At 68.6% G+C, this 55093-nt stretch carries 53 protein-coding genes and 1 tRNA gene (1 of these 54 cut by a window edge); 30 read left to right on the plus strand and 24 right to left on the minus strand.

What is annotated here, in order from left to right; all coding sequences use genetic code 11:
• Positions 1 to 282: FlhC family transcriptional regulator (locus tag D8S75_RS12135; protein ID WP_232829036.1), on the plus strand; the 282-nt coding region annotated here is incomplete at its 5' end.
• Positions 283 to 403: 121 nt separating this feature from the next.
• On the opposite strand, the gene D8S75_RS12140 is transcribed toward D8S75_RS12135, so the two are convergent.
• Both D8S75_RS12140 and D8S75_RS12145 read right to left on the minus strand, forming a co-directional pair.
• Positions 404 to 958 (minus strand): FlgO family outer membrane protein, encoded by a 555-nt coding sequence (locus D8S75_RS12140; protein WP_119966617.1) that lies wholly within the window; start codon positions 956 to 958, stop codon positions 404 to 406.
• Positions 955 to 1677: a hypothetical protein gene (locus D8S75_RS12145; RefSeq protein ID WP_119966783.1), complete on the minus strand. Its 723-nt coding sequence runs from the start codon at positions 1675 to 1677 to the stop codon at positions 955 to 957. The genes D8S75_RS12140 and D8S75_RS12145 overlap by 4 nt, the downstream gene beginning before the upstream one ends.
• Before the next feature lie 136 nt (positions 1678 to 1813).
• Here D8S75_RS12145 and D8S75_RS12150 point away from each other — a divergent pair, with 136 nt between their 5' ends.
• Entirely contained in the window at positions 1814 to 3016 is a 1203-nt protein-coding gene (locus D8S75_RS12150) for a spherulation-specific family 4 protein (protein ID WP_157982643.1), read from the plus strand.
• Between the two features lie 66 nt (positions 3017 to 3082).
• Here D8S75_RS12150 and D8S75_RS12155 read toward each other — a convergent pair whose 3' ends face one another.
• Complete coding sequence (locus tag D8S75_RS12155; RefSeq protein ID WP_119966619.1) at positions 3083 to 4267, minus strand: radical SAM/SPASM domain-containing protein; 1185 nt, start codon at positions 4265 to 4267, stop codon at positions 3083 to 3085.
• A gap of 144 nt (positions 4268 to 4411) precedes the next feature.
• Entirely contained in the window at positions 4412 to 4552 is a 141-nt protein-coding gene (locus D8S75_RS17475) for a hypothetical protein (protein WP_157982644.1), read from the minus strand.
• 159 nt (positions 4553 to 4711) lie between these two features.
• Here D8S75_RS17475 and D8S75_RS17870 point away from each other — a divergent pair, with 159 nt between their 5' ends.
• Positions 4712 to 6349, plus strand: a complete 1638-nt coding sequence (locus D8S75_RS17870) for a methyl-accepting chemotaxis protein (protein WP_269813999.1) — start codon at positions 4712 to 4714, stop codon at positions 6347 to 6349.
• A gap of 99 nt (positions 6350 to 6448) precedes the next feature.
• Here the strand turns inward: D8S75_RS17870 and ppc are convergent, their stop codons facing one another.
• On the minus strand, positions 6449 to 9301 hold the full coding sequence (gene ppc, locus D8S75_RS12165) for a phosphoenolpyruvate carboxylase (RefSeq protein ID WP_119966620.1): 2853 nt from the start codon (positions 9299 to 9301) through the stop codon (positions 6449 to 6451).
• 28 nt (positions 9302 to 9329) lie between these two features.
• Here ppc and hemC point away from each other — a divergent pair, with 28 nt between their 5' ends.
• From hemC to D8S75_RS12200, 7 genes are all read left to right on the plus strand, one after another.
• Positions 9330 to 10256 (plus strand): hydroxymethylbilane synthase, encoded by a 927-nt coding sequence (gene hemC / locus D8S75_RS12170; RefSeq protein ID WP_119966621.1) that lies wholly within the window; start codon positions 9330 to 9332, stop codon positions 10254 to 10256.
• A gap of 1 nt (position 10257) precedes the next feature.
• On the plus strand, positions 10258 to 11043 hold the full coding sequence (locus D8S75_RS12175) for a uroporphyrinogen-III synthase (RefSeq protein ID WP_119966784.1): 786 nt from the start codon (positions 10258 to 10260) through the stop codon (positions 11041 to 11043).
• Complete coding sequence (locus D8S75_RS12180) at positions 11040 to 12116, plus strand: uroporphyrinogen-III C-methyltransferase (RefSeq protein ID WP_119966622.1); 1077 nt, start codon at positions 11040 to 11042, stop codon at positions 12114 to 12116. Before D8S75_RS12175 ends, D8S75_RS12180 begins: the two co-directional genes overlap by 4 nt.
• A 171-nt stretch (positions 12117 to 12287) precedes the next feature.
• Positions 12288 to 13556 (plus strand): heme biosynthesis HemY N-terminal domain-containing protein, encoded by a 1269-nt coding sequence (locus D8S75_RS12185; protein ID WP_119966623.1) that lies wholly within the window; start codon positions 12288 to 12290, stop codon positions 13554 to 13556.
• 193 nt (positions 13557 to 13749) lie between these two features.
• Entirely contained in the window at positions 13750 to 14319 is a 570-nt protein-coding gene (locus D8S75_RS12190; RefSeq protein ID WP_119966624.1) for a cytochrome b, read from the plus strand.
• 44 nt (positions 14320 to 14363) lie between these two features.
• Positions 14364 to 14945: a YceI family protein gene (locus tag D8S75_RS12195; RefSeq protein ID WP_119966625.1), complete on the plus strand. Its 582-nt coding sequence runs from the start codon at positions 14364 to 14366 to the stop codon at positions 14943 to 14945.
• A gap of 70 nt (positions 14946 to 15015) precedes the next feature.
• Entirely contained in the window at positions 15016 to 15591 is a 576-nt protein-coding gene (locus D8S75_RS12200) for a YceI family protein (RefSeq protein ID WP_119966626.1), read from the plus strand.
• Positions 15592 to 15713: 122 nt separating this feature from the next.
• On the opposite strand, the gene D8S75_RS12205 is transcribed toward D8S75_RS12200, so the two are convergent.
• The gene (locus D8S75_RS12205; protein WP_198673199.1) at positions 15714 to 16697 is read right to left on the minus strand and encodes an AraC family transcriptional regulator; all 984 of its coding nucleotides are present in this window, start codon (positions 16695 to 16697) and stop codon (positions 15714 to 15716) included.
• Between the two features lie 397 nt (positions 16698 to 17094).
• Here D8S75_RS12205 and D8S75_RS12210 point away from each other — a divergent pair, with 397 nt between their 5' ends.
• From D8S75_RS12210 to galU, 7 genes are all read left to right on the plus strand, one after another.
• Positions 17095 to 18030 (plus strand): bile acid:sodium symporter family protein, encoded by a 936-nt coding sequence (locus D8S75_RS12210; protein WP_119966628.1) that lies wholly within the window; start codon positions 17095 to 17097, stop codon positions 18028 to 18030.
• On the plus strand, positions 18027 to 19004 hold the full coding sequence (locus tag D8S75_RS12215) for an SDR family oxidoreductase (protein ID WP_119966629.1): 978 nt from the start codon (positions 18027 to 18029) through the stop codon (positions 19002 to 19004). Before D8S75_RS12210 ends, D8S75_RS12215 begins: the two co-directional genes overlap by 4 nt.
• Before the next feature lie 2 nt (positions 19005 to 19006).
• The gene (locus D8S75_RS12220; protein ID WP_119966630.1) at positions 19007 to 19840 is read left to right on the plus strand and encodes an SDR family oxidoreductase; all 834 of its coding nucleotides are present in this window, start codon (positions 19007 to 19009) and stop codon (positions 19838 to 19840) included.
• Positions 19837 to 21618 (plus strand): virginiamycin B lyase family protein, encoded by a 1782-nt coding sequence (locus D8S75_RS12225; RefSeq protein ID WP_119966631.1) that lies wholly within the window; start codon positions 19837 to 19839, stop codon positions 21616 to 21618. The genes D8S75_RS12220 and D8S75_RS12225 overlap by 4 nt, the downstream gene beginning before the upstream one ends.
• Positions 21615 to 22811 carry an MFS transporter gene (locus D8S75_RS12230; RefSeq protein WP_119966632.1) on the plus strand — a complete coding sequence of 399 codons (1197 nt, stop codon included), beginning with the start codon at positions 21615 to 21617 and terminating at the stop codon, positions 22809 to 22811. The genes D8S75_RS12225 and D8S75_RS12230 overlap by 4 nt, the downstream gene beginning before the upstream one ends.
• Before the next feature lie 92 nt (positions 22812 to 22903).
• A complete protein-coding gene (locus tag D8S75_RS12235; protein WP_119966633.1) occupies positions 22904 to 25771 on the plus strand; it encodes a valine--tRNA ligase in 2868 nt (955 codons plus the stop codon).
• Between the two features lie 110 nt (positions 25772 to 25881).
• Complete coding sequence (gene galU / locus D8S75_RS12240; protein ID WP_119966634.1) at positions 25882 to 26766, plus strand: UTP--glucose-1-phosphate uridylyltransferase GalU; 885 nt, start codon at positions 25882 to 25884, stop codon at positions 26764 to 26766.
• Between the two features lie 8 nt (positions 26767 to 26774).
• Here the strand turns inward: galU and D8S75_RS17480 are convergent, their stop codons facing one another.
• The 4 genes from D8S75_RS17480 to cysM form a co-directional block, all read right to left on the minus strand.
• Entirely contained in the window at positions 26775 to 27305 is a 531-nt protein-coding gene (locus D8S75_RS17480; protein ID WP_157982645.1) for a hypothetical protein, read from the minus strand.
• A gap of 119 nt (positions 27306 to 27424) precedes the next feature.
• Positions 27425 to 27652 carry a sulfurtransferase TusA family protein gene (locus tag D8S75_RS12245; protein ID WP_119966635.1) on the minus strand — a complete coding sequence of 76 codons (228 nt, stop codon included), beginning with the start codon at positions 27650 to 27652 and terminating at the stop codon, positions 27425 to 27427.
• A gap of 4 nt (positions 27653 to 27656) precedes the next feature.
• Positions 27657 to 28226 carry an NUDIX domain-containing protein gene (locus D8S75_RS12250; RefSeq protein WP_119966636.1) on the minus strand — a complete coding sequence of 190 codons (570 nt, stop codon included), beginning with the start codon at positions 28224 to 28226 and terminating at the stop codon, positions 27657 to 27659.
• Positions 28227 to 28285: 59 nt separating this feature from the next.
• Positions 28286 to 29188 (minus strand): cysteine synthase CysM, encoded by a 903-nt coding sequence (gene cysM / locus D8S75_RS12255; RefSeq protein ID WP_119966637.1) that lies wholly within the window; start codon positions 29186 to 29188, stop codon positions 28286 to 28288.
• Positions 29189 to 29228: 40 nt separating this feature from the next.
• On the opposite strand from cysM, the gene D8S75_RS12260 reads away from it, so the two are divergent.
• Positions 29229 to 29313: transfer RNA gene (locus D8S75_RS12260), tRNA-Leu, on the plus strand.
• A gap of 202 nt (positions 29314 to 29515) precedes the next feature.
• Here D8S75_RS12260 and D8S75_RS12265 read toward each other — a convergent pair.
• Positions 29516 to 29731 (minus strand): hypothetical protein, encoded by a 216-nt coding sequence (locus tag D8S75_RS12265; RefSeq protein ID WP_119966785.1) that lies wholly within the window; start codon positions 29729 to 29731, stop codon positions 29516 to 29518.
• 83 nt (positions 29732 to 29814) lie between these two features.
• On the minus strand, positions 29815 to 30750 hold the full coding sequence (locus D8S75_RS12270) for a LysR substrate-binding domain-containing protein (RefSeq protein WP_119966638.1): 936 nt from the start codon (positions 30748 to 30750) through the stop codon (positions 29815 to 29817).
• A gap of 180 nt (positions 30751 to 30930) precedes the next feature.
• Between D8S75_RS12270 and D8S75_RS12275 the strand changes: the two genes are divergently transcribed.
• Positions 30931 to 32124: an acyl-CoA dehydrogenase gene (locus D8S75_RS12275; protein WP_119966639.1), complete on the plus strand. Its 1194-nt coding sequence runs from the start codon at positions 30931 to 30933 to the stop codon at positions 32122 to 32124.
• A 206-nt stretch (positions 32125 to 32330) separates the two neighbouring features.
• Entirely contained in the window at positions 32331 to 33584 is a 1254-nt protein-coding gene (locus D8S75_RS12280; RefSeq protein ID WP_119966640.1) for a CaiB/BaiF CoA transferase family protein, read from the plus strand.
• A gap of 86 nt (positions 33585 to 33670) precedes the next feature.
• On the opposite strand, the gene D8S75_RS12285 is transcribed toward D8S75_RS12280, so the two are convergent.
• A complete protein-coding gene (locus D8S75_RS12285) occupies positions 33671 to 34570 on the minus strand; it encodes an N-acyl amino acid synthase FeeM domain-containing protein (protein ID WP_119966641.1) in 900 nt (299 codons plus the stop codon).
• Between the two features lie 271 nt (positions 34571 to 34841).
• Here D8S75_RS12285 and D8S75_RS12290 point away from each other — a divergent pair, with 271 nt between their 5' ends.
• Positions 34842 to 36434, plus strand: a complete 1593-nt coding sequence (locus D8S75_RS12290; RefSeq protein ID WP_119966642.1) for a methyl-accepting chemotaxis protein — start codon at positions 34842 to 34844, stop codon at positions 36432 to 36434.
• A gap of 24 nt (positions 36435 to 36458) precedes the next feature.
• On the opposite strand, the gene D8S75_RS12295 is transcribed toward D8S75_RS12290, so the two are convergent.
• A complete protein-coding gene (locus D8S75_RS12295) occupies positions 36459 to 37103 on the minus strand; it encodes an NAD(P)-dependent oxidoreductase (protein WP_119966643.1) in 645 nt (214 codons plus the stop codon).
• A gap of 122 nt (positions 37104 to 37225) precedes the next feature.
• Here D8S75_RS12295 and D8S75_RS12300 point away from each other — a divergent pair, with 122 nt between their 5' ends.
• The 5 genes from D8S75_RS12300 (at position 37226) to D8S75_RS12320 (ending at position 40949) form a co-directional block, all read left to right on the plus strand.
• Complete coding sequence (locus D8S75_RS12300) at positions 37226 to 38128, plus strand: LysR family transcriptional regulator (RefSeq protein ID WP_119966644.1); 903 nt, start codon at positions 37226 to 37228, stop codon at positions 38126 to 38128.
• Between the two features lie 95 nt (positions 38129 to 38223).
• Positions 38224 to 38652 carry a nuclear transport factor 2-like protein gene (locus D8S75_RS12305; RefSeq protein ID WP_119966645.1) on the plus strand — a complete coding sequence of 143 codons (429 nt, stop codon included), beginning with the start codon at positions 38224 to 38226 and terminating at the stop codon, positions 38650 to 38652.
• Positions 38653 to 38662: 10 nt separating this feature from the next.
• Positions 38663 to 39526 (plus strand): LysR family transcriptional regulator, encoded by an 864-nt coding sequence (locus tag D8S75_RS12310; protein ID WP_119966646.1) that lies wholly within the window; start codon positions 38663 to 38665, stop codon positions 39524 to 39526.
• Between the two features lie 47 nt (positions 39527 to 39573).
• Complete coding sequence (locus D8S75_RS12315; protein WP_119966786.1) at positions 39574 to 40284, plus strand: glutathione S-transferase family protein; 711 nt, start codon at positions 39574 to 39576, stop codon at positions 40282 to 40284.
• A 41-nt stretch (positions 40285 to 40325) separates the two neighbouring features.
• Complete coding sequence (locus D8S75_RS12320; RefSeq protein WP_119966647.1) at positions 40326 to 40949, plus strand: glutathione S-transferase family protein; 624 nt, start codon at positions 40326 to 40328, stop codon at positions 40947 to 40949.
• A gap of 1 nt (position 40950) precedes the next feature.
• Here the strand turns inward: D8S75_RS12320 and D8S75_RS12325 are convergent, their stop codons facing one another.
• Complete coding sequence (locus D8S75_RS12325) at positions 40951 to 41139, minus strand: hypothetical protein (RefSeq protein ID WP_157982646.1); 189 nt, start codon at positions 41137 to 41139, stop codon at positions 40951 to 40953.
• Between the two features lie 180 nt (positions 41140 to 41319).
• Between D8S75_RS12325 and D8S75_RS12330 the strand changes: the two genes are divergently transcribed.
• On the plus strand, positions 41320 to 42279 hold the full coding sequence (locus tag D8S75_RS12330) for a chemotaxis protein (RefSeq protein WP_119966649.1): 960 nt from the start codon (positions 41320 to 41322) through the stop codon (positions 42277 to 42279).
• A 31-nt stretch (positions 42280 to 42310) separates the two neighbouring features.
• Here the strand turns inward: D8S75_RS12330 and D8S75_RS12335 are convergent, their stop codons facing one another.
• From D8S75_RS12335 to D8S75_RS12350, 4 genes are all read right to left on the minus strand, one after another.
• Complete coding sequence (locus D8S75_RS12335) at positions 42311 to 42619, minus strand: hypothetical protein (protein ID WP_157982647.1); 309 nt, start codon at positions 42617 to 42619, stop codon at positions 42311 to 42313.
• 27 nt (positions 42620 to 42646) lie between these two features.
• A complete protein-coding gene (locus tag D8S75_RS12340; RefSeq protein WP_119966651.1) occupies positions 42647 to 42943 on the minus strand; it encodes a hypothetical protein in 297 nt (98 codons plus the stop codon).
• Between the two features lie 164 nt (positions 42944 to 43107).
• Entirely contained in the window at positions 43108 to 44064 is a 957-nt protein-coding gene (locus tag D8S75_RS12345) for a CBASS cGAMP-activated phospholipase (protein WP_119966652.1), read from the minus strand.
• Positions 44065 to 44194: 130 nt separating this feature from the next.
• Positions 44195 to 48106 carry an EAL domain-containing protein gene (locus tag D8S75_RS12350; protein ID WP_119966653.1) on the minus strand — a complete coding sequence of 1304 codons (3912 nt, stop codon included), beginning with the start codon at positions 48104 to 48106 and terminating at the stop codon, positions 44195 to 44197.
• A 145-nt stretch (positions 48107 to 48251) separates the two neighbouring features.
• Between D8S75_RS12350 and D8S75_RS12355 the strand changes: the two genes are divergently transcribed.
• Positions 48252 to 49154, plus strand: coding sequence for a ketopantoate reductase family protein (locus D8S75_RS12355; protein ID WP_119966654.1), 903 nt, complete (start codon positions 48252 to 48254; stop codon positions 49152 to 49154).
• The gene (locus D8S75_RS12360; RefSeq protein ID WP_119966655.1) at positions 49154 to 49492 is read left to right on the plus strand and encodes a VanZ family protein; all 339 of its coding nucleotides are present in this window, start codon (positions 49154 to 49156) and stop codon (positions 49490 to 49492) included. The genes D8S75_RS12355 and D8S75_RS12360 overlap by 1 nt, the downstream gene beginning before the upstream one ends.
• Before the next feature lie 62 nt (positions 49493 to 49554).
• Here D8S75_RS12360 and D8S75_RS12365 read toward each other — a convergent pair whose 3' ends face one another.
• From D8S75_RS12365 to D8S75_RS12380, 4 genes are all read right to left on the minus strand, one after another.
• The gene (locus D8S75_RS12365) at positions 49555 to 51534 is read right to left on the minus strand and encodes a DUF3857 domain-containing transglutaminase family protein (protein WP_198673200.1); all 1980 of its coding nucleotides are present in this window, start codon (positions 51532 to 51534) and stop codon (positions 49555 to 49557) included.
• A 98-nt stretch (positions 51535 to 51632) separates the two neighbouring features.
• Entirely contained in the window at positions 51633 to 52286 is a 654-nt protein-coding gene (locus D8S75_RS12370; RefSeq protein ID WP_119966657.1) for a hypothetical protein, read from the minus strand.
• 299 nt (positions 52287 to 52585) lie between these two features.
• Positions 52586 to 53515, minus strand: coding sequence for a DHH family phosphoesterase (locus tag D8S75_RS12375; RefSeq protein ID WP_119966658.1), 930 nt, complete (start codon positions 53513 to 53515; stop codon positions 52586 to 52588).
• A 208-nt stretch (positions 53516 to 53723) separates the two neighbouring features.
• Positions 53724 to 54062 carry an ankyrin repeat domain-containing protein gene (locus D8S75_RS12380; RefSeq protein WP_119966659.1) on the minus strand — a complete coding sequence of 113 codons (339 nt, stop codon included), beginning with the start codon at positions 54060 to 54062 and terminating at the stop codon, positions 53724 to 53726.
• A 110-nt stretch (positions 54063 to 54172) separates the two neighbouring features.
• Here D8S75_RS12380 and D8S75_RS12385 point away from each other — a divergent pair, with 110 nt between their 5' ends.
• A complete protein-coding gene (locus D8S75_RS12385) occupies positions 54173 to 54943 on the plus strand; it encodes a pseudouridine synthase (protein ID WP_119966660.1) in 771 nt (256 codons plus the stop codon).
• On the opposite strand, the gene D8S75_RS12390 is transcribed toward D8S75_RS12385, so the two are convergent.
• Positions 54933 to 55093, minus strand: partial view of a putative bifunctional diguanylate cyclase/phosphodiesterase gene (locus tag D8S75_RS12390; protein WP_232829039.1) — the 3' portion only. Its footprint extends 2146 nt past the window's final position; 161 of the gene's 2307 nt are visible here — the last part of the coding sequence; its start codon lies off the right edge, out of view; the stop codon is at positions 54933 to 54935. The genes D8S75_RS12385 and D8S75_RS12390 overlap by 11 nt on opposite strands.

Here is a 55093-nt window from a genome sequence, read left to right on the forward strand (position 1 = left end):
AAGGGCGTGGACCTGGACGCGGTGGAGCTGCTGACCAAGGCCTACCGCCTGTACAACGAGCAGGTGCAGACCGCCGGTATCGAGCCCCTGCTGTCGTTCACGCGCGCCTGGCGCCTGGTGAAGTTCGTCGATGCGGGCATGCTGACCCGCACCAAGTGCAGCCAGTGCGGCGGCCAGTTCGTCACCGAGCTGTACGAGAACCGCCACTACACCTGCGGCCTGTGCAACCCGCCGGCGCGCGCGGGCAAGAGCAAGGCGGCTGGTTCGCTGATGCTGCATTGAAGAGAGGCGCAACACCCTGGGCCGCGCCCGGTGCACATGCCGCGTGCGATGGGTAATTCAATAAAAAACGGCTCTTGCGCTTGTCCATCAAGCGCAAGTAGCTATTTAATCGATAGCAAAATCAGCGCGCCGCGAGCAGGCTGCGCACGTCCTCGTCCAGCGCCACGGCATAGTCGTGCGCCGCCACCACGGCATTGCCCTCGGGCAGCACCAGCTTGAGGCTCACGTACACCTGTCGCGCCGACACCGCGTAGGTGCCCACCAGCACGGCCTGCGCATGGTGGGCCTGGCTCACCTCGCGCAGTTCGCGCGACAGCAGCAGTTCACCCAGCTCGCTGCGCATGGCCACGCTGTCGCGCAGCTTGAGCTCGACCACGCGCATGCCGCGCTGCGTCATGCGCCCGGCGATCTGCTCGGACACGATGCGCCCGAAGCGCGAGGACTCATCCAGCCGGTCCACGTTCACCAGCGTGCCCACCAGCACGGGCTGGCGCGGGTCGAGCGCGGCATCCTGCAGCAGGCGGTCCACGGCGCCATGGCTGGCCTGGACCAGGCTGCCGCGCACCATGCTGCCCAGCGTGGGGCCGTAGTTCTCGCCGTAGTAGTAGCCGGCACAGCCCGTCAGGGCCGTGGCGCCCGCCACGAGCAGCGTGGCCCATGCGGCGCGGCGCATCATGGCGCCACCACCTTCCACTGCTTGACCGGCGCGGGCGGCGGCGGCGGTGGTGGCGGTGGCTGGTAGAGCACGGCATCCTCGCGCTCGATGTAGTACATGTCCGCCGAGCCCGCCAGGTAGCGGTCGCGCGTCTTGAGCGAGGTGGTGATAAGCACCTCGGTGTGCGTGGGTCCGCCCGCCGCGGCGCCCTGGGTGTGCATCTGCATCAAATCCAGGGCCAGGCCCGCGCCCACCCCCAGGGCCGTGGCCACGCCGGGCAGCAGATTGCGGTCGGAGTAGTGCACCTTCCAGTCGCGCCACACGCCCACGCCCGTACCCAGAATGGTCAATGGCAGGGGGATCGGAGGGTTGCTCGGAACCCCCGCTTCGTGCTGCACCACCTGTGTCTGCACCTCCAGCTCCACGTTGGCGGGCCCGGTGGACAACACCACCCCCCGGTCCAGCAACTGCACGCGCAGGAGCTTGAGGAACCCCTGGTTGAAGCTGGAGCCATCCGCCACGGTGACATGGATGGGGTGCTCTCCCGCCGGCCAGGCCGCGATCTTCTCGGCCACGCGCGCGGCCACGTCGCCCGCCAGCACGTCCCAGTGGTGCACGGCGCGCGCCTTTTTCTGCCCGGTGGCGGGGTAGTTGTCGGCGCGCGGCTTGTCCAGCGTGCCGCAGCCCGCCAGCAGTGCCGCCGCCACGATGGCGGCAAGGGGGAAGGTGGTCGTTCGCATGCACACCATGGTAAATGCGGCCACCTGGTCCGATCCGCGCAACAAAACGGTTTTTCCCGGCCAGAATCGGGCTTGCCACCGGCGCGACGGATCGACAATCGACCCCAATTCCCTCACCGTTCACCCTGGAGATCGCATGCGCAGCAGTGCCCGCCCCTACACCCACATCGCCTCGTCCCTGATGGTGCTGAGCGCACTGCTCGCAGGCTGCGGAGGCGCTACCGACAAAGACCCGGCACCCACGCCCACACCCACGCCGCCGGTCACCGTGCCGCCCGGCCCCATCGGCGTCACGTTCACCAGCCCTGTCGCGGCCAACAACGTGCACGACGTCGACGCCTCCGTTCCTCTGCAGATCACGGTCACCGTCAACGGCAACCCCGCAGCCAACGGCACGCCGGTGACACTCACCACGACATCCTCCGCCAGCCTGGCCCCCGTGGCACCCACCACGACCGGTGGAGCCGCCACCTCGACGCTCAAGAGCACCGTCGCCGGACCGCTGGTGGTCAATGCCACCGTCACCAGCACCACCAACACCGCCAACGAGAGCCTCAAGCTCTACATCCGCCCGGCACACCAGCCCCTGGAACTGCTGGTGCCGGCCTACTTCGCCACCGGAACCGACTCGCCCTGGGCCAGCCTCACGGCCGGTGGCGCCAGCTACCCGAACGTGAAGATCACCGCCATCGCCAATCCGAACAGCGGCGTGCTCACCTCGACGACCACGGCCAACGCCGACCTGGTCACGGCCATCACCAATTTCAAGAGCGCCAACCGCAAGGTGATCGGCTATGTGTCCACCCTGTACGGCAATGGCGCGCGCTCGGAGGCCGACGTGAAGGCCACCATCGACAAGTACATCGAGCTTTACCCCGGCCTCGAAGGCTTCTTCATCGATGAAATGGCCTCGGGCAGCAACCGCCTGGCCCATTACGAAGCCATCTACAGCTACATCAAGAGCAAGGGGGCAAGCCTGGTGGTGATCGGCAACCCGGGCATCTTCCCCGACCCGGCCTATGCGGCAGCGGCGGATGTCCTCGTCACGTTCGAGGGCACCGCGGCGGGCTACCAGGTCCTGGACCCGCAGCAGTCGTCCAACACCTGGGTGTACGGCAAGGCCAACACCGCCCAGGCCATGCTGGCCCACAGCGCAGACACCTGCACGGCCATGCAGGACACCGTCAAGTACGCCAACCTGGCGCGCCTGAACACCGGCCTGGTGTTCACCACGGACCAGACCACCAACCGCAGCGCCACCACGCTGCCCAGCTACTGGACCAAGCTGCTGGGCACGGTGGACGCTCTCAACGCCGGCCGCGCCCTGCCGGCATGCTGATGGGAGCGGGCCCAGCCCGGCTCCCGCAAGGGGAAGGCGCGCCGCGCCCTCCCCGTCCGTCGCAGGTCAGGGCATGACCTCGACGTACTCGTACACCTCGCAATCCGTGATCTGCCGGCGCACCGGCAGGCTCAGCTTGCTGAACCAGGCCTGCGGGTCGTGGCGGTCGATCTCGCGGCCCATGAAGCGCAGCAGGTCGCAGATGGGCTCGACCACGTTGGCGCGGTAGCGCAGGTCGTTCTTCACGTAGCCCAGGTACATGTTCTTCATGCAGTTGCCCCGGCACCACGAGTAGGCCTCGCAGCTGCCGCAGGGCATGCTGGGCGCCTGCTGCAGCGGGCTGGGCTTGAGCCAGTTGTCCTGCACGCTGCCCATGAGCATGGTGGGCACATACATCATGTCGGGGCAGGGGTAGATCTGGCCGTTGGGCATGACGTTGATGAGGTGCGAGGACACGCGGCACTGCGTGCGCCCGGCGTACAGCTCCTGCGCGCGGTTCGGCAGCACCTTGTTGCGCACCATGCCCATGAGCGGGATCAGCGGGTAGAGCTTGTCGGTGCTGGCGAAGAAGCGGTCGATGAGCTGCACCAGCACGGCCTTGCGGCGCTCCACCGAATCACCCTCGTACATCTCGTCGGCCACGAACTGCCAGTAGAGGTAGTCGAACGGCGAGTCGTCCTCCACCAGGCCGTCGAGTTCATCGAAGGTGGTGGCCGGGTTGCCCCAGGTGACGCGCGCCGTCACGCTGCCGCCGATCTGGTCGCGCGTCTGGCGAAGGTTCTTGAGCACCTGGCGGTAGATGCCCCGGCCGCGGTAGCCGTCGGTCGTGGCCTCGCCGCCGTCGATGGAGATGAGCACGTTCGAGAGCTTGGCCAGCACCCAGTCGGGCAGGTCGTCGAGCAGCGTGCCGTTGGTCTGCAACTGGAAGCGCCAGTGCGGGAAGCGCTGCATCACCTCGATCATCATGGGCCGGTTGAGCGTGGGCTCGCCGCCGTAGAAAGTGACGTAGACCTCCTTGCCCGCCAGATGCTGCTCGGCGAAGGCCACGAGCTGGTCCATGCTGTATTCAACGTGCACCTGCGAGCCGAGCACATCGCCCACGCCCAGCGAGCAGTAGCTGCACTTGAGGTTGCACTTGAGCGTGGTGAGCAATTGCAGCTCGACGCGGTTGCCCACGATGGGGTCGGCGTTGCAAGCCTCCGCCACGGGGGCGGCGGGGTTGCGGGGATAGAACTGGAGAGGTGTGTCCATGGTGGGGCTTGTCGTTATGGGCAGGGAAAAGTGCCCACGCCGGCCCCAAGCGCCGCCCAACACGGCAGGCCCGGAAGCGGGCGTGCGCGCGGCGGCAGACGCGGGAAAGGCGTGGACAGGGGCGTGGCGCCCCAGGGGGAGAAATCAGCGGGCGAAGGCCGCGGGGGGAGCGTGCTTGGCCAGCGAATTGGCGCCGAAGCGGCGGCGCTGCTGGCCCGCGTGCAGGGACGCCACGCGGGCTTGCTGCGCCGCGCCGAGGTCCGGGGGGAAGGCCATCCACTGCATGCGCGGATTCTCGCACCGCCCACCAAAGAATATCTACCGCCCGCGCCCAAACATTGAGCATCGCTATCTATCTCTCGGCAAAGATTGATCTAGCTCCAATGCCCCAGACGCGGCCTCCCTATATTTGTAAATTCCTGTAATGTGAATTTGAGGCAGCGAATGAAGAACTTTCTGGACCAGCTCTCGATGCGCGTGAAGTTGGGCCTGCTGACCCTGGTCAGCGTCACCGGCATGCTGGTGGTGGCCCTGTTCCTGGTGTACGGCCAATACAACCAGAGCCTGCGCGAGCGACAGACGCAGGTCCAGCATGCGGTGGAGACGGCCAGCGGCGTGCTGGCCTGGGCCCAACAGCAGGAGGCCGAGGGCAAGATGCCGCGCGAGCAGGCCCAGGAACTGGCCAAGGCCACGGTGGCCAAGATGCGCTACGGCAACAACGAATACTTCTGGATCAACGACCTGCAGGGCAACATGCTCATGCACCCCATCAAGCCCGACCTGGTGGGCAAGGGGCCGGACACCGTGCGCGACCCCAACGGTTTCCTCGTCACGCAGGAGGCCGCCAAGGCGGTGCGCAGCAGCGGCAAGGGCTTCCTGAACTACGCCTGGGCCAAGCCCGGCAAGGACAAGGCCGTGGGCAAGATCTCCTACGTGCAGGGCTTCGAGCCCTGGGGCTGGGTGGTGGCCTCGGGCCTCTATATCGACGACCTGCGCGACGACTTCCTCGCCAACGCCGCCAAGGTGGCGGCCGGGGTGGGCGCGGTGCTGCTCATCGTGGGCTGGATCGCTTTCGCCATCTCCTCCACCATCGCGCGCGGCGTGCGCTACACGGTCGAGGTGGTCGACGCCATGGCCCACGGCGACCTCACCGTGCCGATCCACATCCACGGCAAGGACGAGATCGCCGTGCTGCTGCAATCCATGGCGACCATGCAGACGCAGTTCGCATCCGTGGTGACCTCGGTGCGCCGGGATTCCGAGAGCGTGGCCACGGCCAGCGCCCAGATCGCCTCGGGCAACCAGGACCTGAGCAGCCGCACCGAATCCCAGGCCAGCGCGCTGGAGCAGACGGCCTCGTCGATGGAGCAGCTCAGCGCCACCGTCAAACAGAACGCCGAAAGCGCGCGCGAGGCCAACCAGCTCGCCGTGGACGCCTCGTCCGTGGCCACGCAGGGCGGCACCGTGGTGTCGCAGGTGGTGCACACCATGAAGGAGATCAACGAGTCCTCGCGCAGGATCGCCGACATCATCCAGGTGATCGACGGCATCGCCTTCCAGACCAACATCCTCGCGCTCAACGCCGCCGTCGAGGCCGCGCGCGCGGGCGAGCAGGGCCGGGGCTTCGCCGTGGTGGCCTCCGAGGTGCGCTCGCTGGCGGGCCGCTCGGCCGCCGCCGCCCGCGAGATCAAGGACCTGATCAACACCAGCGTGGAGCGCGTGGAGCACGGCTCGGCCCTGGTGGACCAGGCCGGCACGACGATGACCGGCGTGGTCGATGCCATCACCCGCGTGACCAACATCATGGGCGAGATCAGTTCCGCCAGCCACGAGCAGGCCCAGGGCGTGGCCGAGGTCGGCGCGGCCGTCTCGCAGATGGACCAGGTCACCCAGCAGAACGCCGCCCTGGTCGAGGAAATGGCCGCCGCCGCGAGCAGCCTCAATGCCCAGGCGGAAGACCTGGTGGCCCACGTGGCGGTGTTCAAGCTCGCGGGCGCGGCATCCCCCGCGCAGCGCATCGTGCCCCAGCCTGCGCCGCGCCCCCTGGCCGGCCGCCAGCCGGCACTGCTGGCAGCCGGCTGAGGCGGATTCTCAATAAAAATAGCTTCCAGCGCCCATTTAAAGGGCGTTAGAAGCTATTATTTTTATAGCAAAAAGCCCGACCGCACCGGGCAGCCGGCCTCAGCCGGTGTTGCGCAGACCGGCCGCGATGCCGTTGATCGAGATGTGGATACCCGTCTGCACGCGCTCGTCATCCTGGCCCGCGCGCCAGCGGCGCACCAGCTCCACCTGCAGGTGGTGCAGCGGGTCGATGTACGGGAAGCGGTGGCGGATGGAGCGTGCCAGCGCCGTGTTGTGCGCCAGGCGCTGCTTGTCGCCGGTGATGCGCGTGAGCGCCTCGGCCGTGCGGTGCCACTCCTGCTCGATGGCGGTGAACACCTTCTTGCGCAGGCGCGCATCCTGCACCAGCTCGCTGTAGCGCGAGGCCAGCGCCAGATCGCTCTTGGCCAGCACCATGTCCATGTTCGACAGCAGCGTGCTGAAGAACGGCCACTGGCGGTGCATCTTGCGCAGCAGCGCCAGCTGGGCCTTGGCGTCCTTGCCGGGAGCGGCCAGGAAGGCCTCCACCGCCGTGCCGAAGCCATACCAGCCCGGCAGCGTGAGACGGCACTGGCCCCAGCTGAAGCCCCAGGGAATGGCGCGCAGGTCCTCGATCTTCTGGCTCGGCTTGCGCGAGGCCGGGCGCGAGCCGATGTTCAGCTCGGCGATCTCGCGGATCGGCGTGGAGTTGAAGAAGTAGTCGGTGAAGCCCGGGGTCTCGTACACCAGCGCGCGGTAGGCCGCCATGCTGGCCTGCGAGAGCTGGGCCGCCGCGTCCAGAAACACGCCCGTCGCCGGCTTGGTGGGCTGCAGCAGCGTGGCCTCCAGCGTGGCGGCCACCAGGGTCTCCAGGTTGCGCCGGCCGATCTCGGGGTTGGCGTACTTGGAGGCGATGACTTCGCCCTGCTCGGTCAGGCGGATCTGACCGCGCACCGTGCCCGGCGGCTGCGCCAGGATGGCCTGGTAGCTCGGGCCGCCGCCGCGCCCCACCGTGCCGCCCCGGCCATGGAACATGCGCAGACGGATGGGCGTGGCGCCCACGCCGGTGGACAGCTCGTCGAACAGATCCACCAGCGCGATCTCGGCGCGGTACAGCTCCCAGTTGCTGGTGAAGATGCCTCCGTCCTTGTTGCTGTCGGAGTAGCCCAGCATGATGTCCTGCTCGGCGCCCGAGCGGCGCACCAGCGCGGCCACGCCCGGCAGCTGGTAGAAGGCGCGCATGATGGGCGCGGCGTTGCGCAGGTCCTCGATGGTCTCGAACAGCGGCACCACGATCAGGTCGGCCGTGGCCTCGGCGTCCAGGGTGCCGCGCACCAGTCCAGCCTCCTTCTGCAGCAGCAGCACTTCGAGCAGGTCGCTCACCGTTTCCGTGTGGCTGATGATGTAGTGGCGGATGGCATCCTGGCCGTAGCGCTGGCGCATGCGCAGCGCGGCCTCGAAGATGGCCAGTTCGCCGCGCGTGTGCTCGGAATACGCGGCGCCCATGACGCGCAGCGGGCGCGCGTCCTGCAGCAGGCGCAGCAGCGTTTCCCGGCGCGCCTCCTCGGACAGCGCGGCGTAGTCGGGCTCGACGCGCGCCACGGCCAGCAGCTCGGCCACCACGCGCTCATGCTGGTCGGAGCTCTGGCGCAGGTCCACCGTGGCCAGGTGAAAGCCGAACACCTCCACGGCGCGCAGCAACGGGTGCAGGCGCTGGGCGGCCAGCGGCGCGCCGTGGTGCGCCTGGAGCGAAGCCTCGATGGTGCGCAGCTCGGCCAGGAAATCGGCGGCGCTGGCGTAGGGGTTCTGTGGTGCCACCGCGTGGCGCGCGGCCACGCCGCCGCTGAGCTCCTGCAGCGTGGCGGCCAGGCGCGCGTAGATGCCGGTGAGCGCGCGGCGGTAGGGCTCGTCCTGGCGGTGCTCGTTGGTGTCGGGCGAGCTGTTCGCCAGCGCCTGCATCTCGGGCGTGACATCGACCAGCCGCGCCGACAGCGACAGCTCGCCGCCCAGCAGGTGCACCTCGGTCAGGTAGTGGCGCAGCGCCACCTCGCTCTGGCGGCGCAGGGCCTGGGCCAGCGTGCCGGCGCTCACGTTGGGGTTGCCGTCGCGGTCGCCGCCGATCCACTGCCCCATGCGCAGGAAGCTGTGCACCTTCTGCTGGCCCAGCTCGCGCTCCAGGTCGGCGTAGATCTTGGGAATCTCGCGCAGGAAGGTCGCCTCGTAGTAGCTCAGCGCGTTCTCGATCTCGTCGGCCACGGTGAGCTTGCTGTAGCGCAGCAGGCGCGTCTGCCAGAGCTGGGCCACGCGGGCGCGCAGCTGCGCCTCGTTGGCGGCCAGCTCGCGCGGCGTGAGCGCGTCGCGCGCGGCGTTGTAGAGCTGGGCGCGCTCGGCGATGTCGTCGCGCGCGGTCAGCAGCTGGGCAATGTCGCGCTCGGCATCCAGGATGCTCTTGCGCTGCACCTCGGTGGGGTGGGCCGTGAGCACCGGCGCCACGTAGCTGCCGGCCAGCGCCTGCGCCACGGTGCCCGGCGCGATGCCGGCCCAGCGCAGGCGCGAGAGCGCCACCTCGATGCTGCCCTCCTGCGTGTCGCCCGCGCGCTCGCGGATGGTGCGGCGGCGGATGTGGTGCCGGTCCTCGGCCAGGTTGGCCAAATGTGAAAAATAGGTGAACGCGCGGATCACGCTCACCGTCTGGTCGGCGCTCAGGCCCTTGAGCAGCTTCTTCAGCGCCTTGTCGGCCTCGTGGTCGGCGTCGCGCCGGAAGGCCACCGAAAGCTTGCGCACCTGCTCGATCAGCTCGAACGCGGCCACGCCCTCCTGCTCGCGGATCACGTCGCCCAGGATGCGCCCGAGCAGGCGGATGTCCTGGATCAAGGGAAGGTCTTTGTCGGTCTTCTTCGCGGTCACGGGTTGTCTCCTCGCAAGGCAGGCTGCTGCGGCGCCGCATGCTAGCATCCCGTGTTAGATCTTTCCCTGCAAAAGCATGACGACCGAGCGCACCGCCCTTCCCCCCATCACCATCGCCACGCGCGAGAGTCGCCTGGCCCTGTGGCAGGCCGAGCATGTGCAGGCCCTGCTGCGCGCGCGCGGCCACACGGTCAACCTGCTGGGCATGACCACGCTGGGCGACCAGATCCTCGACCGGTCCTTGAGCAAGGTCGGCGGCAAGGGCCTGTTCGTCAAGGAACTCGAAACCGCGCTGGAAGACGGCCGCGCCCACATCGCCGTGCACTCGCTCAAGGACGTGCCCATGGTGCTGCCCGAGGGCTTCGCCCTGGCCTGCGTGATGGAGCGCGAAGACCCGCGCGACGCCTTCGTCTCGCCGCGCTACGCGCGCCTGCAGGACCTGCCCCAGGGCGCCGTGGTTGGCACGTCCAGCCTGCGCCGCCAGGTGCTGCTGCATGCGCTGCGCCCTGACCTGAAGATCGAGCCGCTGCGCGGCAACCTCGACACACGCCTGCGCAAGCTCGACGAGGGCCAGTACGACGCCATCGTGCTCGCGGCCGCCGGCCTCAAGCGCCTGGGCCTGGGCGAGCGCATCCGCACCGAATTCTCGACCGCCGAGATGCTGCCCGCCGCCGGCCAGGGCGCCCTGGGCATCGAGGTGCGCGCCGACCGCCAGGATCTGGTGGACGCGCTGGCGCCCCTGGCCCACATGCCCACCTGGCTCATCGTGACCGCCGAGCGCGCCGTGAGCCGCAGCATGGGCGGTAGCTGCTCCATGCCGCTGGCCGCGCACGCCCGCCTCGAAGGCGGCCAACTGCACATCGACGCCGCCTGGGGCGACCCGGAAAGCCGCATCCCCCTGGTGCGCGCCAGCGCCAGCGGCGCTGCCAGCACGCTGGAACAGGCCGATGCGCTGGGCGTGGCCGTGGCCGCGCAGCTGCGCGCCGGCGGTGCCACCGGTTGAGATGGTCATCGTCACCCGGCCCGAGCGCGAGGGCCTGCAGTGGGTCGCCGCGCTGCAGGCGCGCGGCATCGATGCCCTGGCCCTGCCCCTGATCGCCATCACCCCGCCGGCCGATGCCGGCGCGCTCGACGCAGCGCGCACGGGCGTGGCCAGCTACCACGCCATCATGGTGGTGAGCAGCAACGCCGCGCAGCATTTTTTTGATCAAAAAACGGTTCAAACGCTTGCTGATCAAGCGCCAGCAGCTATCAAAACAAGAGTATGGTCGCCCGGCCCGGGCACGGCCCGCGCGCTGCAGGCGCTGGGCGTTCATGCTGCGCGCATCGACATCCCGGCGCTCGACGCCGCGCAGTTCGACTCCGAATCGCTCTGGGCCGTGGTGCACGGGCAGATCGGCCCCGGCAGCCGCGTGCTGATCGTGCGTGGCACCGAGGCCGGCGCCACCGAACAGGGCACCGGGCGCGACTGGCTGGCCCGGCAGATCCAGGCCGCTGGCGGGCAGGTGGATTTCGTCGTCGCCTACACACGCGGCGCTCCCGGCTGGAACGCAGAGCAACAGGCCCGGGCCCGCGCGGCCGCCGTGGACGGTTCGCTGTGGCTGCTGAGCAGTTCGCAGGCCGTGGACAACCTTTGCGCCGCCCTGCCCGGCCAGGACTGGGGGCAGGCCCGCGCCCTGGCCACGCACCCACGCATCGCCCAGGCCGCGCGCGCGGCGGGCTTCGGCAGCGTGCGCGAGTGCCGGCCCGCGCTCGACGACGTGGCCGCCTCGATAGAATCGGCGGCATGAGTTCCGCGCCACCCACCGACACGACCGCCGAGGCCGCCGTGCCCGCCGCGCCCGCCCGCGCGCAGGAAGGCCGCACGCTGGTCTACGCCGTGGGCGCCGTGGCCGCCGTGTCGCTGGCCGCCAATGCGCTGCTGTGGCAAAAGCTCGGCACCATCCAGGAGACGCTGGCACGCCAGAGCCAGGAGGCCACCACCCAGGCCGTGGAGGCGCGCACCCTCGCGCGCCAGGCCCAGGAACTGGCGAGCGAGACCGGCACGCGCCTGACCGTGCAGGAAACCCGCGTCAACGAAGTGGCGCTGCAGCGCAGCCAGCTCGAAGAGCTGATGCAGAGCCTGTCGCGCTCGCGCGACGAGAACCTGGTGGTGGACATCGAATCCTCGCTGCGCCTGGCGCAGCAGCAGGCCCAGCTCACGGGCAGCCTCGAACCCCTGGTGGCCGCGCTCAAGACGGCGCAGCAGCGCATCGAGCGCGCCGCCCAGCCGCGCCTGGCGCCGGTGCAGCGCGCCATCGGCCGCGACCTCGAACGCATCACCAGCGCCACCGCGGCCGACACCACGGGGCTGCTCTCGCGCCTGGACGACCTGGTGCGCCAGGTGGACGAACTGCCGCTGCAGAACGCTGTGGCCCAGGCCGCCGCCACGCGCCGCATGAATGCCCGCGCCGCGAGCGACGCCCCCCTCTCGGCTCCCGCCGATCTGCCCTGGTGGCAGGCCACGCTGCAGCGCGGCTGGGAAGTGGTGCGCGACGAGGCGCGGGGCCTGGTGCGCGTCAGCCGCATCGACCAGCCCGACGCCATCCTCGTCGCGCCCGACCAGGCCTTCTTCCTGCGCGAGAACCTCAAGCTCAAGCTGCTCAACGCGCGCCTGGCCCTGCTGGCGCGCCAGATCGACTCGGCCCGCGCCGACCTGGCCGCCGCCAGCGCGGCGGTCAACAAGTATTTCGACCCGGCCTCGCGGCGCACGCAGAGTGCGGCCACGGCGCTGCAGCAGGCCCAGGCGCACATGAAGGCGATCGAATTGCCGCGCCTGGACGAAACCCTGGCCGCCCTGTCCACGGCCGCCGCCGGCAGATGATGAATCACCCCCCTGTGCGGCTGCGCCGCTTCCCCCCGCTCTCGCAGCGCCGTGCGCTGCGGGCAGGAGGACGCCACCCGTGCTGCGGGGCGGCCCTTGCACGGTGGCCGCTGGCCTGGGCCGTGCGGTTCCATGCTTTGCGGGTGGCGCGCGGCGCCATGGATCACTGATATGCGCGCGGCACTCTGGCTCCTGGCCCTGTTTGGCGTGGCGGTTGCGGCCGCGCTGTTCGCCGGCAACAACCAGGGCACGGTCACGCTGTTCTGGCCGCCCTACCGGGTCGATCTCTCGCTCAACATGGTGGTGCTGGCGCTGGCCCTGGGCTTCGCCACGCTCTACGCCGCGCTGCGTGCCCTGGCGGCCCTGCTGGAACTGCCCCACGAGGCGCGCCGCTGGCGCCTGCAGCAGAAGGAGCGCGCCATGCACGCGGCGCTGCTCGACGCCCTCACGCAACTGCTGGCCGGGCGCTTCCTGCGCTCGCGCAAGGCCGCCATGGCCGCGCTGGAACAGGAAAAGGCCCTGGCCGACGCCCGCGCCCCGGCACCGCACGGCGCGCAGCTGCGCGCGCTGGCGCACATGGTGGCCGCCGAAACCTCGCACGCGCTGCAGGACCGTGCGCACCGCGAAGCCCATCTGCAGCAGGCGCTGGACGCCACCGCATCGCGCCACGCCCAGGAGCTGCGCGAAGGCGCGCAGATGCGCGCGGCCCGCTGGTCGCTCGACGACCGCGAGGCCGACGCCGCCCTGGAGCGCCTGGCCAGCCTGCCCCAGGGCGCCGCGCGGCGCACGCTGGCGCTGCGCATCCGGCTCAAGGCCACGCGCCTGGCACGCCGCACGCGCGAGGCGCTCGACACCGCGCGGCTGCTGGGCAAGCACCGCGCCTTCTCGGCCGACGCGGCGCAGAGCATCGTGCGCGGGCTGGCCATCGAGCTCATCAACCAGGCCCACGACCCCTCCCAACTGCAGGCCATCTGGCTGTCGTTCGAGCCCTCCGACCGCGCCATGCCCGAGCTGGCCATCCATGCCGCCCAGCGGCTGGCCCGCCTGGACGGCGACGCCCAGCAGGTCCGCCAGTGGCTGCAGCCCGTGTGGCAGCAAATGGTGGACCAGCCCGACGCGCTGGCCGACCAGCACGCGCTGCGCCTGATCAACGCGCTGGAGGCGGGCCTTAACGACATCGACGCCGCCTGGCTGGCGCGCATCGAGTCCGCGCAACAGGCCAATCCGCGCGATCCGCGCCTGCAATACCTCGCCGGCATGGCCTGCCTGCAGCGCCAGCTCTGGGGCAAGGCCCAGCAACTGCTCGCGCAGGCCGCGCCGCAGCTGCGCGACACCCCCCTGCGCCGCAGCGCCTGGCAGCACCTGGCGGAACTGGCCGAGCAGCGCGGCGACGCGCAGGCCGCCGCCCAGGCCTGGAAGAACGCCGCCCAGGCCCTCTGAGCGCCTGGGCCGGCCACTGCACGGCCGCCGCGCCCTGCCGGCACCGGCCCGGACGGAACTCCGTCCATTCAAATGATTCGTATGAAGGCGTCAATTGCGTTGAAACCGCAAGAAGGCCGCGCTTCCTACACTTTCCCCATGCCACGGCCCACCGGCCATGGAACCTCCTTCCCCTCCGCCTGCTCACAACGCCATGACAAGCTCTTCCCTTGCCGCCGCTCCGGCCCGCTACAGCACCACCGCCATCGTGCTGCACTGGCTGCTGGGCCTGGCGCTGATCGGCCTGTTCGGCCTCGGCGTGTACATGACCGACCTGCCGCTCTCGCCCACGCGCATGAAGCTCTACAACTGGCACAAGTGGGCCGGCGTGGCCCTGCTGGCGCTGTCGCTGGTGCGCCTGCTGTGGCGCCTCACGCACCGCCCACCCGCGCTGCCCGCCGCGATGGAACAGGCCATGCCCGGCTGGCAGAAGCTGGCCCACCATGGCACGCACCTGGCCCTGTACCTGCTGTTCTTCGCGGTGCCGCTGTCGGGCTGGGCCTACAGCTCGGCGGCGGGCTTTCCCGTGGTGTTCCTGGGCCGCTTCCCGCTGCCCGATTTCGTGCCCGTGAGCGAGACGCTGGCCGACCTCTTCAAGTTCGGCCATGCCACCCTGGCCTTCACCCTGGCGGGCCTGGTGCTGGTGCACGTGGCCGCCGCGCTCAAGCACCAGTGGGTGGACAACGACGGCCTGCTCCAGCGCATGCTGCCCGGCCGCCACTGAACCCGCGCCCCTTCCTTTTTCCGAACCGCACAGGACTTCCTTCCATGCACAAGACCTCTTTCCTCTCCAGCCTGGCCCTGGCCCTGGCCAGCGGCCTGCTGCTGGCGGCGGTGCCCGCCCAGGCGCAGCAGCAGCTGGTGCCCGCGCAGAGCAGCATCGAATTCGCCGCCAAGCAGATGGGCGTGCCCATGCAGGGCCAGTTCAAGAAGTTCGACGCCCAGGTCACCTTCGACCCCGCCAAGCTGGCCACCAGCCGCATCCGCTTCACGGTGGACACCGGCAGCGCCACCATGGGCTCCCGCGAGACCGACACCGAACTGCCCAAGCCCGCCTGGTTCAACGTGCCCAAGTTCCCGCAGGCCACGTTCGAGTCGTCCAGCATCAAGGCCCTGGGCGGCGGCAAGTTCGACGTGGCGGGCAAGCTCACCATCAAGGGCGCCGCCGTGGACGTGACGGTGCCCGTCACGCTCTCCCAGTCGGGCGCCACCACCACGGCCACCGGCAGCCTGCCGATCAAGCGCCTGGCCTTCAAGATCGGCGACGGCGAATGGGCCGACACCTCCATGGTGGCCGACGAGGTGCAGGTGAAGTTCAAGCTCGCGCTGACCGGCGTGGGCAAGCTCTGACGCCCCGCGCACCACAGCGTTTCTCTCCCGCGTTCCCTTTTCTCTTCGTTCTTTCCATAGGAGCTTTTCCATGCGCACTTCCCTCATCGCCCTGGCCGCGGCCGCCACCCTCGCCACCGGCATCGCCCAGGCCGAAACGGCCAGCTACGCCATCGACCCCACGCACACCTTCGTGACCTTCGAGATCGGCCACTTCGGCGCTGCCGTGAACCGGGGCCGTTTCGACAAGAAGGAAGGCAGTGTGCAGTTCGACCGCGCGGGCAAGACCGGCAAGGTCGAGATCAGCTTCGACGCGACCTCCATCAACACCGGCACCCCGGCCTTCGACAAGCACCTGCAGAGCGCCGACCTGTTCAACGCCGCCCAGCACCCCAAGATCAGCTTTGCCTCCGACAAGTTCGTCTTCAACGGCGACAAGGTCAGCGAAGTGAGCGGCCAGCTCACGCTGCTGGGCAAGACTGGCCCCGTGACCTTCAAGGCCAACCAGTTCAACTGCTACCAGAGCCCCATGCTCAAGCGCGAGGTCTGCGGCGGCGACTTCGAGGCCGTCATCGACCGTACCCAGTGGGGCATGAACTACGGCGTGGAATGGGGCTTCGCCAAGAACGTGCGCCTGATCGCGCAGATCGAGGCCGTCAAGCAGTAAGCGCTGCGGCCCCATCGCAACCCGCCGCCTGGGCACCTGGGCTGGCGGTTTTTTTCTTGGTCCACCCGATGATTCGCTATATTTTTTATAGCTTACAGCGCTTTATCCGTAAGCGCCAGAGCCTATTTTCTTACTGATTTTGCATACTGCGCCGGGGTCTGCCCCGCCCAGCGGCGAAAGGCCCGGGCAAACGCGTTTTCATCCGAAAAACCCAGCGCCTCGCCCACCGCCGCGCTGCCCTGCCCGGCGCCCAGCGCCTGTTTGGCCAGGTCGTGCAGCAAGGCCTCGCGCAGTCCCTTGAACGAAATCGCCTCGGCCGCGAGCTTGCGGTTGAGGTGCCTGCCGCTCATGCCGAGCTGTTCGCCAATCCGCTCCTTGCCCCAGCGCGGATGCTCGCGGATGAGCTGCTGCACGCGTGCCGACACGCTGTCCTGCGCCAGCGAGGCCAGCATGTCGTCGGCCAGCGCGCGCAGGTGCAGATGCAGCGCGCCGCCCGCCTGCACGATGCCCTGGCCCAGGTCCGTGGCATCCAGCACCACCGCATTGGCCTCCTGGCCGAAGTGCACCGGGCAGCCCAGCAACGCCTCGTAGGCCGCGGGTTCCGCCCGGGCGGCGTGCGCGAACCCCACCGCGCGCGGCGCGAAGCGCCCGTTGGTCATCCAACGCGCCAGGCCCACGACGCAGCCCAGCGCCGCTTCCACGCGCTGCTCACGGCACAACAGGTATTCGGGCACATAGCGCAATTGCACCTCAGCGCCCGGCGAGGCGATTTCGAAGCGCGCGTTGTCGCCAATGATGGGGGCGTACTCGGTCAGCACCTCCAGGGCGTCGCCCAGGGTGTCGCAACTGAGCAGCAGCATGCCCACGATGTCCAGGTGGCCCGCCTGCAGATCGGTGCCCAGGCGCAGCGCGCCCAGCGGGTCGTCCGGGCAGGCCTGCACGAACAGCGCCCACAACGCCTCCTGCCGCGCCATGTCCACGCGCGCCTCCTGGGCCGTGGCCTGGCGCATGGCCTCGGGCACCGTGCCCCCCTGGCGGGTGATGGCCTCGACCAAAGCCCGCGTGAAGCGGGCCGTGACGCTGAAACGCGCGCGCGAATTCTCCATGGGCTCCCTGTCCTGAATTGACGTGCCAGTGTCCCGCATGGTGCGGGACGGCGTCCCGAGTTTCTCCTAAAGTGCCTGCACAACAAGGACAGCGGGGCTTTGCCCTCTGCAAGAGCCTGTTCAAGGTCTTTTCATGGTGCCCGCAAGGCAGCAAAAAGCCGCAATCTAGGCGCGCGCCGCAGGCCATGCTGGCGGCCTGGACAAGGTGCGCAACGACGAGTGCGGCTTTTTGCTGCCTTGCCCGAAGGGTTGCCCCGCAAAAGCAGCATCTGCGGCGTTGCCCATCCTTGCCGCACACCAGTGCGGCTTGCGGTGTGCGCCTTGCATCCACTGCCTTTGCGGGGCAACGGGCACCATGAAAAGACCTTGAACAGGCTCTAAATACAGGAGACACATCATGGCGCCCATTGACCAGGTGCAGCTCAGTTTCAACCCGCAGACGCTCACCGTTCTCAACGCGGTGCTCGGCTTGGTGATGTTCGGCGTGGCGCTGGAACTCAAGGTCTCGGACTTCCGCGACGCCCTCAAGACCCCCAAGGCGCTGGCCCTGGGCCTGATAGGCCACCACATCCTGTTCCCGGCCATGACCTATGTGCTGGTCTGGCTGCTGCAACCCCAGCCCAGCATCGCGCTGGGCATGATCCTGGTGTCGTCCTGCCCGGCCGGACACATCTCCAACTTCCTGGTGCATTTCTCGCGCGGCAACACGGCGCTGTCGGTCAGCGTCAGCGCGCTGTCCACGGCGGTGGCCATGGTGATGACGCCGCTGAACTTCGCCTTCTGGGGCAACCTGCACCCCATCACCAGCGGCCTGATGAAAGAAGTGGCCATGAGCCCCTGGGAGATGCTGGAGGTCATCGTGCTGCTGCTGGGCGTGCCGCTGGTGTTGGGCATGTGGGTGGCACGGCGCTTTCCCGGCTTCACCCGGCGCATCCACCAGCCCATGAAATGGCTGTCGCTGCTGGTGCTGGTGGGTTTCATCGTGGGCGCGCTGGCGGCCAACTTCAAGCATTTCCTGGCCTATGTGCACTTTGTCGTGCTGGTGGTGTTCCTGCACAACCTGCTGGCCCTGGCCACGGGCTACGGCCTCTCAGCCGCGATGGGGCTGCCCGAGCGCGACCGGCGCGCCATCACCTTCGAGATGGGCATCCAGAACTCGGGCCTGGGCCTGATCCTGATCTTCAACTTCTTCAATGGCCTGGGCGGCATGGCCATCGTCACCGCCTGGTGGGGCATCTGGCACATCGTGGCGGGCATGACGCTGGCCCTGCTCTGGAAGCGGCGCGACCCCGGCGGCACCGTGCCCGCCGCCGTGCAGGAGGCCACGCGATGAGGGGGCAGCGCATCCTCGTCACCGGCGCCAGCGGCTACCTGGGCCGCCAGGTGGTGGCGCGTCTGGCCGACCCCGCACTGACGGAGCGCCCGGCCTGCGTCGTGGCCCACGACATCCGCGCCAGCAGCGAGCGCCTGCCCGGCGTGGTGTACGAAGAGGCCGACATCCGCGATCCGCGCATGGCCGAGATCATCCAACGCCACGGCATCGACACCGTGGTGCATCTGGCCTCCATCGTCACGCCGGGCAAGGGCAGCCGGCGCGAGTTCGAGTACGACGTGGACGTGAACGGCACGCGCAATGTGCTGCAGGCCTGCGTGCAGCATGGCGTGCGGCGCATCGTCGTGTCGTCCAGCGGCGCGGCCTACGGCTACCACGCGGACAACGCTGCCTGGCTGACCGAGGACATGCCCGTGCGCGGCAACGAGGTGTTCGCCTACGCCCACCACAAGCGGCTGGTGGAGGAGATGCTGGCCGACCACCGCCAGCAGCACCCGGCGCTGGAGCAGGTGGTGCTGCGCATCGGCACCATCCTCGGCGCCACCGTGCGCAACCAGATCACCGACCTGTTCGAAAAGCCCCGGCTGCTGGCCATCCGGGGTTCGGACAGCCCCTTCGTCTTCATCTGGGACCAGGACGTGGTGGGCATCATCGTGCGCGCCGTGGGCGACGGGCCCGCGGGCATCTACAACGTGGCGGGCGACGGCGCGCTGAGCATCCACGACATCGCCGCACGCCTGGGCAAGCGCTGCCTGGTGCTGCCCGCCGCCCTGCTGCGCACGGCGCTGGCGCTGCTCAAGCCGCTGGGGCTGACGCAGTACGGGCCGGAGCAACTCGACTTTCTGCGCTACCGCCCGGTGCTGCTGAACACACGCCTGAAGGAGGTGTTTGGCTACATGCCGCGCTACACCTCGGCCGAGGTGTTCGAGCTGTACCGCCAGGCACGCCAGGCGCAACGCCCACAAGGAGCCTGAACATGCGCTCGTTCCAAGGCCGCTGCGTGGTCGTGACCGGCGCCGCTGGCGGGCTGGGCCGGGCGCTGGTGCTGGCCTTTCGCGCGGCGGGCGCGCAGGTCGTCGCGCTAGACCGCGACCCGGAAGCCCTCCAGGCACTGCAGTCCGACCCTTCCCTGCGCGAGGGCCCGCCCTGGCTGGCCCTCACCTGCGACGTGACCGATGCGGCCGCCTGCCAGGCCGCCATGGCGCAGGCCGTGGCGCGCTTTGGCGGCATCGACGTGCTGGTCAACAACGCCGGCATCGCGCACCGCAGCCTGTTCGCGGACACCGACCTGGCGGTTCTGCGCCGGGTGATGGACATCAACTTCTTCGGCGCCGTGCACTGCACGCATGCCGCGCTGCCCAGCCTGCGCGCACGGCAGGGCCTGGTCGTGGCGGTATCGAGCGTGGCGGGCTTCGCGCCGCTGATCGGCCGCACCGGCTACGCCGCGAGCAAGCACGCGCTGCACGGCTTTTTTGACAGCCTGCGCACCGAAGTGGAGGACGACGGGGTCGGCGTGCTGCTGGTCTGCCCCTCGTTCATCGCCACCGGCATCGATCGGGCCGCGCTCGGCCCGGACGGCCGCCCGGCCGCGCAGCCACGCCAGACCACCGGCGGCCAGGCCACGCCCGAAGCCGTGGCGCAGGCCATCGTGCAGGCCGCGCGCAGCGGCCGCCCGCTGCTGCTGCACAGCCGGACCGCGCGGCTGGCCTGGTGGCTCACCCGGCTGTGGCCCGCACGCTATGCCGCCGTGATGAAGCGCCGCCTGCGCGCCGACTTCCTGGCCCCGCACCATAAGGAGACCTCCGCATGAAAAAACAATGGATAACACTGGCCCTGCTGGCCGGCTTCAGCCTGGCGCCCTGGGCCGCCGACTTCACCGTGACCGGGCCGGACGGCAAGCCCCTGGCGCTGGCCATGGTCACGCGCACGGCCGTGCAGGGTGCCACCATCGACGCGTCCGACAACGACTACCCGGCCTCGGGCCTGTTGCAGCAGGGTGTTTTCGAGCACACGCGCTTTTCCGACGCGCATGGCCGCGTGTCGCTGCCGGACGCGCCCGGCGCCTACCGGGTGCGGCTGCGCAAGCCGGGCTACCGGGACCGCCTGATCGAGCCAGACGCCCTGGCCCAGCCCGCCGCCTGGCGCATGGAGCCCGAGACCGACCCCAAGGCACTGGCCGAGCAGCGCCCGTCCAACGCCTGGACTTCCACGCTCCTGCCCGGCCGCGACGAGCTGCGCAAGGAGTTCATGGCGCAGTGCGGCTTCTGCCACCAGCAGGGCTCGGCCTTCCTGCGGCGCGAGCGCAGCGCGCAGGAATGGGAAGAGACCATCGCCCGCATGGTGCGCTACGGCGCGCGCCTGTCCAGCGCGGCGCAGAAGGAGCTGCCCGCCGTGCTCGAAGCCCACTGGAAGGAGATCCAGGCACACCCCGACAAGGTGCCCGCGGGCACGCCCTGGCCCCAGGCCCTGTCCAGCGCGGCCATCAGCGAGCTGGCCATTGGCGACCGCTTTTCGCAAATGCACGACCTGCTGCGCCACAGCAACGGCATGGTGTATGTGGGTGACAACCTGCAGGACCGGCTTTACGAGATCGACCCGCAGACCGGCGCCTACACCGTGCACCGCATCCCCGCCGAGCCCGGCGACGCGCTCGGCGGCCTGCTGGCGGGGCGGCTGCGCGACTTTCCCAAGCACGAGACCTACCAGGGCATCCATTCGCTGGTGGAGGCACCGCGCGACGGCCACATCTTCATCACCCCCTCCTACCAACGCCGCCTGATCGAGTTCGACCCGCGCAGCAAGCGCTTCAAGGCGCACGCCATGGACGGCGGCTTCTACCCACACACGGTGCGCGTGGACGGCAAGGACCGCGTGTGGTTCACGCTGGCGCTGTCCAACCAGGTGGCCATGTTCGACCGCGCCACCCAGACCTTCCGCACCTACGACCTGCCGTTCCGCGGCCTCATGGAGCGGATCACGGTGAAACTCACGCCGCTGATCTTCAAGCTCATCGGCTGGGGGCTTCCCATCACCAACTGGGTGAAGGTTGATGCCGTCTCCACCGGCGTGCCCCTGCCCTACGGCATTGACATCACGCCCGACGGCAAGGTCTGGATCGCGCGCCTGCACACCCAGGAAATCGGCCGCATCGACCCCGAGACCGGCACGGTGACCATGATCGCCACGCCCCTGAAGAACCCGCGCCGCCTGCGCACCGACCGCGACGGCAACCTCTGGATCGCCATGTTCAGCGAATCGGCCATCCTGCGCTACGAACCCGCCAGCGGCCGCTTCACGCCGTTCGAGCTGCCCGTGGAACCACGCGGCAGCGACACGCCCTACGCCCTCAACGTGGACCGCGAGCGCCACCAGGTCTGGGTCAACGGCACCAACTCCGACAGCGTGCACCGGCTCGACATCGCCACCGGCCAGTGGACGCATTTCCCGCTGCCGCGCCGCGCCACCTTCACGCGCGACGTGGAGTTCATGCCCGACGGGCGCGTGCTGCTGTCGGGCGCCAGCTTCCCCTCGTGGCACATCGAGGACGCGCAGCCCACGCTGATCCAGCTCACGCCGGGCCGCCCATGATGCGCCGCCACGGGGCCTTCTTCCTGTCCTGCCTGCTGGCATTCACCGCAGGCCACATGTTCAACTACACCGTCATCCTGTACCTGCAGGAGGCGGTGGGCTCGGACTGGCTCTCGGGCGTCGGCTTCGGGCTGGCCTTCGGCAGCTCGATCGTGTTCGGCTGGTTCGCGGGCGTGCTGTGCGACCGCGTGCCGCCCCACCGCATCATCCACGGCGCGCAGGCGCTGTTCCTCGCGGGGCTGGCCTGCCTGTGGTGGGCGCAGGCGGGCGGGGCCGCAGGCCGCGTGGGCTGGACGCTGGGCGGCGCCTTCCTGGGCGGGCTGGCCTGGTCGTTCGTCGGCCCGGCGCGGCTCGCGGCCATCGGGCAGATGGCGTCGGCCGACGAACTGCGCCCCGCCACTATCGTGTTCAACCTGCAGGTGCTGGTGGGCTTTGGTCTGGCGCCCCTGCTCATCGGCCTGGTGCGCAGCCGTGCCGGCTGGGGCGCCGTGCTGGCCGTGGCGGCGTGCGGCTTCGTGGCTGCATCGCTGCTGCTGGTGCGCCTGCGCACCCGGGCCGTAGCCCAGGGAACGCAGGCATCGGTACGCTCCGACATCCGCCAGGGCTTTGCCGCCGTGGGGGCAGACCCGCTGCTGGCCCAGCTCATGCTGGCGGCCGTGCTGGGCTATGCCTTGACCGGGCCGCTGCAGATCCTGCTGCCCAAGCTGGCCCGCGAGGTGCTGCACCTGGACGAGGTTCAGCGCGGCGCCTACCTGGGCCTGCTGGCGCTGTCCCTCATTGCCGGGGGCATGTCCGCGCTGGCGCTGGCCCGGCGCGTGCACCACGGGCGCACCGTGCTGGGCGGCATCGGCCTCGGGGCGCTGCTGTTTGCCACGCTGGGCCAGATTGGCGGAGCGCCACTGTCGGCCCTGGCGCTTGCGGGCGTGGGGCTGGCGGGCGGCACGGTGTTGAGCCTGGTGGTGGCGGGCATCCAGGCGCAGGCGCCACAGGCCCTGCGCGGGCGGGTGATGGCCATGTATTCCATCACCTCGCAGGTGGTGCCCGCGCTCTCGGGTGTGGCGGCCGGGGCGCTGGTCCAGGCGATGAGCGTGACCCAGGCAGTGCTGTGGTCCGGCCTGGGCCTGGCGGGCCTGGTGGCACTGGCCGGCTGGCGCATGGCACGGCTGCGCCGGCACAGCGGCCACGCGGCCTGATGGCATAAAATCAACGGTTCCCTATCCCGCCACGCCCGGTGGCCCAACGGCATCCCCAGGGATGCCGTTGCTCTTTACAGACCTGCGCACCCATGAACGACTCCGTCCAGCAACCCGGCCTGCAATCCCTCTCCAAATCCTTCGAGCCCGCCGCTCTGGAAGCCCATTGGGGGCCTGAATGGGAAAAGCGCGGCTATGGGGTCGCCGGTTTCCGGGGCACCGGCACGCCCGAAGCGGGCCAGCCCGCGTTCTGCATCCAGCTGCCGCCGCCCAATGTGACGGGCACGCTGCACATGGGCCATGCCTTCAACCAGACCATCATGGACAGCCTCACGCGCTACCACCGCATGAAGGGCTTCAACACCACCTGGGTGCCGGGCACCGACCATGCGGGCATCGCCACGCAGATCGTGGTGGAGCGCCAGCTGCAGGAGCAGGGCGTGAGCCGCCACGACCTGGGGCGCAAGAATTTCGTCGCCAAGGTGTGGGAGTGGAAGGAAAAGTCGGGCAACACCATCACCACGCAGATGCGCCGCATGGGCGACAGCGTGGACTGGAGCCGCGAATACTTCACCATGGACGACAAGCTCTCCAAGGTGGTCACCGAGACCTTCGTGCGCCTGTACCAGCAGGGTCTGATCTACCGCGGCAAGCGCCTGGTCAACTGGGACCCCAAGCTCCAGTCCGCCGTGTCCGACCTGGAAGTCGAGAACGAGGAGAAGGACGGCTCGCTCTGGCACATCGCCTACCCGCTGGCCGATGGCTCGGGCCAGCTCGTGGTGGCCACCACGCGCCCCGAGACCATGCTGGGCGACGTGGCCGTGATGGTGCACCCCGAGGATGAGCGCTACAAGCACCTGATCGGCCAGATGGTCAACCTGCCGCTGTGCGACCGCCAAATCCCGGTGATCGCCGACGAGTACGTGGACCGCGAATTCGGCACCGGCGTGGTCAAGGTCACGCCCGCGCACGACCAGAACGACTATGCCGTGGGCCAGCGCCACAAGCTGCCCATGATTTGCGTGCTCACGCTGCAGGCCACGGTGAACGACAACGCCCCGGCCAAATACCGTGGGCTGGACCGCTTCGTGGCCCGCAAGGCCGTGGTGGCCGACCTCGAAGCCCTGGGCCTGCTGGTCGAGACCAAGAAGCACAAGCTCATGGTGCCGATTTGCACCCGCACCGGCCAGGTGATCGAGCCCATGCTGACCGACCAGTGGTTCGTGGCCATGAACAAGGTGGGCGAGGGCGATGCCACGGGCAAGTCCATCGCGCAGAAGGCCATCGACGCCGTGGCCGGCGGCCAGGTGAGCTTCGTGCCCGAGAACTGGGTCAACACCTACAACCAGTGGATGAACAACATCCAGGACTGGTGCATCTCGCGCCAGCTCTGGTGGGGCCACCAGATTCCGGCCTGGTACGACGAAGACGGCAAGGTCTACGTGGCGCGCGACGAGGCCGAAGCGCAGGCCCAGGCCCCCGGCAAAACGCTCAAGCGCGACGAGGACGTGCTCGACACCTGGTACTCCAGCGCCCTCGTGCCGTTCAGCACCATGGGCTGGCCGAACCAGGGCGACACGGCCACCGACGACTACAACCTCTACCTGCCCTCCTCCGTGCTGGTGACGGGCTACGACATCATCTTCTTCTGGGTCGCACGGATGATCATGATGACCACGCACTTCACCGGCCGCGTGCCGTTCAAGCATGTCTACATCCACGGCCTGGTGCGCGACGCGCAGGGCAAGAAGATGAGCAAGTCCGAGGGCAACGTGCTCGACCCGGTGGACCTGATCGACGGCATCGCGCTCGAACCGCTGCTCGACAAACGCACCCAGGGCCTGCGCAAGCCCGAGACTGCACCCCAGGTGCGCAAGAACACGCAGAAGGAATTCCCCGAGGGCATTCCGGCCTATGGCGCCGATGCGCTGCGCTTCACCTTCGCCGCGCTCGCCAGCCTGGGCCGCAGCATCAACTTCGACAGCAAGCGCTGCGAGGGCTACCGCAACTTCTGCAACAAGCTCTGGAATGCCAGCCGCTTCGTGCTGATGAACTGCGAGGGCCAGGACTGCGGCATCAATGCTCCGCAGGGCGGCGGCAGTTGCAACGACGGCTTCCTGCACTTCACCCAGGCCGACCGCTGGATCGCCTCGCGCCTGCAGCGCGTGGAGGCCGAGGTGGCCAAGGGCTTCGAGGACTACCGCCTCGACAACGTGGCCAACGCGATCTACGACTTCGTCTGGAACGAGTTCTGCGACTGGTACCTGGAAATCGCCAAGGTGCAGATCCAGACCGGCAACGAGGCCCAGCAGCGCGGCACGCGCCGCACGCTGATCCGCACGCTGGAGACCATCCTGCGCCTGGCGCACCCGATCACGCCCTTCATCACCGAAGAGCTGTGGCAGAAGGTTGCGCCCGTGGCCGGCCGCAGCGGCCCCTCGGTCAGCATCGCGGCCTACCCCGAATCGCAGCCCGAGCGCATCGACGAGGTGGCCGAGGCCCACATGGCGCGCCTCAAGTCGGTGGTGGACGCCTGCCGCACGCTGCGCGGCGAGATGAACGTCTCGCCCGCCACGCGCCTGCCTTTGTTCGTGGTGGGTGACGCCGAATTCATGCGCGGCGCGGCGCCCGTGCTGCAGGCCCTGGCCAAGCTCAGCGAGGTCAAGGTGTTCGACGACGAGGCCGCCTGGAGCCAGGCCGCCCAGGCCGCGCCCGTGGCCGTGGTCGGTGAGGCGCGCCTGTGCCTGCACATGGAGATCGACGTGGCCGCCGAGAAGGCCCGCCTGTCCAAGGAAGTGGCACGCATCGAGGGCGAGATCACCAAGGCCAACGGTAAGCTCAGCAACGAGGCCTTTGTCGCCAAGGCCCCGGCCGCCGTGCTGGAGCAGGAGAAGAAGCGCGTGGCCGATTTCAGCGCCACGCTCACCCGCCTGCGCGACCAACTCGCCCGCCTGGGTTGACATCAAAAAAGATAGCTGTCAGCGCTTTTTTCTATTGGATTTCAGCATAAAAACCATCTGAAAACCAATCAATAGAAGCGCCAGCAGCTCCTTATTCAGGAGCACACCGCATGCAGCAGCCCCCCGTTCGCAAGGCCGTCTTCCCCGTCGCGGGGCTGGGCACGCGCTTCCTGCCCGCCACCAAGGCATCGCCCAAGGAGATGCTGCCCGTGGTGGACAAGCCGCTGATCCAGTACGCCGTGGAAGAGGCCTACGCCGCCGGCATCCGCCACATGATCTTCGTCACCGGCCGCAGCAAGCGCGCCATCGAGGACCATTTCGACACCGCCTATGAGCTGGAGAGCGAACTGGAAGCGGCGGGCAAGCAGGAGCTGCTGGCCCTGGTGCGCTCGGTGCAGCCCGACGACATGGATTGCGCCTATGTGCGCCAGCCGCGCAGCCTGGGCCTGGGCCACGCCGTGCTGTGCGCCGAGGCGCTGGTGGGCCACGAACCCTTCGCCGTGCTGCTGGCCGACGACCTGATGATGGGCCCGCCCGGCGACACGCCCGTGCTCGCGCAGATGGCCCAGGCCTTCCGCCAGCAGGGCCGCTCGCTGCTGGCCGTGCAGGAGGTGCCGCAGGACCAGGTGCGCCGCTACGGCATCGTGGCCGGCGAGCCCGCCGGCGGCCCGCTGCTGCGCATCCAGCGCATCGTGGAAAAGCCCGCGCCGGAAAACGCCCCCTCGCGCATGGGCGTGGCGGGGCGCTACATCCTCACCCCCGCCATCTTCGAGCAGATCCGCCAGCAGCCCAAGGGCGCGGGCGGCGAGATCCAGCTCACCGACGCCATCGCCCGCCTGATGGAGCACGAGGCCGTGTACGCCTACCAGTACGCAGGCAAGCGCTACGACTGCGGCAGCAAGGAAGGCTTTCTGGAGGCCACGGTGGAGCTGGCGTTGCAGCACCCGGAGGTAGGGGCGTCGTTCCGGGAATACCTCAAGACGCTGAGTCTTTAAACAAGGCTTCACTCTTCATCGGAAGTCGGCCCATTTTCAAAAACTCGCCGACAGTGCCATGCATATAGACGCACTTGCAGCCTTTCCAATGCATCCGGTAAGCGACCGTTCCTGTAGCAACGCAGAGCAACTACATCAAGAAGCCCACGTAGTCGAGTTGCACGCTTGTTTAGAAGAACGAGTCGCCCAGTCTGCCCCTTCGCATGAGCAGTCCACTCAGGTAAACGGATAAGCACTCGCAATCCTTCATCAATTCCCCAAAGGGGATACCTGAGCTGAGGACGAAGCTCCTTAAGCTTATCCCGCTCAACCTCCGCCTTTTTGCGCCAGTTGGCATAGCTTGTATCACCGCTCACACGTCCCATTACGTTGCACGTTGAAACGATGCCGTGAAGTGCCTCTCCAAGCTCAGCAACAAGTGGCTGTAAGAGCGCACGAAAGCTAGATCGATTCTCAGAAAAGCGATCAAAAAATAACTTTGCAACTGACGCAAAAGCTGCAATCACGGCAGCAATAAGTGTTGTTTCCTGAGCTGTCATCGGGCCAAATTTCGGTGCGTTAATAAGCTACTGATTTGGAAGGCAACCGTCTTCACAGCCCTCCTATAAGCGCCAAGACCGACAGGCCCCACATTCAAGACACTGAAGGCCAACATTCCTTACCGCCGCCGCAGCACGTGGATGTACTCCTCACCCACCGTCTGCTGCTCCACCAATTCGTTGCCCGTCTGCTTGGCGAACGCCTGGAAGTCGCGCAGCGAGCCGGCGTCGGTGGCCAGCACCTTGAGCAGCTCGCCGCTCTGCATGTCGGCCAGGGCCTTCTTGGCCTTGAGGATGGGCAGGGGGCAGTTGAGTCCGCGCGTGTCGATTTCTTTGTGGGTTTGCATGGTGTCAGTCCTTTGCGGCGGGCTGGTCCAGCCCTCGGCGGCGTTCGGCATTTTCCTCCGCCGTGAAGAACACCGGTTCGTGGCCGCGCGTGCGCAGCCAGTCGGCCAGCGCGTAGCCGGTGCCGGCGGGCCAGCACTTGAGTTCGTGCAGATCGAACAGGCGGTAGTCCACCAGCTCGGGCGAGAGCCGTACCTCGCCCTCGGCCACCACATGGTAGGCAATGATGACCTGGTTCATGCGCAAGAATTCGTAGGCGCCCACGAGCGTGCAGGAGCGCACGTCGAGGTTGGTCTCTTCCTTCACCTCGCGCGCGATGCCCTCCTGCGGCGATTCGCCGGCCTCCATGAAGCCGGTGATCAGCGCGAACATCTTCACCGGCCAGGCCGCGTTGCGCGCCAGCAGCACCTTGCCGCCCACCTCCACGATGGCGGCCAGCACCGGCGTGGGGTTGTTCCAGTGCGTCCAGCCGCAGGCGGGGCAGCGCAGGCGCTGCACGTCGCCGCCGTCCTCTGCCTGGGTGAGCAGCGCCAGCGGCGTGGCGCAGTGGGTGCAAAAGCGGGTTTCGTACTGCATTGCTAGTTTTTTGATAGCTTCTAGCGCTGATGGATACGGCGCCAGAGGCCTATTTTGCTTCAGGCCGGGAAGACGCCGGTGGACAGATAACGGTCGCCCCGGTCGCACACCACGAAGACGATGCAGGCGTCGCGCTCGCGCGCGGCGATCTGCTGCGCCACCCAGCAGGCGCCCGCGGCCGAGATGCCGGCGAAGATGCCCTCCTCGCGCGCCAGACGCCGGCACATATCCTCGGCGTCGTCCTGGCTGACCAGCACCAGCTCGTCCACGGCCTTGGGGTCGTAGATGGCGGGCAGGTATTCCTCGGGCCATTTGCGGATGCCGGGGATGCGCGAGCCTTCCTGCGGCTGCGCGCCAATGACCAGCACGTTGGGGTTCTTTTCCTTGAGGTAGCGCGAGACGCCCGTGATGGTGCCCGTGGTGCCCATGGCGCTGACGAAGTGCGTGATGCGCCCACCCGTCTGCTCCCAGATCTCGGGGCCGGTGGTCTCGTAGTGGATGCGCGGGTTGTCGGGGTTGGCGAACTGGTCGAGCACCTTGCCCTCGCCGCGCTTTTGCATGGCCTCGGCGAGGTCGCGTGCATGCTCCATGCCGCCGCTCTTGGGCGTGAGCACCAGCTCGGCGCCAAAGGCCTTCATGGTTTGCGCGCGCTCGATGGACAGGTCTTCGGGCATGACCAGCACCATGCGGTAGCCCTTGATGGCGGCGGCCATGGCCAGCGCGATGCCGGTGTTGCCCGAGGTGGCCTCGATCAGCGTGTCGCCGGGCTGGATCTCGCCGCGCTCCTCGGCGCGCCGGATCATCGACAGCGCGGGCCGGTCCTTCACCGAACCGGCGGGGTTGTTGCCTTCAAGCTTGCCCAGGATGACGTTGCCGCGCTCGGCGTTCTCACGGGCGCCAATGCGCTGCAGTGCGACCAGCGGCGTCTTGCCGATCGCTTCCTCAATCGTCGGATAGTTCATGCACCCTACTGTGCCATAATTTGCGTCTTCGCTGATTCCCGCCGGAGTGGTGAAATTGGTAGACGCAGGGGACTCAAAATCCCCCGCCGCAAGGCGTGCCGGTTCGATTCCGGCCTCCGGCACCACAGAAACAAGGCCGCATGCTCACACGGGACATGCGGCCTTTTTCATGGCCGCGCACTTCTTGGGATGCTCCGGGTTCTCCCCATTCGCACGGGACAAACCTGTGGACAACCCGTGGCCTGGGTGGGCAAGCCTTGCGCAAGTGCCCGGCGCGCAAGGGATTGTGTTGCGCTGCCGCAAAAACGGGCAGCGCGTGGGCCCGGTTCAGTTGTCCTGGCGGCGGATGAGGGCGCGGCCGGTGTCGGTGATGGTCAGTTGGCCGGTGCTGTTCTTGCCGATGTAGCCGCGCTCATAGAGGCGGCCCGAGAGGTGCTCCTTGAGCGCCTGGGGCGTGCTCACCAGCTTGCCCATCTCCAACTGCTTGAGGGTCGCAAGCTCGTCCACGGTGGGGTCGAAGTGGGGGGCATGGTAGGTGTTCATGGTTTCCTCCTTGCTGATGGGCACGTTGCGCGTCCATTGTTGCGCAGCGCCGGGACGGCGTCAAAACCCTGCTTCAAGCCCGGTCAGGCTGGCGCCTCGGTCCGCGCCATCGCGCCGAGCCAGGCGCTGAAAGCCGCCAGCACCGGTGGCTGCGGCTGCGCCGGGCTGATGAGGTAGTAGCCGCGCTCGCTGCGCAGCGCGCGCGCGCAGGCCACCACCAGCTCGCCACGCGCCAGTTCGGCCTCGATCAGCAGCGGCGGGATCAGCGCCACGCCCATGCCATGCGTGGCCGCCTCGGCGAGCATGGAGAACAGCTCGTAGCGCGGCCCGTCGAGCGCCTGGGGCGCCTCCACCCCCATGGCCTCGAACCACTGGCGCCAGCCGTAGGGCCGTGTGCTCTGCTGCAGCAGCGGCAGGCCGGCCAGCGCCTCGGGCGGCACGGTCTGGTAGGCCCGCCCCCGGCCCCGCTGGGCGGCGGCCTCCAGCAGGCGCGGGCTGCAGACGGGCACCACGTCCTCGTTCATGAGCCATTGCGCCTGGATGCCCGGCCAGTTGGTCACCTGCTCGGGCGTGCCGGCGTACAGGGCCGCGTCGAAGGTGGTGTCGGCGAACAGGAAGGGGCGCGTCTGCGTCTCGATGTGCACCACGATGTCGGGGTGCTGCTGCGCCAGCCGGGGCAGGCGCGGGATGAGCCAGCGCGTGGCGAAGGTGGGCACCGCCGCCAGCGACAGCGTGCCGCCCTCGCCCTGGTGGGCCATCACGTCCAGCGTGTCGCGTTCCAGGCCCTGCAGCCAGCGCGCCACCTGGCGGCCGTAGTGCGCGCCGGCCGGGGTCAGCACCACGCCGTGGCGCGTGCGGCGGAACAGCTGCACGCCCAGGAATTCCTCCAGCGCGAGGATCTGGCGCGAGACGGCGCTTTGCGTGAGCGACAGCTCCTGCGCGGCGCGCGTGTAGCTCTCGTGCCGTGCGGCCACTTCGAAGCAGGCCAGGGCCTGGGTGGAGGGAATGTTGCGGCGCATGGGACAGCCCGTTCATGAACACGGCCGGAGTATTCCATATATTCCAATAACGCATTCCTGGATGAAAAGAACTCGCTTGCTCCTCCTAGGCGCTGGCGCATACGATGGCACCCGAACGCAATCGCATGCATCCCATGCATGCCAGCCCACCCTCTTTTTTTATTGCATCGGAGACACACCATGGCCCACGCCGCCTTCCAGTGGAACGACCCCTTCCTGCTCGACCAGCAGCTCACCGACGACGAGCGCGCCATCCGCGACGCAGCCGCCGCCTACTGCCAGGACAAGCTGGCCCCGCGCGTGCTGGACGCCTTCCGCCACGAGAAGATGGACACCACCATCTTCCGCGAGATGGGCGAGCTGGGCCTGCTCGGCCCCACCATCCCCGAGCAGTACGGCGGCCCGGGCCTGAACTACGTGGCCTACGGCCTGATCGCCCGCGAGATCGAGCGCGTGGACTCGGGCTACCGCTCCATGGCCAGCGTGCAAAGCTCGCTGGTGATGGTGCCCATTTATGAATTCGGCACCGAGGCGCAGAAGCAGAAATACCTGCCCAAGCTGGCCACCGGCGAGTGGATCGGCTGCTTCGGCCTGACCGAGCCCGACCACGGCTCCGACCCCGGCAGCATGGCCACGCGCGCCTACAAGGTCGATGGCGGCTACAAGCTCAAGGGCAGCAAGATGTGGATCACCAACAGCCCCGTGGCCGACGTGTTCGTGGTCTGGGCCAAGGAAGTGTCCGAGGGCGGCGCCGTGGGCCCCATCCGCGGCTTCGTGCTGGACAAGGGCATGAAGGGCCTCACCGCCCCGGCCATCCACGGCAAGGTGGGCCTGCGCGCCAGCGTGACCGGCGAGATCGTGATGGACGATGTGTTCGTGCCCGAGGAAAACGCGTTCCCCGAGATCCAGGGCCTCAAGGGCCCCTTCACCTGCCTGAACAGCGCGCGCTACGGCATTGCCTGGGGCGCCCTGGGCGCGGCCGAGTTCTGCTGGCACACCGCCCGCCAGTACACGCTGGACCGCAAGCAATTCGGCCGCCCCCTGGCAGCCAACCAGCTCATCCAGAAGAAGCTGGCCGACATGCAGACCGAGATCGCCATCGGCCTGCAGGCCTGCCTGCAGTTCGGCCGCATGAAGGACGCCGGCACGGCCAGCGTGGAAGGCACTTCCCTGATCAAGCGCAACAGCTGCGGCAAGGCCCTGGACATCGCCCGCCTGGCGCGCGACATGATGGGCGGCAACGGCATCAGCGACGAGTTCGGCGTGGCGCGCCACCTGGTGAACCTGGAGGTGGTGAACACCTACGAGGGCACGCACGACGTGCACGCGCTCATCCTGGGCCGCGCGCAGACCGGTCTGGCGGCATTCAGCTGACATCCCCCTGTGGCGCTGCGCGCCTTCCCCCTTCTCTCGGCTTCGCCGGGAAGGGGGACGACGCCGGCGGCCTGGCAAAGCCAGTTCCACGGCGTCCCTGGCCTGGAGACAGGCCCGCATCGCCCCTCACGCCTCTTCAATACGATTTTGGCCCCTGGCGCTTTCTGGACAAGCGCAAGCAGCTATCAATTTCATAGCAAAACACCATGACCTCTTCCAACGCAGGCGCCCTGGCGGGCATCAAGGTGCTCGACCTCTCGCGCGTGCTCGCCGGCCCCTGGTGCACGCAGATGCTGGCCGACCTGGGCGCGGACGTGGTGAAGGTCGAGCGCCCCGGCGCGGGCGACGACACGCGCCACTGGGGCCCGCCCTTCCTGAAGGACGCCGAGGGCAACGACACCACCCAGGCCAGCTATTTCACGGCCTGCAACCGCAACAAGCGCTCGGTGACCATCGACATGGCCACGCCCGAAGGCCAGGCGCTCATCAAGCAGATGGCAGCGCAGGCCGACATCGTGGTGGAGAACTTCAAGGTCGGCGGCCTCAAGCAGTACGGCCTGGACCACGAGAGCCTGCGCGCGCTGAACCCGCGCCTGATCTACTGCTCGGTCACCGGCTTCGGCCAGGACGGGCCCTATGCCGAGCGCGCCGGCTACGACCTGATGGTGCAGGCCATGACCGGCCTCATGAGCATCACCGGCCAGGCCGACAACCAGCCCGGCGGCGGCCCCATGCGCGTGGGCGTGGCGGTGATCGACCTGTTCACCGGCCTCTACGCCAGCAACGCCATCCTGGCCGCGCTGCATGTGCGCGACAACGCCGTGAACGGCACGGGCCAGGGCCAGCACATCGACATGGCCCTGCTCGACGTGGGCATGGCGGTGCTCGCCAACCAGGCCTCGGGCTTCCTGGCCACGGGCGAGGCGCCCGGGCGCATGGGCAACAGCCACCCGAGCCTGGCGCCCTACCAGGACTTCCCCACGCTGGACGGCAACATGCTGCTGGCCATCGGGAACGACGGGCAGTTCCAGCGCTTCTGCGCGGCCGCCGAGCAGCCGCAGTGGGCGCAGGATGCGCGCTTTGCCACCAACACGCTGCGCGTGCAGCACCGCGCCGAACTCATTCCCGCCATGGAGGCCGTCACGCGCACGCGCACCACGGCCGCGTGGATCGCGCTGCTGGAGGACAAGGCCGTGCCCTGCGGCCCCATCAACACCATCGCCCAGGCCTTCGACGATGCCCAGGTCAAGGCGCGCGGACTGCGCGTGGACCTGCCGCGCGCTGCGGGCGACGGCATCGCGCAGGTGTCCACCGTGGCCAGCCCGCTGCGCCTCTCGCGCAACCCGCCCGTGCTGCGCCACGCGCCGCCCGCGCTGGGCCAGCACACCGACGAGGTGCTGGCCGAGCTGGGGCTGGATGCCGGGCGCATCGCCGGGCTGCGCGACAGCGGGGTGGTGTAGCACCCCATGCCTTGAACAAAAAAGGCCTCCGACGCCCTATGGCAAAGCGCTGCAAGCTATCAATAGGATAGCTATCGAACGCTTTCTCAGGCCGCCAGATCGAACGCGCCGTGGTCGATGAGCGCGGCCGGCAGCGTCGGGTAGAGCTTCTTGTAGAAATCCGCCAGCCAGGGGTTCTTGCGGTAGAGGTGCTTCTGCAGGCCGAAGGCGAAAAAGTCGCAGGCGCTCTCGGCCGTGTGCGGCCGGTGCTGCGCCAGCAGCCACTGCAGCAGCGCGTTCTGGCGGCGGTTGGGCTGCACCATCTGCACGAAGGTGCTGCGCGGGGCGCCGCCGAAGCACTCCCAGTAGCGCGCGGGCACCATTTCCAGGTCGAGGTGCATGAGCACGGCGGGCGCGCCATTGACCTTGTCGAAGGCGCGCGGCGCGCTGATCTGCATGAACAGCAGCTTCTTGCGGTAGAAGTCCACATGCCTCGGATGCACCGCGATCACCATGTCGGTGCGCGCCAGCATGTAACGCGCGCGCAGGAACATGAGCCGGAACAGCGCCAGCAGCGCCAGGTTGCCCAGCCTCGGGCTGGCGATGGTGCTGGCCAGGCTGATCACCTCGGTGATGCGGCGCCCGTCGGCGCGCAGGGTGGAGATCTCCTCGCCGAACACCTCCTCGCAGGGCAGCCACATCTCGCCGTCGATGACCGCCGTGAGCGTGGCGCACACCTCGCCGCCACGGTACGCGGCATACGTGGTGGTGTCCGGCAGCAGGTCGTGCGGCGTCAGCCACAGGCCCTCCTCGCCTTCGATGGCCAGGCCCTTGGCGCGGTATTCGCTGTGCACTAGGCTCCACGCGGCCATGCGCTCGGACAGGCTTTGCGCCAGCCCCACGGTATAGCCCAGCAGATCCTCGGCGGCGAAATCCACGTCGTACAGCGCATCGGTCAGCGGGCGCACGGCGCCAGGCGGGCTTTCTACCAGGTACTGCGGGTTCATGGCGGCTCCTGTCCGCCCTCCGGGCGGCACACAGTGGTGGGAATGCATGCCGGCAGGGCCGCCGAACGCATCGCGGCCATCTTCGATTTCCCTCCCGCGCAGCGGCAATGCGGCGGGCTACGAACGGTCTGCACCGCCCGATGGATGGCTGCGGCCCGCGCGGGGCCGTGCAGAACCCTGCCCATATCGCCATAATGGTCTTGCGACCCGGCCACCCCCACTGCCCGCAAGACCATGCCGCCCCGGCCCGGCGCATGGACAGGAGTCCCCCATGAAGCTCAGCCTCAAACTCCCCCTCGTCTTCACGGCCTCGCTGCTCCTGCTCCTGGCGGCGGCCCTTTTCGGCATCAGCCGGCTGCACCAGGCCCTCGACACCTACCAGACCACGGTGGCCCAGAGCTTCGCGCACGAGCGGGTCTCCGCCAGCATGCTCAACGACTTCAAGGTCCAGGTGCAGGAATGGAAGAACGTGCTGCTGCGCGGCAAGGAGCCCGCCCAGCTCACGCGCTACTGGGGGGCCTTCGAGAAGCAGGAGCGCGCCATCCAGGAAGAGGCTCGCCAACTGCTGGCGGCGCTCCCGCAAGGCGAGGCGCGCGAGAAGGTGCAGCAGTTCATGCAGGCCCATGAGCGCATGGGCGCCGCCTACCGCAAGGGCCTGGAGGCGTTCACCGCGTCCGGCCACGACCCGCAGGCCGGCGACAAGGCCGTGCAGGGCATGGACCGCGAGCCCTCCACCCTGCTCGACCAGGCCGGCACGCTGATCCAGAAAGCCAGCGCCAGCGTGGCCGAGCAGGCCGAGGCCTCGGCCCAACGCGCCACCATCATCAGCCTGGGCGTGATGCTCCTGGTCTGCGCGGCGGGCATCCTGGGCGCCGTGCTTTTCAGCCGCACGGTGACGCGCCCGCTGGGCAATGCGGTGCGCGTCTCGCAGGCCGTGGCCGGAGGCGATCTCACCGTGGCCCAGCCCTCGACGGGCAGGGACGAGATCGCCCAGTTGCTCAACGCGCTGCACGGCATGCAGACCAGCCTGGCGCGCGTGGTGAGCAATGTGCGCCAGAACGCCGACAACGTGGCCAATGCCAGCGCCGAGATCGCCCAGGGCAACCAGGACCTCTCGGCCCGCACCGAGCAGCAGGCCAGCGCGCTGGAACAGACCTCAGCCTCCATGGAAGAGCTGAGCTCCACCGTGCAGCACAACGCCGACAACGCCCGCCAGGCCAGCCGCCTGGCCGTGAACGCCTCGACGGTGGCACAGCAAGGCGGCGACGTGGTGGCCCAGGTGGTCAGCACCATGCGCGGCATCAACGACAGCAGCAAGCAGATCTCCGACATCATCGGCGTGATCGACGGCATTGCCTTCCAGACCAACATCCTGGCGCTCAATGCGGCCGTGGAGGCCGCGCGCGCGGGCGAGCAGGGCCGGGGCTTCGCCGTGGTGGCCAGCGAGGTGCGCAGCCTGGCCGGGCGCAGCGCAGAGGCGGCCAAGGAGATCAAGCAGCTCATCGGCACCAGCGTGGAGCGCGTGGAACAGGGCTCCGCCCTGGTGGACCGCGCGGGCGACACCATGACGGAGGTCGTGGTGGCCATCCGGCGCGTGACCGACATCGTGGCCGAGATCAGCGCCGCCAGCAGCGAGCAGAGCGCCGGCGTGGGCCAGGTGGGCGAGGCCATGATGCAGATGGACCAGGCCACGCAGCAGAACGCCGCACTGGTCGAGGAAAGCGCGGCGGCGGCCCACAGCCTGAAGATGCAGGCGCAGCAACTGGTGCAAGCCGTCGCCGTGTTCAAGCTGCTACCCGGCCAGGACAGCGGGCCGGCGCGCGTGCTGGCGCAGCACCAGCCCTTGCAGCTCAGCCCCACTTGACGGGGGCTCCGTCCGTTCCAGGGCTCAGCGCGCCACGGTGAAGCGCTGGCGCACGTGGCGCGGCGCCTCCAGCTCATCCACCAGGGCCACGGCCAGATCGGCCACGCTGATGCCGCCGGGGCGGCCATCGGCCTCCATCAACGGCGCATCCTGCCCCAGGCGGTAGTGGCCCGTGCGCTCGCCGGGCTCCAGCAGGATGGGCGGGGAGAGGAAGGTCCAGTCCAGCGCCTCTTCCTGGCGGATCAAGTTCAGCGCCTCGCGCGCGGCCAAAGCGCCCTGCTTCCATTCGGCCGGAAACTCCGGCGTGTCCACGAGTTGCACGCCGGGCGCCACGTACAGACTGCCCGCCCCGCCCACCACCACCAGGCGGCGCACGCCGGAAGCCTGCACGCCCGCGTGGATGGCACGCGTGCCGCGCAGGAACTGGTCGTGGATGTCGGGCACGGTCCAGCCCGGGTTGTAGGCGCTGACCACGGCATCGTGCCCGGCCACGGCGCACGCCACCTGTGCGGCATCCTGGGCATCGGCCTCGCGCACCGTCAGGCCCTCGCGGGGGGCGAGCTTGGCCGGGTTGCGGGCCAGCGCCGTCACGCGGTGGCCGCGCTGCAACAGTTCATGGAGCACGGCCGAGCCGACAAAGCCGGTGGCGCCGATCAGAGCAATGTTCATGGGGTTCTCCTGGTTCCAAAGTTGCGATGCCATAAGCATAAAAACTGCACAATCAATGCGGTAGATGGCAAGAAACTCCTTCACAATGAAGTGCTGCTTCACAATCTACCCAGGAGACCCCCATGGATGACCTGCGGCGCATGGCCGTGTTCGCCAGCGTGGTGCAGCACGGATCGATGAGTGGCGCGGCCCGCGCCTTGGGCATGAGCCCCTCGGCCGTGAGCCAGCAGGTGCGGCTGCTGGAGCGCGCGGGCGGCGTCACGCTGCTGCACCGCTCCACGCGCAAGCTCGCGCTGACCGAGGCGGGCGAGCGCTACCACGCGCACTGCGCGGCCCTGTGCGCCGCCGCCGAGCAGGCGCGCGCCGAACTGGCCGCCGCGCAAGATGCCCCCAGCGGGGAGCTGCGCCTGTCCGCCCCTGTCGGCTTCGCCCGGCATGTGGCGCCGGCCCTGGGCGACATGCTGGGGCGCCACCCCGCGCTGCGCCTGCGGCTGCTGGTGGACGATGCGCCCATCGACCTGATCCAGTCGCGCATCGACCTGGCGGTGCGCTTTGGCCGCCTGCCCGATTCGAGCTGGGCCGCGCGCCGCCTGTGCGCCATGCAGTGGTGGCTGTGCGCCAGCCCCGGCTGGCTGGCGCGCCACGCCCCGCCGCTCGACCCGGACGCGCTGCACGCGCAGGACTGGCTGGGTTTCTCCCGCGAGGGCACGGGCCTGCGGCTGGAACTGCGCGGCCCGGCGGGCACGATGCGCGGCCTGGTGGTGCAGCCGCGCATCGCCAGCAACAACCAGCTCTCGATCCAGCAGATGTGCGAGGCCGGCCTGGGCCTGGCGCTGATGGGCAGCATGGATGTGCAGGAGGCCCTGCAGGCCGGGCGCCTGGTACGGCTGCTGCCGCAATGGTCGTTCGGCACGCTCGACATCTGGGCCGTCACACCGCAACGCGACGCCCAGCCGGCCAAGGTGCGCCAGGCCATCGAGGCCTTGCAAGGCTATCTGCGGGCCCTGCCCGGCGTATCCTTCTGATCCATCAATAATTTATTGTTATATTGAATAAATAAAATAATTTACCGATGGCAAACCGCTCCCTAAAGTCGCGGCTTTTCCACAGGAGCCTTGCCATGACCCACCCCTCCCCCGCCCTTCACCCCATCGACCACGTGCTGTCCGCCTTCGCCCAGGGCGACGTGCCCCGGCTGCTCGCGCTCATCGCCGACGACGTGGATTTCCGCATCGACCACTACCGCGACGCCGCCGACGTGGCCTGGCAGCAAGCGCAAGGCAAGACTGGCGTGCTGGCGGTGCTGCAGCGCCTGGCGACAGAGATTTTTCCCCAGGGCACGCGGATCCTGCGCGCGCACAGCCAGGCGCTGGGCGACGGCTGGGTGCTCACGCAGTTCCTCCAGCGCTTCCACTACGGCGTGCTCCAGCGCGAGGTGGAGAGCCAGACCTGGATCGTGAGCCATTCGCGGGACGGCCTGCTGGACTACTTCCGCGAGACCGTCGCCACCATCACGCCCCTCGCCGCCGAGCCCGCCACGGCGGCCTGAAACACCCGCCATGCTGTTCGACCTGCGCGCCCTGGGCTACTTCGTCGCCGCCTTCGAGGAACGTTCCGTCACGGCGGCGGCGCGCCGCTGCTTCGTGGCCCAGCCCTCGATCAGCATGGCCATCAAGGGGCTGGAAGAAGCCCTGGACACGGTGCTGTTCGAGCGCAGCCGCAACGGCCTGGCCCCCACCCCGGCGGGCGAGCGGCTGTACCCGCGCGCCTGCAGCCTGCTGGCCCAGTCCACGGCCATGGTGCGCGATTTCCGCGACACCCCGCGCACCCACCTGGGCCTGTACCTGCAGGACGACGTGCTCGTGCACACCGCTGCGCCGCTGATCGCGCAGATCGACCAGCACCTGCCCGGTGCCACCCTGCGGATCACGGCCTCCATGGAAGAGGCGCAACTGGGCCTGGTGGCTGAAAGCTGCAAGCGGTCCACCGACATCTTCGCGCCGCTGTGGCGCGAGCCCTATGTGATGCTCGTCCCCGAATCGCACCCCCTGCGCTTTCGCAAAGGCTTCGCATGGGACGACCTGCAGGGCGTGCCCCTGATCGAGCGGCCCTACTGCCCGCAGCAGCAGGCTTTCGCAAAGCTGCTGGCCGAACGCGGCGTGGTGCCGGACCTGCGCGCCAGCGCGGCCCGCGAAGAGCTCCTGCTGCACATGGTGGAGCTGGGGCTGGGCCTGGCCATCATCCCGGCATCGCACGCGCACCATGCGCGCCGCGCCGTCGTGCGCCCCCTGGAAGCGGGCGCCATCAGCTTCGAGCGCCATCTGGGACTGGCCTGCGCACCACATGACACCGCCACCCGGGCGCTGCTGAAAACGCTGGCCACCGGCATGCGGGACCGGCTTGCGCGCCCCCTGGCCGCCTGAAAGCCCGGGGATGGCATGGCAGGGCCATGCTGCGCATAATGGCCCGCATGATCGACCTCTACACCGCTGCCACGCCCAACGGGCACAAGGTCTCCATCGCGCTGGAGGAACTCGCCCTGCCCTACACGATGCATGTGCTGGACCTCGCGCGCGGAGACCAAAAGCAGCCCGGATTCCTGGCCATCAACCCCAACGGACGGATTCCGGCCATCGTGGACCGCGACGTGGAGAATTTCGCCGTGTTCGAGTCCGGCGCCATCCTGCTCTACCTGGCCGAGAAGACCGGGCGCCTGATGCCGCAGGACACCCTGGGCCGCTCGCGCGTGGTGCAGTGGCTGATGTTCCAGATGGGCGGCATCGGTCCGATGATGGGCCAGGCCAACGTCTTCTTCCGCTACTTCCCGGAGAAGATCCAGCCCGCCATCGACCGCTACCAAGGTGAATGCAAGCGCCTGTTCCGCGTGCTCGACACCCACCTGCAGGGCCACGAATACCTGGCGGGCGACTATTCCATCGCCGACATCGCCAACTGGGCCTGGGTGCGCACGCACCGCTGGTCGGGCGTGGACATCGACGACCTGCCCCACCTGCGGCGCTGGGTGGACACCATCCGCGCGCGGCCCGCCGTGCAGAAGGGCATCCTCATGCCGCCCTCGATGCGCGAGAGCGGCCCGGACCGCGAAGAACGGGAGCGCCAATTCGCCGAAGAAGCGCGCAAGATGGTGGAGATGGGCCAGTCGCGCCAGGCCGGCGTCTGACCCATCGCCCTGCCCGAGCACAAGAACCAGGAGATCCCGCCATGCAGCTCTATACCGCCCCGCGCGCGCCCAACCCGCGCCGCGTCACCATGTTCATGGCCGAGAAGAGCATCACCGGCATCCACCTGGTGCCAGTGGATCTGAATGCCCAGGAGCACAAGAACGACGCCTTCCGCGCCAAGAGCCCGCTGGCCAAGGTGCCCGCGCTGGAGCTGGACGACGGCCGTGTTCTCACCGAAACGCGCGCCATCTGCACCTATCTCGAAGGCCTGGTGCAGGAACCCAACCTCATGGGCCGTGACTTCGAGGAGCGCGCCTTCATCGAGATGGCCGACCGGCGTGTCGAGTGGTACCTGTTCGCCGGCATCGGCCAGTGCATCCGCCACACACACCCGGGCCTGGCCGCGCTGGAGCAACCCCAGTTCCCGGACTTCGGCGCCTCCGAGGGCCACAAGATGCGCGACGTGGCCCGCTGGCTCGACCGCGAGCTGGCGCACCAGCCGTATGTGGCGGGGGAGCGCTTCACCATCGCCGACATCACCGCCTTCTGCGCGCTGGAATTCGCGCGCGGCCTCATGAAGTTCCAGCCCGGCGCCGAGGACATGCCGCACCTGCAGGCCTACCGCGACCGCATCGCGGAGCGGCCCAGCGCCCGGGCGTTTTGATTCAAGAAGGCAAGCGCAGGGTGAACACGGTCAGCCCCTGGGCCGAGGTGGCGGACACCTCGCCCCGGTGCGCATGCAGGATGGCCTGCGTGATGGCCAGGCCGTTCTCCGCCTTGGCCAGGAACAGCATGTCGGCGATCATGCGCGCCAGGCGCTCGAACGCCTCGGTACCCGGTTTGAGAATGGCCATGGCCACCAAATGATGGCGTGCATCGCAGATGCCGCATTCCGGTATAGCACCCAGCCTCGACCACCGCAATCGCGCATGCACCGTGATGCGCGGGTATTGCCTGAAAATATACTGATGTAACAGAACGATTCTGCTCCTAGAATTTGCAGGCGCAAGTTCCCGCGCGAAAGAAGGCCCTCCATGAAGTCCGTCCAGAAAGAAATCGACGAGCGCACCAACCTCACCGGCTCCAACAAGTTCGAGTTGCTGCTGTTCCGCCTAGGCACCGACAGCGCCCTGGGCCAGTCGGAGCTGTTCGGCATCAACGTCTTCAAGATCCGCGAGATCGTGGCCATGCCGAGCATCACGCCCATCGTGGGCGCCACGCCGCACTCGCTGGGTGTCGTGAACCTGCGCGGCCAGGTCATCCCTGTGCTGGACCTGCCCTCCATCGTCGGCTGCAAGCCCCAGACCGGGCTCAACATCATGCTGGTGACGGAATACGCGCGCACCACGCAGGCCTTCGCGGTCGAGTCCGTCGAGGACATCGTGCGCCTGGACTGGAACCAGGTGCTGTCGGCCGAAACCAGCGGCGCCGCGCACAACCTCGTCACCAGCATTGCCCGGCTGGACGGTAACAAGGATGGCACGCGCCTTGCCCAGGTGTTGGACGTGGAAGCCATCCTGCAGATGGTGTCGCCCTCGGACGAACACCAGGTCGACCCGCAGAAGGTCGGCCCCAAGCTCAAGCTCAAATCCGGCACCATCATCCTGGCGGCGGACGACTCCTTCGTCGCCCGCTCGCTGATCGAGCAGGAGCTGCAGGTGCTGCAGGCCCCCTACGAAATGGTCAAGTCAGGCAAGGAAGCGTGGGACCGGCTCAACGCCCTGGCCAAAACCGCCGCCGCCGAGGGCAAGACCATCCTCGACAAGGTCAGCCTGGTGCTGACCGACCTCGAAATGCCCGAGATGGATGGCTTCACACTGACCCGCAATATCAAGCAGGACGCCCGCTTCGAGGGCCTGCCGGTGGTGATCCACTCGTCGCTGTCGGGTTCGGCCAATGAAGACCACGTGCGCAGCGTAGGGGCCGATGGCTACGTGGCCAAGTTCGTCGCCGAGGACCTGGCGCAGACACTGCGCAGCGTGCTGCCCCGCTGACGCGCCAAGCGCTCCGCGAAGGCCACGCGGTTCAGGCGTAGGTATCGACCAGCCGGCCCGGCTGGCGCCCCTGGCCCGCGCTGCTCTCGCGTTGCGCGCCCGCTTCGAGCGAGGCCAGGTTCCTGCGCGCGGCGTCGGAGTAGCGGCCGGCGTCGAAGGCCTGTTCGGACAGGCCATCCGCACGGGCCTGCTCCCGGTCGGCGCTGCGCTGCGCCGCCTGCGCCTGTACCTCCAGCGAGCGCGCCGTCTGTTCGGCCTGGCGGGCATCGCGCCGCGCGGAGAGCACCTGGAACTGCGCTCGGCTCGCTGCCGTGCCGCTGGTGTTCATGATGGTTGACATGGCCCCTCCTCCCCGTTGCTGCCGGGTTCAGCCCGCGCCGCCGGAACCCTCGGCACCCATGTAGGTGCGCCGTAACTGGGCATTGAGCAGCGACATCTGCTGCGCCTGCTGGCTTTCCTGTTCCGCCGCGGCGCTGCTTTCCTGCTCCTTGCGGGCGGCGGCCAGCTCCTGGGCACGCCGGCTCAGCGTGACCGAGGTTTCCTCGCTCGCCGGCGCGCGGGGTTCGGCGGCTGCCGCATTGCGCCGGCTGGGCGCGGCATTCGCATCCTGCGCGGCACCCACAAAACGGCTGGCGGTATCCGTGTTGCGCTGGATTGCATCCATGGACGTTCTCCTGTGGGGGTTTGTATCGGTTGATCGTCCTGCAATCACTCACAAAAGTAAAGGCCAATGGCGGCAGCACGGCAGCGGAATGCGGCGATTTACTATGTTTTTGATAGCTGCCAGCGCAATACAGCAAAGCGCCAAATGCCATTTTTAATAGGATTTCAGAGGAAGGCGAGAATCCGCTCCTCGTCCAGTTGCAGCAATGTGTCGCGCCCCAGCGCGGCCAAGGTCTCGGCGGCCTGGCGCGTGGCGATGTCGATGCCCAGGCCAGCCTGGGCCGGCCAATGGGCGTCGAGCCGCATGTAGCGGTCCTCCAGCCGGTCTTCCATGATGGCCTGCACATGCTGCTGCTGGACGGAGATCATCGTGAGGATGAGGCGCCCATCGGTCAGCCAGCCCACGGCGCCCGCATCGGCCTCCACGCTGTCGGCGGGCTGGTAGCCCATGGTGGCGGTGCCCACGGACAGCATGCGCACCCGGGAAGGCTTGGCGCCCATGAAAAGTTCGGCCTCGTGCAGCGCCACCTGGTCCGGTGCCACGGCGAACAGCCCGCCATCGGCGTACAGCCGGTCGCCCACCGGCACGCACGGGAAGAAGGCGGGCGCGGCGCAGGTGGCCAGGGTCACATCCACCGCGCTCAGGGCTCCATCGCCCAGGGAGGCCTGGGCATGCGGTGTCTTGAAGACCTTGGTGACGCTGCGCGTCACATCCACCGCCGGCACCACCACGGCGTGCAGGGCATCGCCCAGCGTGCGCTTGCCGAGGTGGCGCACCAACTCGCGGCGCAGGGCCTCGCCGGTGTATTTGGGCCCCAGCACCGAGCGCGTGAGGTCGATGAGACGGGTCACGGTGCCACCCGGCAGGCGGCGCGACGAGAACACCTCCTCGCCCCGCTCCACGAACAGCTTCACGATCTCGGCCATCGGCACCTCGAACGCCAGCGCCATGGCCAGCAGCCCGCCCACCGAGGTGCCCGCGATCAGGTCGAAGCGGCGCCCCAGCGGCTCGCCCACGCGGCGCTCCAGATCGGCCAGCACCACCGCCGTGTACAGGCCCAGATAGCCACCGCCACTGAGTGAAAGGATGCGAAATTCGGTCGAGGGGCTCTTGGTGGCCATGGCAAGGCGATGGGTGGTTGCGATGCCCCAGTATCGGCAGGAATGCGGCCCCGGGCAAGGCGGCGGCCACGGATTGGAGCGCCATCCCCAGCCAGGCCGCCTGGCCGCGGTACTGTCCGGCGCCGCCGATTCAAAGGCTGGCTTCGTACTGGATCAGCCACTGCGCCAGCGCGTCCGCCGGCATCGGCCGGGCGTAGTGGAAGCCCTGCGCCTCGTGGCAGTGGTAGAGGCGCAGGAAACTGGCCAGCTCGGCCGACTCCACGCCCTCGGCGATCACCTTGAGCTTGAGGCTGCGCGCCATGCTGATGATGGCGCGCACGATGGCGGCGTCGTCCGGGTCGCTGGCGATGTCGCGCACGAAGGACTGGTCGATCTTGAGCTTGTCCACCGCGAAGCGCTTGAGGTAGGCCAGGCTGGAGTAGCCGGTGCCGAAATCGTCGATCGACAGGCACACCCCCAGGGACTTGAAGCGGCGCACCGTCTCCAGCACGGGTTCGGCGTCGTCGAGCAGCAGCGATTCGGTCAATTCCAGCTCCAGGCGCGAGGGCTCCAGCCCGGAATCCACCAGGGCCTGCGTCACGCTCTGCAGCAGGTCGCCGCGCCTGAACTGCACGGCCGAGAGGTTGACGGCCATGGTCAGCTCGGGCAGGCCGGCCTGCTGCCAGCGCATGGCCTGGGCACAGGCCTCGCGCAGCACCCATTCGCCCATGGGAACGATCAGGCCGCTCTCCTCCGCCGCCGCGATGAAGCGGCCGGGCAGCAGCAGCTCGCCTGGCCCGCGCTGCCAACGCAACAGGGCCTCCACGCCCACCACATGCCCGCTGGCCAGATCGATCTGCGGCTGGTAGTGCAGAACGAATTCCTGCTGGTCCAGGGCCCAATGCAGCGCCGTGCGCAGCTTGAGCTGCTCCAGCGCCTGGGTGTTCATCTCGGCGGTGTAGAAACGGTAGGTATTGCGCCCGGCGGCCTTGGCCTGGTACATGGCGGTGTCGGCGCGCTGCAGCAGGGCGTTGAAATCCTGCCCATCGTCGGGCCACACCGCGACCCCCATCGACAGCGTGGCCGCCAAGTCATGGCCCTCGATCTCGAATGGGGCCGACAGCACCTGCACCACCTTGCTGGCCACCTGGCCGACGGCGTCGAGGTCGTCGATGTCGGTCAGGGCGATCAGGAATTCATCCCCGCCCTGGCGGCTGATGGTGTCGGTATCGCGCACGCACTGGCGCAACCGCCGCGCCACCTGCTGCAGCAACTGGTCGCCCACCGGATGGCCGAGCGAGTCGTTGATGGTCTTGAAGTGGTCCAGGTCCAGGTACATCAGGCCCACCTTGCTGCCGCTGCGGCCCGACCAGGCGGTGGCCAGCTCGAAGCGGTCGCGGAACAGCACGCGGTTGGGCAGGCCGGTCAGCGGGTCGTGGTGCGCCAGGAAGTCGATGCGGGCCTCGTTCTCCTTGCGCTCGGTGATGTCCTGGATGAAGGCCAGCACCAAGGGCTCGTTGTCGATGTCGATCAGCTCGGCCGACAGGCTGACATGGCGGATCTCGCCCGATTTGCAGCGCCACTGCGACTCGAAGTCCAGCGACGTGCCCTGGCGCCGCAGTTCGTCGAGCCAGGCCTCGCGCGAGGCCAGATCGACCCACAGCCCGACCTCCAGCGTGGTCCTGCCGATCAGATCGTCCCGGGTCCAACCGAAATACTTTTCGTACTTGTCGTTGACCTCCAGGAACAGGCCGTTGGAGATCTGCGCGATCGACGCGGCCAGCGGGCTGGCGCGGAAGGCGACCTGGAAGCGCTGCTCGGTCTGGCGCAGCACGGTGATGTCCTGCATCGCGCCCGACATCGCGAGGGGCTCGCCCCTGGCATCCCGCGTGACATGGCCCGTGGCGCGGCCGATGCGCGCCGCGCCGTCCGCGCGGTGGAAACGGAATTCCGCCTCGTACTCGCCCCCCTGCTCCAGCGTCTGCTGCACCTTGGACTGCACCCTGGCGCGGTCCTGCGGATCGATGTGCTCGATGAACAGCCCGAAGCTCGGCACGATGCCGCCAGGCTCGTAGCCAAAGCAGAGGAAGGTCTCATTGCTCCAGAGCAGTTCGCCCGAGGCAATCACCCATTCCCAATGGCCCACATGGGCCAGCTGGGCCGCCTCTTCCATGCGGCGGCGGGTCTCCTTGATATCGGAGATGTCGTGGAAGATCTCGAACTTGCTGACCGTGCCGTCCGGGTTGCGGAACGGCATGTCGAACAGATCGTAGGTGCGGCCCTTGGGAGACGTCCACTCCCAGTGCACGGTTTGGCCCGCGAACACCTCCTGGTTCTTGCACCAGTCGCACGGCGAGGAGCGGCCATGGAAATATTCGAAGCACTTGCGGCCATTGATCGGGCCGAACTCGCGCTCCAGCACGGGATTGAGGTATTCGATCTCGTAGGACGGACTCACGATGTACACGCCATCGGGCAGCGCATCGAGAATGCCCATCAGCCGCGTGCGATCAGCGGCCAACTGCTCGGTCAGCGTCTGCATGCGCTTGACCTCGCTGATGTCCGTCCAGGTCAGCACCACGCCATCTCCCAGGAGATGGCCTTCCTTGAAAGGCAGCATGCGCTGATGCACCCAGCGCCCTCCGGGCAGGGCGATCTCGCGCTCGATGCGTGCGCCCTCGCCCAGGCAGCGCCGCAGGTCGGCCAGGAAGTCCTCCTGCGGACCGATCCGGTAGCGGATGTCGCTGACCGGGCGTCCGATGTCGCTTTCACGCAGTGCCAGGAAATCCGCCACCGCCGGGCTGAAGCGGCGCAGGCACAGCCCGGAATCCAGGAAGACGATGCCGATCTCGGTGCTGGCCAGCAGGTGGTCGTAGTCGCGGTTGAGCGCCGCCAATTCGCCATTGCGGTCTTCCAGCTCGCGGTTGAGGGTGTAGAGGTCCTCGTTGACCGTCTTGAGCTCTTCGTTGGTGCTCTGCAGCTCCTCGTTCGAAGCGGTCAGTTCCTCGTTGCTCAGATCCAGGCGCTCGTGGCTGGCCTGCAGTTCCAGCACCATCTCCTGCAGGCGCTCGCGCGTGGCCAGCAGTTCGGCATGGAGCAGCTCGGGCGGCTGGCCCTCCAGGTCCGGCTGTTCCAGCAAGGGCTGCGCCGGCACCGGGCGGGCGCCCAGCGTGGGCACGTCGATGGTGCGCGCCAGGGTCGCGAGCTGTTTGCGGAACAGCTTATGGGAACGGTCCATGACCGAGAAGGCGTGCGCCTCGAACTCCCCCACCGTCTCGCTCGCGCCCAGCAGCAGCGCGCCCTGCGGCTTGAGGGCGAAGTGCAGTTGCGACAGCGCCTTGATCTGCGCCGCGGGCTTGAGGTAGATGAGCAGGTTGCGGCACACCGCCAGATCGATGCGCGTGAATGGTGGGTCGCTCAGCAGGTTGTGCCGGGCGAACACCACATGGCGGCGCAAGGTGGCGTCCACCCGCGCGCCGCCCTGGGGATCGCGCTGGAAATAGCGCCGCAGCAGGGCATCGGGCACGGCCGCCACGGCCTCCGGGCTGAAGCTGCCGCGCGATGCCTGCTCCAGCACGCTGCCGGCCAGATCGGTGGCGAACACCTTGACGTTGCCGTGGAAACCCATGCGGCCCGCAGCCTCCAGCGCCAGCATGGCCAGCGAATAGGCTTCCTCGCCGCTGGCGCAGCCCGCCGACCAGATGCGCAGTTCGTCGCCCGCGTCACGGCCGCGCAGCAGATCGGGCAGCACCTCTTCGGCCAGTTGCGCGAAGACGGCCGGGTCGCGGAAGAACTCGGTCACGTTGATCAGCAGATCGCTGCACAAGGCATTGCGCTCCGCCTCGTCCTCGGACAGGCGCTGCAGGTAGGCCGCACCATCGCTCGCCGGCTGGACCATGCGCTGGCGGATACGGCGCGAGAGGGTGGTCACCTTGTAGCCGGAAAAGTCGACCGCGCAGCGGCGGCGCAGCAGTTCCACAATGGCGGGCAATTCGGCGAACGGCTCGCCTGCACCATCGCTCCACTGGCCTGTCTCTTCCGGATCGTGAACGGGTTCCTCCATGGGCTGGCATTATCAGGGCTCCGCACCCTCCGGCACACCGGGAGATTCCCCCGGATGGCCACATGACACACCCTACACTTCGCCCATGCCGACATCGCCCCTCCCCACCCCCTCGCAAACCCCGCGGCCGCACGGCGGCCCGGCCATGAAGATCGCCGTGATGGGCGCGGGCGCCGTGGGCTGCTACTACGGCGGCATGCTGGCCCGCGCCGGCCACGACGTGGTGCTGGTGGCGCGCCCCGCCCATGTCGAGGCCATGCGCCGGGACGGCCTGTTCATGGACACCCAGAGCTTCCAGGAGCACGTGCGCGTTCAGGCCGACACCGATGCCAGCGCCGTGCAAGGCGCGCAGTGCGTGCTGTTCTGCGTCAAATCCACCGACACCGAGAGTGCCGGCCGCGCCATGGCGCCGCACCTGGAGGATGGCGCCGTGGTGCTGAGCCTGCAGAACGGCGTGGACAACGCCGCCCGCCTGCAGGATGTGCTGCGGCGCCCGGTGCTGCCGGCCGTGGTCTACGTGGCCGCGGGCATGGCCGGGCCCGGCCACATGCGCCACCATGGCCGGGGCGAACTGGTGATCGCGCCCTCGCCCGCCAGCGGCGAGATCGCGCGCGTCTTCGCCGCCGCCGGCATTCCGGTGGAAATCTCGGACAACGTGGAGGGTGCCCTGTGGGCCAAGCTGGTGCTCAACTGCGTCTACAACCCCCTCTCGGCCATCACCCGCCTGCCCTACGGTGAGATCGTGGACAGCCCCGGCCTGGACGTGCCGCGCATGATGGACGACATCGTGCGCGAGTGCATGGCCGTGGCGCGTGCCAGCGGTATCCGGCTGCCCGAGGGCACGGCCGAGGCGGTGCTGCCGCTGGCGCGCAGCATGGCGACGCAGGTATCGTCCACCGCGCAGGACCTGGCGCGCGGCCACCGCAGCGAGATCGACCACCTCAACGGCTACGTGGTGCGCCTGGGCGAGGCCCTGGGCGTGGCCACGCCGGCCAACCGCATGCTGCACACCCTGGTGCGGCTGCTGGAAAAAAGCGTGGCCCGCTGATGGTCCGCCGCTGCTTCTGGGCCCTGCTGCTGTGCGTGGCCGTGCTCTCGCTGATGCCCACCGGCTACCTGCCACCCCAGGTGTTCAGCCTGTGGGACAAGGCCCAGCACGCGCTGGGTTTTACCGCGCTGGCCCTGCTGGGCCTGCGCGCCTACCCGCGCCAGGCCTGGCCGCTGGCGGCCGGCCTGCTGGCCTTTGGCGGTGCCATCGAGCTGGCCCAGGCGGCCACGGGCTGGCGCCATGGCGAATGGGCCGACTGGCTGGCCGACGCCGTGGGATTGGCCCTGGGGGCGCTGCTGGTCTGGCGACCATCGCGGCACGTGCCAGCGGCTGAATAGCCACTTTTGCTATTTTTATGATAGCTACTAGCGCTTGATGGTAAAGCGCTAGAGCCTGATTTCTACCTTTTTTTCTTCTTCTTGGCTTTGGCGGGTTGCGCCAGCCCCTTCGCCCGGTTGCGGTCGGGCGTGAGGCGTACCAGCGTCGCATGCCGCTTGTAGAAGATCTGGCCCTGCAGGCTCTGCACGATGGGCAAAGCCTGCGCATTCCACTGCGCCATGTAGTCGGGCGTGCAAAGCCCCTGGGGCGTGGTGTCCTGGATCTCGCGCTCGACCCTCACCCCATTCTTGGTGCGCTTGTAGCTGCCGGTGTAATGGAGTAGCGGGTTGCGCGTCTTGAAGTTCTCCGGCAGGCGCGTGAACGCCACCCCCGGCTCCAGGGTGATGTCGTAGGCTTCCTGGCTGTGAAAGCCATAGCAGCGCACCCGGCGCCGGGGCGTGGTGAGATCGTCGAGCGCGGCATAGCGGACCACCGACAAGGGCAAGCCCAGCACCGGAGCCAGCACGAAGGCCCCTTCGGACCCGCCCTGCAGGTAGTTGTCGATGTCGAAGCTCATGCCGAAAGCGTAGTGGTCCGACAGCGCCCGAGCCTCGGCCAGGTCGCCCTTGTCCAGCACCCCACGGCCCTTGTAGCCCGAGCTGGCCAGCACCTTGCGCACGAAGTCGCGCTCCGCGTCGCCCTGCAGGTCACGCATGTACTCGCGCATGCTGGCGGCCTGCGTGCCCTTGAACTCCACCCGCAGGTTGCCGCTGGCCCCGCCCTGGGGGTTGAGCTTGAGCACGGTGTGGACCCGCTGCTCGGTCTGGCCGGCGCGCTCCGGCGCGATCATGGCCAGCGCCTGGGCCGCGCCGACATGGATCACCGGCTTGGCATAGGCATTCGATGGCAGGTAGCCGAACGGCACCTGCTTGGCCGTGGCATCGACGTACAGCCGGAAATCGGGCAGGTAGTTCATCACATGGTTCACGGTGGAAACCACGGGCGTCGCGGGCAGGTCGTAGAGTTCTCCCGCGTTGATGAGGACCTGCTCGCTGCGGATGTCCACGGCCGCCAGCAACGCCTGCAGCAGCGTGGCGTGGTCCTTGCAGTCGCCCATCTTGTTGTCCAGCACCAGGTCGGTGTCGCGCGGCACCACGGCGCCCACGCCGATGCAGTTGCCGCCGTAGGTGATCTGCGTGGACACCCATTCATACAGCAGGCGCGCGCGCTCGCGCGGATCGGCCTGCGCGCCCACGATGGTGCGGGCCAGCGTGCGGATGCGCGGCGTGGGCTCGGCCTTGGGCAGCGCCCGCTCGCCATAGGCCCGCGCGATGGCCTCGTAATCGGCGAAGCTGCTGGCCAGCAGCACCGGCGCTTCGTCCATGCGCCAGATGCCGGCATCGGCCTCGTCTCGGGGGCGCGGCACCGGGTTCTGGTAGCGCCACTGGCGCACGGTCACATCGCCCTCGGTGGTCACGGACGGCTCCTGCAGGCCGTGGGCTTCGAAACGCAGATCCATGCCCTTGGCGTGACGGACGGTGACGCTGCTGTCCTGGTGCACGGCGTAAGGCGAGAAACTGTGCGCCACCGAGAAGGCGCCGGGGAAGATGGCCTCCTTGTCGTCGATGCGGTAGGTCATGCCCACGGCATCGCCCACCGCCAGGTCGGGGAACACCACCGAGACACGCGTGCGGTCCGAGAACAGCGGCCGCCCCCCATTGCGACCATCGTGGGTCTCGGTCTGGTAGTTGCCGGCCGGCACCTCGATGCGCCGGCCATCGGGCTTGAGCGTATAGGCTTCCAGCACCTGGCCGTTCTGGATGCCGGTGCTGAAGGAGAAAGAGTAGGTTTTCAGGCTCTCCAGCGCGCCGGGCTGGACGAGCTGGTTGCGCAGCACGTAGGTGGAAGAGGCGCGCCCGTCGCGCGCCACGTCATAGGTCACATGCCATTGCTGGAGCACGGACGGCACCGCCGGGCCATTGCCCGTCTGCGCGGCCACGCCGCCGCACCACCAGGCCCAAGCGCAGGCCGCCCCCATGACCCACCGCCGCAGTCCGGACATCATCTTCTCCCAAGTTGGCATGCGCCCTGGCCGGCGGCCAGGGCGGAGCGTGGCATCTTAGTGGAGGCCCAAGGGCACCGGGATGGCGTTGTAATGAGTTACATGCGGCGCAGCCACAGGAAAAAGCCCAGGGCGACCACGCCGAACAGCATGGGCATCCACGACATCACCTTCTCCACCGGCTGGGAGGCTCGCTGGCCCGACCACACATCGATCTGCACGCGTTCCAGCCGCAGATTGGCGGCGGTGGTGAATTCGACCACCGGCACACCCTGTCTGTTGGCATTCAGGCCCATGGGCGCGGACACTCCCACCAGCTCCACGACCTGGCCCGCGCGCACGCCCTTCTGCGCCATTCCGGGCATGGGCAGCTCGGTCGTGCCGCCATCGAACGCCCAGCTCGCCTGCATGCGCACGCCCGCATCACCGTCCGCGATCGCCACGGCCCGGGCCTTGAGCACCAGGGTGTAGGGACTGCCGCCGGCCGTCAGGTCCATCGGGTTGCCACGCCAGGTCTCGCTCTCCAGCGGCGTGCCGGGCCGCAGTTGCGCATTCTTCTCCTGGATTTTCCGGAACCGTTCCAAGGCTTCGGCCGGAAGCTCCAGGGTCGCCTGCAGGCGCTGACCCCACTGGATGGCGGCATCCTCGGCATGGGCAGGCCCGACCGCCAGCAGCAGGGCCCACAGGCCGGCCACGGCCACCAGCCAGCCCCAGGCGCGGCGGGTGCGCCAGGTCGATGTCAATGCATGCATGCTTTCCTCTCGTATGGATGCCGGCACGGCGGTCCGTGCGCTGCCGGTCAATGGTTGCGGCGCGAGAGTGTACCCAAGCCCTGCCGGCCCGTTGCCGGCTTCTGCGCCCGCCTTGACCGCAGTCAATCCCGGCCATCGCCCAGCATTTGGCGCGGCACATGCCCAAACCGGCCTGAAGTTATGCCCACGCGCTGTGGGCTGGTCTGTGGAAAACCCCGGGCACAACCGCGCGAAGCCGCGCCGGCACAGGGCCGCGACGCGATGCCCGCTCTTTGGGCAGGCCGGCCCCTCCCTGGAATTCAGCCGCGCGGGGGGGCCCCGTCAAGCACCCCGCTCAGCAGTCCGGGCAGCCGGTCCGCCCCCATGCGAAAACCGCAGGCCTGTGCATGGCCGCCGCCGCCCATGCTCTCGGCCAGCGGAATGCAGTCGAAGCCCCGCTGAGAGCGCAGTCCTACCTTCACGAGGCCGCCCTTGCCTGCCGTCCACATCAGCGCGAAGCTGCCACTGCGCTGCGACAGCATCTCGCCCACCAGGCTGTGGAAAGCGCTGGGTGCGTTGACCATCAGGCCCTGCTGGCCGTTGAAGGTGACAGGCTGGGCCCCCTCGGCGATCCCGGAGGCGAGCTTGTGGAACTTCTCGTCCATGGCCTGGCCGCGCGCCATGAAGGCGGCGGTCTGGTCCGGTGTGAAAGCCACGATCTCGCGCCAGCGTTCCAGCGCGAACGGCTCCATGTCCAGCGCCGCGAGATAGGCGGCGCTTTCGGGGAATTTCCAGGCCCAGATGTCGCGGTCCTCGACAAAGCGAACCAGGTCGGGCAGTGGCGCATCGGGGTGGAAGAACTCCCAGGCCAGGCGCGCGCCCGACTTGCCCATGTCGAAATGCACCACGCCGCAGCGGCAGGCAAAGCCGGTGAGCTTTTCGGCCGCGCTCTTGTGGTGGTCGAGCAGCACCAGCTTGGCGGCGCGCTGCTCGATGCCGCGCAGGATCTCGGCGGAGAAGGAGAAATCAAGGATGTAGACGGCCCGGCCTTCGAGCGGCGGCAGATCGTCCACCGATCGCGTGTCGCCATGGTCCAGCCCCACCAGTTCGGCCTGGCCACCGTAATAGAGCCAGGCGGCCAGCGCGGCGGCAAAGCCGTCGGGGCAGCCGCCGCCATGGTAGAGGACCAAGGGCGCGGGATCGTTCTTGTCGGGGGCGACCAGCAGTTGCAGGGGAAGAATCGTTTTCATGGTGTGCCGATTGTCCTCTGGCCGCCCGCACCACCGCGCGGCCGGCACCGCTAGGGATGCTCTGCACGAATCGAGCGGAAAGTGTGCGCTGCGGACCGGGATGTGCCGCAAGGCGCAGCAATAGCCGTAGCCATTGCGAGCATTTACAACGCGGCGAACCGCCCGAGACCGCAGATGCACGCGGCGCGACGGTTCGTGCAGAGCATCCCTAGACGGGCAGCCAGCGGCGCCAGAAGGGCCGGGGCGCGTCGTCGCGCGCGCCCCGCGCCTGCAGCAGCGCGGCCAGCTCCGCGCGCCCCTGCCGGCGCGCGGCCTGCAAGGGGGTGAGCCCGTCGAAATCCGAGCGCAGGTGCGGGCTGGCGCCATGCTCCAGCAGGTAGCGTGCCACGGCATCGTGCCCCTGGAGCAGGCTGGCCACCAGCGGCGTGCACATCACCTCGGGGTGCTGGTAGTTCGGGTCCACCCCGCCCTGGATATGGTGGCGCACCCGTGCCAGGTCGCCGGCCTGCGCGGCCGCAAACATGTCTTTCCAATCGCCTGCGGACATGCGGGTCTCCTTGGTTTGTTCTACGTTCCACGACTTCGCGCCGCATGGTAGCAGCGCCCGTGCTCTTTCGCTTGCTGCACAATCCGCGCCACTGCGCTCCACCACCATCCATGCCTCCCCTGCACATCCTCTGGCACGACGACCACCTCGTGGCGGTCTACAAGCCTGCCGGCTGGCTGGTGCACCGCACCGGCCTGGACGCGGGCGAGACGCGCTTCGTGATGCAGACCTTGCGCGACCAGATGGGCCGCCATGTGTTCCCGGTGCACCGGCTCGACAAGGGCACCTGTGGCGTGCTGGTGATGGCGCTGCATGCCGACGCCGCGCGGGCGCTGTCACAGGCGTTCGAGCACCATGCGGTGCGCAAGCGCTACCTGGCGCTGGTGCGCGGCTGGATGCCCGAACATGCGGAGGTGGACCATGCCCTGCGTCCCGACGACGCCCCGGCCGACGCCCCCGCGCAGCCCGCGCAGACGCGGATGCTCTGCCTGGCGCGCCTGGCGCTGCCCGAGGTGAGCGACCCACGCTTTCCAGGCACGCGCGCCTCGCTGGTGCAGGCCGAGCCGCTGACCGGCCGGCGCCACCAGATCCGCCGCCACCTCAAGCACCTGGCCCACCCCATCATCGGCGACGCCACCCACGGCAAGGGGCCGCTCAACCGCTGGTGGGCAAGCCGGCTGGGACTGCAGCGGCTGTGGCTGCACGCCTGGCGTCTGGAGGTGCCGCACCCAGTCACGGGCACGCGGCTGGTGTTCGACAGCGGATTGGATCTGGCGCGCCCTTCCGCTCCGGGAGCACCGGCCGGTGCGGACGACATCGCCCATTGGCAAGCCCTGTGGCAGGGCCTGCCCTGGGCCGAGGTGGCGCGGATCACTCCGTAGCGCCCACCGTGACGGCCTGCTGGCGCTCCAGCCACTGGGCCTGGTACTCAGGGCGGCTGAAGAGAAAGCCCTGGTAGACGATGGCCGGAGCGCGCTCGACCAGGTAGTCGGCCTGCGCGCGTGTTTCCACCCCTTCGGCCACCACCCGCA

Origin of the sequence: Simplicispira lacusdiani, assembly GCF_003604195.1 — a bacterium.
GTDB classification, from domain to species: domain Bacteria; phylum Pseudomonadota; class Gammaproteobacteria; order Burkholderiales; family Burkholderiaceae_C; genus Simplicispira; species Simplicispira lacusdiani.

Excerpts from the sequence above, each read along its gene's own strand:
- D8S75_RS12140 (WP_119966617.1), bottom strand. The coding sequence starts at position 958 with ATGATGCGCCGCGCCGCATGGGCCACGCTGCTCGTGGCGGGCGCCACG.
- D8S75_RS12145 (WP_119966783.1), bottom strand. The coding sequence starts at position 1,677 with ATGCGAACGACCACCTTCCCCCTTGCCGCCATCGTGGCGGCGGCACTG.
- D8S75_RS12150 (WP_157982643.1), top strand. The coding sequence starts at position 1,814 with ATGCGCAGCAGTGCCCGCCCCTACACCCACATCGCCTCGTCCCTGATG.
- D8S75_RS12155 (WP_119966619.1), bottom strand. The coding sequence starts at position 4,267 with ATGGACACACCTCTCCAGTTCTATCCCCGCAACCCCGCCGCCCCCGTG.
- D8S75_RS17475 (WP_157982644.1), bottom strand. The coding sequence starts at position 4,552 with ATGCAGTGGATGGCCTTCCCCCCGGACCTCGGCGCGGCGCAGCAAGCC.
- D8S75_RS17870 (WP_269813999.1), top strand. The coding sequence starts at position 4,712 with ATGAAGAACTTTCTGGACCAGCTCTCGATGCGCGTGAAGTTGGGCCTG.
- ppc (WP_119966620.1), bottom strand. The coding sequence starts at position 9,301 with ATGCTAGCATGCGGCGCCGCAGCAGCCTGCCTTGCGAGGAGACAACCC.
- hemC (WP_119966621.1), top strand. The coding sequence starts at position 9,330 with ATGACGACCGAGCGCACCGCCCTTCCCCCCATCACCATCGCCACGCGC.
- D8S75_RS12175 (WP_119966784.1), top strand. The coding sequence starts at position 10,258 with ATGGTCATCGTCACCCGGCCCGAGCGCGAGGGCCTGCAGTGGGTCGCC.
- D8S75_RS12180 (WP_119966622.1), top strand. The coding sequence starts at position 11,040 with ATGAGTTCCGCGCCACCCACCGACACGACCGCCGAGGCCGCCGTGCCC.
- D8S75_RS12185 (WP_119966623.1), top strand. The coding sequence starts at position 12,288 with ATGCGCGCGGCACTCTGGCTCCTGGCCCTGTTTGGCGTGGCGGTTGCG.
- D8S75_RS12190 (WP_119966624.1), top strand. The coding sequence starts at position 13,750 with ATGACAAGCTCTTCCCTTGCCGCCGCTCCGGCCCGCTACAGCACCACC.
- D8S75_RS12195 (WP_119966625.1), top strand. The coding sequence starts at position 14,364 with ATGCACAAGACCTCTTTCCTCTCCAGCCTGGCCCTGGCCCTGGCCAGC.
- D8S75_RS12200 (WP_119966626.1), top strand. The coding sequence starts at position 15,016 with ATGCGCACTTCCCTCATCGCCCTGGCCGCGGCCGCCACCCTCGCCACC.
- D8S75_RS12205 (WP_198673199.1), bottom strand. The coding sequence starts at position 16,697 with ATGGAGAATTCGCGCGCGCGTTTCAGCGTCACGGCCCGCTTCACGCGG.
- D8S75_RS12210 (WP_119966628.1), top strand. The coding sequence starts at position 17,095 with ATGGCGCCCATTGACCAGGTGCAGCTCAGTTTCAACCCGCAGACGCTC.
- D8S75_RS12215 (WP_119966629.1), top strand. The coding sequence starts at position 18,027 with ATGAGGGGGCAGCGCATCCTCGTCACCGGCGCCAGCGGCTACCTGGGC.
- D8S75_RS12220 (WP_119966630.1), top strand. The coding sequence starts at position 19,007 with ATGCGCTCGTTCCAAGGCCGCTGCGTGGTCGTGACCGGCGCCGCTGGC.
- D8S75_RS12225 (WP_119966631.1), top strand. The coding sequence starts at position 19,837 with ATGAAAAAACAATGGATAACACTGGCCCTGCTGGCCGGCTTCAGCCTG.
- D8S75_RS12230 (WP_119966632.1), top strand. The coding sequence starts at position 21,615 with ATGATGCGCCGCCACGGGGCCTTCTTCCTGTCCTGCCTGCTGGCATTC.
- D8S75_RS12235 (WP_119966633.1), top strand. The coding sequence starts at position 22,904 with ATGAACGACTCCGTCCAGCAACCCGGCCTGCAATCCCTCTCCAAATCC.
- galU (WP_119966634.1), top strand. The coding sequence starts at position 25,882 with ATGCAGCAGCCCCCCGTTCGCAAGGCCGTCTTCCCCGTCGCGGGGCTG.
- D8S75_RS17480 (WP_157982645.1), bottom strand. The coding sequence starts at position 27,305 with ATGACAGCTCAGGAAACAACACTTATTGCTGCCGTGATTGCAGCTTTT.
- D8S75_RS12245 (WP_119966635.1), bottom strand. The coding sequence starts at position 27,652 with ATGCAAACCCACAAAGAAATCGACACGCGCGGACTCAACTGCCCCCTG.
- D8S75_RS12250 (WP_119966636.1), bottom strand. The coding sequence starts at position 28,226 with ATGCAGTACGAAACCCGCTTTTGCACCCACTGCGCCACGCCGCTGGCG.
- cysM (WP_119966637.1), bottom strand. The coding sequence starts at position 29,188 with ATGAACTATCCGACGATTGAGGAAGCGATCGGCAAGACGCCGCTGGTC.
- D8S75_RS12265 (WP_119966785.1), bottom strand. The coding sequence starts at position 29,731 with ATGAACACCTACCATGCCCCCCACTTCGACCCCACCGTGGACGAGCTT.
- D8S75_RS12270 (WP_119966638.1), bottom strand. The coding sequence starts at position 30,750 with ATGCGCCGCAACATTCCCTCCACCCAGGCCCTGGCCTGCTTCGAAGTG.
- D8S75_RS12275 (WP_119966639.1), top strand. The coding sequence starts at position 30,931 with ATGGCCCACGCCGCCTTCCAGTGGAACGACCCCTTCCTGCTCGACCAG.
- D8S75_RS12280 (WP_119966640.1), top strand. The coding sequence starts at position 32,331 with ATGACCTCTTCCAACGCAGGCGCCCTGGCGGGCATCAAGGTGCTCGAC.
- D8S75_RS12285 (WP_119966641.1), bottom strand. The coding sequence starts at position 34,570 with ATGAACCCGCAGTACCTGGTAGAAAGCCCGCCTGGCGCCGTGCGCCCG.
- D8S75_RS12290 (WP_119966642.1), top strand. The coding sequence starts at position 34,842 with ATGAAGCTCAGCCTCAAACTCCCCCTCGTCTTCACGGCCTCGCTGCTC.
- D8S75_RS12295 (WP_119966643.1), bottom strand. The coding sequence starts at position 37,103 with ATGAACATTGCTCTGATCGGCGCCACCGGCTTTGTCGGCTCGGCCGTG.
- D8S75_RS12300 (WP_119966644.1), top strand. The coding sequence starts at position 37,226 with ATGGATGACCTGCGGCGCATGGCCGTGTTCGCCAGCGTGGTGCAGCAC.
- D8S75_RS12305 (WP_119966645.1), top strand. The coding sequence starts at position 38,224 with ATGACCCACCCCTCCCCCGCCCTTCACCCCATCGACCACGTGCTGTCC.
- D8S75_RS12310 (WP_119966646.1), top strand. The coding sequence starts at position 38,663 with ATGCTGTTCGACCTGCGCGCCCTGGGCTACTTCGTCGCCGCCTTCGAG.
- D8S75_RS12315 (WP_119966786.1), top strand. The coding sequence starts at position 39,574 with ATGATCGACCTCTACACCGCTGCCACGCCCAACGGGCACAAGGTCTCC.
- D8S75_RS12320 (WP_119966647.1), top strand. The coding sequence starts at position 40,326 with ATGCAGCTCTATACCGCCCCGCGCGCGCCCAACCCGCGCCGCGTCACC.
- D8S75_RS12325 (WP_157982646.1), bottom strand. The coding sequence starts at position 41,139 with ATGGCCATTCTCAAACCGGGTACCGAGGCGTTCGAGCGCCTGGCGCGC.
- D8S75_RS12330 (WP_119966649.1), top strand. The coding sequence starts at position 41,320 with ATGAAGTCCGTCCAGAAAGAAATCGACGAGCGCACCAACCTCACCGGC.
- D8S75_RS12335 (WP_157982647.1), bottom strand. The coding sequence starts at position 42,619 with ATGTCAACCATCATGAACACCAGCGGCACGGCAGCGAGCCGAGCGCAG.
- D8S75_RS12340 (WP_119966651.1), bottom strand. The coding sequence starts at position 42,943 with ATGGATGCAATCCAGCGCAACACGGATACCGCCAGCCGTTTTGTGGGT.
- D8S75_RS12345 (WP_119966652.1), bottom strand. The coding sequence starts at position 44,064 with ATGGCCACCAAGAGCCCCTCGACCGAATTTCGCATCCTTTCACTCAGT.
- D8S75_RS12350 (WP_119966653.1), bottom strand. The coding sequence starts at position 48,106 with ATGGAGGAACCCGTTCACGATCCGGAAGAGACAGGCCAGTGGAGCGAT.
- D8S75_RS12355 (WP_119966654.1), top strand. The coding sequence starts at position 48,252 with ATGAAGATCGCCGTGATGGGCGCGGGCGCCGTGGGCTGCTACTACGGC.
- D8S75_RS12360 (WP_119966655.1), top strand. The coding sequence starts at position 49,154 with ATGGTCCGCCGCTGCTTCTGGGCCCTGCTGCTGTGCGTGGCCGTGCTC.
- D8S75_RS12365 (WP_198673200.1), bottom strand. The coding sequence starts at position 51,534 with ATGTCCGGACTGCGGCGGTGGGTCATGGGGGCGGCCTGCGCTTGGGCC.
- D8S75_RS12370 (WP_119966657.1), bottom strand. The coding sequence starts at position 52,286 with ATGCATGCATTGACATCGACCTGGCGCACCCGCCGCGCCTGGGGCTGG.
- D8S75_RS12375 (WP_119966658.1), bottom strand. The coding sequence starts at position 53,515 with ATGAAAACGATTCTTCCCCTGCAACTGCTGGTCGCCCCCGACAAGAAC.
- D8S75_RS12380 (WP_119966659.1), bottom strand. The coding sequence starts at position 54,062 with ATGTCCGCAGGCGATTGGAAAGACATGTTTGCGGCCGCGCAGGCCGGC.
- D8S75_RS12385 (WP_119966660.1), top strand. The coding sequence starts at position 54,173 with ATGCCTCCCCTGCACATCCTCTGGCACGACGACCACCTCGTGGCGGTC.